General features: G+C 70.4%; 48 protein-coding genes. 29 read left to right on the plus strand and 19 right to left on the minus strand.

The genetic code is table 11. The features are described 5' to 3' along the window. Window positions 1–1039: serine/threonine-protein kinase (locus tag E1287_RS19980; protein WP_131966558.1), on the minus strand; the 1039-nt coding region annotated here is incomplete at its 3' end. Window positions 1040–1208: 169 nt separating this feature from the next. Here E1287_RS19980 and E1287_RS19985 point away from each other — a divergent pair. Together E1287_RS19985 and E1287_RS19990 are read left to right on the plus strand one after the other, a co-directional pair. Further along, window positions 1209–1673, plus strand: a complete 465-nt coding sequence (locus E1287_RS19985) for a sterol carrier family protein (protein ID WP_131966559.1) — start codon at window positions 1209–1211, stop codon at window positions 1671–1673. Window positions 1674–1764: 91 nt separating this feature from the next. Next, window positions 1765–2394, plus strand: a complete 630-nt coding sequence (locus E1287_RS19990) for a LamG domain-containing protein (RefSeq protein WP_131966560.1) — start codon at window positions 1765–1767, stop codon at window positions 2392–2394. A gap of 1 nt (window position 2395) precedes the next feature. Here the strand turns inward: E1287_RS19990 and E1287_RS19995 are convergent, their stop codons facing one another. Beyond that, window positions 2396–2767 carry a DUF4190 domain-containing protein gene (locus E1287_RS19995; RefSeq protein ID WP_131966561.1) on the minus strand — a complete coding sequence of 124 codons (372 nt, stop codon included), beginning with the start codon at window positions 2765–2767 and terminating at the stop codon, window positions 2396–2398. A 128-nt stretch (window positions 2768–2895) separates the two neighbouring features. On the opposite strand from E1287_RS19995, the gene purF reads away from it, so the two are divergent. Both purF and purM read left to right on the plus strand, forming a co-directional pair. Continuing rightward, window positions 2896–4350, plus strand: coding sequence for an amidophosphoribosyltransferase (purF, locus tag E1287_RS20000; RefSeq protein WP_207934330.1), 1455 nt, complete (start codon window positions 2896–2898; stop codon window positions 4348–4350). Next, window positions 4347–5372: a phosphoribosylformylglycinamidine cyclo-ligase gene (purM, locus tag E1287_RS20005; protein ID WP_131966563.1), complete on the plus strand. Its 1026-nt coding sequence runs from the start codon at window positions 4347–4349 to the stop codon at window positions 5370–5372. Before purF ends, purM begins: the two co-directional genes overlap by 4 nt. A 244-nt stretch (window positions 5373–5616) precedes the next feature. Here purM and E1287_RS20010 read toward each other — a convergent pair whose 3' ends face one another. After that, a complete protein-coding gene (locus E1287_RS20010; protein ID WP_131966564.1) occupies window positions 5617–5823 on the minus strand; it encodes a DUF3073 domain-containing protein in 207 nt (68 codons plus the stop codon). A 323-nt stretch (window positions 5824–6146) separates the two neighbouring features. Next, the gene (locus E1287_RS20015; RefSeq protein WP_131966565.1) at window positions 6147–7229 is read right to left on the minus strand and encodes a Glu/Leu/Phe/Val dehydrogenase dimerization domain-containing protein; all 1083 of its coding nucleotides are present in this window, start codon (window positions 7227–7229) and stop codon (window positions 6147–6149) included. An 83-nt stretch (window positions 7230–7312) separates the two neighbouring features. On the opposite strand from E1287_RS20015, the gene E1287_RS20020 reads away from it, so the two are divergent. Further along, window positions 7313–8248, plus strand: coding sequence for a hypothetical protein (locus E1287_RS20020; RefSeq protein WP_347813980.1), 936 nt, complete (start codon window positions 7313–7315; stop codon window positions 8246–8248). 273 nt (window positions 8249–8521) lie between these two features. Continuing rightward, window positions 8522–8725 carry a developmental transcriptional regulator BldC gene (gene bldC, locus E1287_RS20025; protein WP_012850682.1) on the plus strand — a complete coding sequence of 68 codons (204 nt, stop codon included), beginning with the start codon at window positions 8522–8524 and terminating at the stop codon, window positions 8723–8725. Between the two features lie 423 nt (window positions 8726–9148). Here the strand turns inward: bldC and E1287_RS20030 are convergent, their stop codons facing one another. Then, window positions 9149–9832, minus strand: a complete 684-nt coding sequence (locus E1287_RS20030) for a TetR/AcrR family transcriptional regulator (RefSeq protein ID WP_243719229.1) — start codon at window positions 9830–9832, stop codon at window positions 9149–9151. A 325-nt stretch (window positions 9833–10157) separates the two neighbouring features. Between E1287_RS20030 and E1287_RS20035 the strand changes: the two genes are divergently transcribed. The 4 genes from E1287_RS20035 to E1287_RS20050 all read left to right on the plus strand — a co-directional run bounded on the left by E1287_RS20035 (window position 10158) and on the right by E1287_RS20050 (window position 14330). After that, a complete protein-coding gene (locus tag E1287_RS20035; protein ID WP_131966602.1) occupies window positions 10158–11216 on the plus strand; it encodes a LacI family DNA-binding transcriptional regulator in 1059 nt (352 codons plus the stop codon). 416 nt (window positions 11217–11632) lie between these two features. Then, entirely contained in the window at window positions 11633–11869 is a 237-nt protein-coding gene (locus tag E1287_RS20040; RefSeq protein ID WP_131966566.1) for a hypothetical protein, read from the plus strand. Between the two features lie 106 nt (window positions 11870–11975). Then, window positions 11976–12818: an N-acetylmuramoyl-L-alanine amidase gene (locus tag E1287_RS20045; RefSeq protein ID WP_131966567.1), complete on the plus strand. Its 843-nt coding sequence runs from the start codon at window positions 11976–11978 to the stop codon at window positions 12816–12818. Between the two features lie 57 nt (window positions 12819–12875). Further along, the gene (locus tag E1287_RS20050; protein ID WP_131966568.1) at window positions 12876–14330 is read left to right on the plus strand and encodes a class I SAM-dependent methyltransferase; all 1455 of its coding nucleotides are present in this window, start codon (window positions 12876–12878) and stop codon (window positions 14328–14330) included. A 9-nt stretch (window positions 14331–14339) separates the two neighbouring features. Here the strand turns inward: E1287_RS20050 and E1287_RS20055 are convergent, their stop codons facing one another. Both E1287_RS20055 and E1287_RS20060 read right to left on the minus strand, forming a co-directional pair. After that, window positions 14340–15410, minus strand: a complete 1071-nt coding sequence (locus E1287_RS20055; protein WP_131966569.1) for a quinone-dependent dihydroorotate dehydrogenase — start codon at window positions 15408–15410, stop codon at window positions 14340–14342. 30 nt (window positions 15411–15440) lie between these two features. Continuing rightward, the gene (locus E1287_RS20060) at window positions 15441–16493 is read right to left on the minus strand and encodes a hypothetical protein (protein WP_131966570.1); all 1053 of its coding nucleotides are present in this window, start codon (window positions 16491–16493) and stop codon (window positions 15441–15443) included. Window positions 16494–16700: 207 nt separating this feature from the next. On the opposite strand from E1287_RS20060, the gene E1287_RS20065 reads away from it, so the two are divergent. The 8 genes from E1287_RS20065 to E1287_RS20100 all read left to right on the plus strand — a co-directional run bounded on the left by E1287_RS20065 (window position 16701) and on the right by E1287_RS20100 (window position 25521). Beyond that, the gene (locus tag E1287_RS20065) at window positions 16701–17747 is read left to right on the plus strand and encodes a hypothetical protein (protein WP_131966571.1); all 1047 of its coding nucleotides are present in this window, start codon (window positions 16701–16703) and stop codon (window positions 17745–17747) included. 516 nt (window positions 17748–18263) lie between these two features. Further along, window positions 18264–18773 carry a hypothetical protein gene (locus E1287_RS20070; RefSeq protein WP_243719233.1) on the plus strand — a complete coding sequence of 170 codons (510 nt, stop codon included), beginning with the start codon at window positions 18264–18266 and terminating at the stop codon, window positions 18771–18773. 396 nt (window positions 18774–19169) lie between these two features. Next, a complete protein-coding gene (locus E1287_RS20075; protein ID WP_207934331.1) occupies window positions 19170–20432 on the plus strand; it encodes an extracellular solute-binding protein in 1263 nt (420 codons plus the stop codon). Window positions 20433–20480: 48 nt separating this feature from the next. Then, window positions 20481–21416 (plus strand): sugar ABC transporter permease, encoded by a 936-nt coding sequence (locus tag E1287_RS20080; protein ID WP_131966573.1) that lies wholly within the window; start codon window positions 20481–20483, stop codon window positions 21414–21416. Next, entirely contained in the window at window positions 21416–22246 is an 831-nt protein-coding gene (locus tag E1287_RS20085; RefSeq protein ID WP_131966574.1) for a carbohydrate ABC transporter permease, read from the plus strand. Before E1287_RS20080 ends, E1287_RS20085 begins: the two co-directional genes overlap by 1 nt. Window positions 22247–22261: 15 nt before the next feature. Next, complete coding sequence (locus tag E1287_RS20090; RefSeq protein ID WP_131966575.1) at window positions 22262–23536, plus strand: ABC transporter ATP-binding protein; 1275 nt, start codon at window positions 22262–22264, stop codon at window positions 23534–23536. 4 nt (window positions 23537–23540) lie between these two features. Continuing rightward, the gene (locus E1287_RS20095) at window positions 23541–24776 is read left to right on the plus strand and encodes a DUF4032 domain-containing protein (RefSeq protein ID WP_131966576.1); all 1236 of its coding nucleotides are present in this window, start codon (window positions 23541–23543) and stop codon (window positions 24774–24776) included. Between the two features lie 22 nt (window positions 24777–24798). Continuing rightward, the gene (locus E1287_RS20100) at window positions 24799–25521 is read left to right on the plus strand and encodes a class I SAM-dependent methyltransferase (RefSeq protein ID WP_131966577.1); all 723 of its coding nucleotides are present in this window, start codon (window positions 24799–24801) and stop codon (window positions 25519–25521) included. A 51-nt stretch (window positions 25522–25572) separates the two neighbouring features. Here the strand turns inward: E1287_RS20100 and E1287_RS20105 are convergent, their stop codons facing one another. Next, window positions 25573–26415, minus strand: coding sequence for a M23 family metallopeptidase (locus E1287_RS20105; protein ID WP_131966578.1), 843 nt, complete (start codon window positions 26413–26415; stop codon window positions 25573–25575). 131 nt (window positions 26416–26546) lie between these two features. Here E1287_RS20105 and E1287_RS20110 point away from each other — a divergent pair, with 131 nt between their 5' ends. Further along, the gene (locus tag E1287_RS20110) at window positions 26547–27056 is read left to right on the plus strand and encodes a DinB family protein (RefSeq protein ID WP_131966579.1); all 510 of its coding nucleotides are present in this window, start codon (window positions 26547–26549) and stop codon (window positions 27054–27056) included. A 7-nt stretch (window positions 27057–27063) separates the two neighbouring features. Here the strand turns inward: E1287_RS20110 and E1287_RS20115 are convergent, their stop codons facing one another. Continuing rightward, window positions 27064–27597: a GNAT family N-acetyltransferase gene (locus E1287_RS20115; RefSeq protein WP_131966580.1), complete on the minus strand. Its 534-nt coding sequence runs from the start codon at window positions 27595–27597 to the stop codon at window positions 27064–27066. A gap of 70 nt (window positions 27598–27667) precedes the next feature. Between E1287_RS20115 and E1287_RS20120 the strand changes: the two genes are divergently transcribed. The 3 genes from E1287_RS20120 to E1287_RS20130 all read left to right on the plus strand — a co-directional run bounded on the left by E1287_RS20120 (window position 27668) and on the right by E1287_RS20130 (window position 29078). Continuing rightward, the gene (locus E1287_RS20120) at window positions 27668–28147 is read left to right on the plus strand and encodes an Rrf2 family transcriptional regulator (RefSeq protein WP_243719235.1); all 480 of its coding nucleotides are present in this window, start codon (window positions 27668–27670) and stop codon (window positions 28145–28147) included. Window positions 28148–28233: 86 nt separating this feature from the next. Beyond that, a complete protein-coding gene (locus E1287_RS20125) occupies window positions 28234–28671 on the plus strand; it encodes a carboxymuconolactone decarboxylase family protein (RefSeq protein ID WP_243719236.1) in 438 nt (145 codons plus the stop codon). Window positions 28672–28682: 11 nt separating this feature from the next. Beyond that, window positions 28683–29078 carry a RidA family protein gene (locus E1287_RS20130; RefSeq protein WP_131966583.1) on the plus strand — a complete coding sequence of 132 codons (396 nt, stop codon included), beginning with the start codon at window positions 28683–28685 and terminating at the stop codon, window positions 29076–29078. Window positions 29079–29105: 27 nt separating this feature from the next. Here E1287_RS20130 and E1287_RS20135 read toward each other — a convergent pair whose 3' ends face one another. The 5 genes from E1287_RS20135 to E1287_RS20155 form a co-directional block, all read right to left on the minus strand. After that, complete coding sequence (locus tag E1287_RS20135; protein ID WP_131966584.1) at window positions 29106–29636, minus strand: hypothetical protein; 531 nt, start codon at window positions 29634–29636, stop codon at window positions 29106–29108. A gap of 80 nt (window positions 29637–29716) precedes the next feature. Next, window positions 29717–30883 carry a fumarylacetoacetase gene (fahA, locus tag E1287_RS20140; RefSeq protein ID WP_131966585.1) on the minus strand — a complete coding sequence of 389 codons (1167 nt, stop codon included), beginning with the start codon at window positions 30881–30883 and terminating at the stop codon, window positions 29717–29719. Next, window positions 30880–31749, minus strand: coding sequence for a hypothetical protein (locus E1287_RS20145; protein WP_131966586.1), 870 nt, complete (start codon window positions 31747–31749; stop codon window positions 30880–30882). Before E1287_RS20145 ends, fahA begins: the two co-directional genes overlap by 4 nt. Then, window positions 31746–32936 carry a cupin domain-containing protein gene (locus tag E1287_RS20150; RefSeq protein WP_131966587.1) on the minus strand — a complete coding sequence of 397 codons (1191 nt, stop codon included), beginning with the start codon at window positions 32934–32936 and terminating at the stop codon, window positions 31746–31748. The genes E1287_RS20145 and E1287_RS20150 overlap by 4 nt, the downstream gene beginning before the upstream one ends. Window positions 32937–33023: 87 nt before the next feature. Next, entirely contained in the window at window positions 33024–33581 is a 558-nt protein-coding gene (locus E1287_RS20155; protein ID WP_131966588.1) for a MarR family winged helix-turn-helix transcriptional regulator, read from the minus strand. Between the two features lie 124 nt (window positions 33582–33705). Between E1287_RS20155 and E1287_RS20160 the strand changes: the two genes are divergently transcribed. Further along, entirely contained in the window at window positions 33706–35439 is a 1734-nt protein-coding gene (locus E1287_RS20160) for a pyruvate dehydrogenase (protein WP_131966589.1), read from the plus strand. A gap of 16 nt (window positions 35440–35455) precedes the next feature. Here the strand turns inward: E1287_RS20160 and E1287_RS20165 are convergent, their stop codons facing one another. Both E1287_RS20165 and speB read right to left on the minus strand, forming a co-directional pair. Further along, complete coding sequence (locus E1287_RS20165; RefSeq protein WP_131966590.1) at window positions 35456–36319, minus strand: PhzF family phenazine biosynthesis isomerase; 864 nt, start codon at window positions 36317–36319, stop codon at window positions 35456–35458. A gap of 33 nt (window positions 36320–36352) precedes the next feature. Further along, the gene (speB, locus tag E1287_RS20170; RefSeq protein WP_165969100.1) at window positions 36353–37351 is read right to left on the minus strand and encodes an agmatinase; all 999 of its coding nucleotides are present in this window, start codon (window positions 37349–37351) and stop codon (window positions 36353–36355) included. A gap of 55 nt (window positions 37352–37406) precedes the next feature. Here speB and E1287_RS20175 point away from each other — a divergent pair, with 55 nt between their 5' ends. After that, the gene (locus tag E1287_RS20175) at window positions 37407–38411 is read left to right on the plus strand and encodes a helix-turn-helix domain-containing protein (RefSeq protein ID WP_131966591.1); all 1005 of its coding nucleotides are present in this window, start codon (window positions 37407–37409) and stop codon (window positions 38409–38411) included. A 4-nt stretch (window positions 38412–38415) separates the two neighbouring features. Next, on the plus strand, window positions 38416–38976 hold the full coding sequence (locus tag E1287_RS20180; protein WP_131966592.1) for a dihydrofolate reductase family protein: 561 nt from the start codon (window positions 38416–38418) through the stop codon (window positions 38974–38976). 56 nt (window positions 38977–39032) lie between these two features. On the opposite strand, the gene E1287_RS20185 is transcribed toward E1287_RS20180, so the two are convergent. Beyond that, window positions 39033–39734: a TetR/AcrR family transcriptional regulator gene (locus tag E1287_RS20185; RefSeq protein WP_131966593.1), complete on the minus strand. Its 702-nt coding sequence runs from the start codon at window positions 39732–39734 to the stop codon at window positions 39033–39035. Window positions 39735–39943: 209 nt separating this feature from the next. Here E1287_RS20185 and E1287_RS20190 point away from each other — a divergent pair, with 209 nt between their 5' ends. After that, window positions 39944–40993 (plus strand): hypothetical protein, encoded by a 1050-nt coding sequence (locus E1287_RS20190; RefSeq protein ID WP_243719237.1) that lies wholly within the window; start codon window positions 39944–39946, stop codon window positions 40991–40993. Window positions 40994–41018: 25 nt separating this feature from the next. On the opposite strand, the gene E1287_RS20195 is transcribed toward E1287_RS20190, so the two are convergent. Next, window positions 41019–41612 (minus strand): TetR/AcrR family transcriptional regulator, encoded by a 594-nt coding sequence (locus tag E1287_RS20195; RefSeq protein WP_131966595.1) that lies wholly within the window; start codon window positions 41610–41612, stop codon window positions 41019–41021. 198 nt (window positions 41613–41810) lie between these two features. Here E1287_RS20195 and E1287_RS20200 point away from each other — a divergent pair, with 198 nt between their 5' ends. Together E1287_RS20200 and E1287_RS20205 are read left to right on the plus strand one after the other, a co-directional pair. Continuing rightward, window positions 41811–43460 carry an AMP-binding protein gene (locus E1287_RS20200; RefSeq protein WP_131966596.1) on the plus strand — a complete coding sequence of 550 codons (1650 nt, stop codon included), beginning with the start codon at window positions 41811–41813 and terminating at the stop codon, window positions 43458–43460. A gap of 92 nt (window positions 43461–43552) precedes the next feature. After that, on the plus strand, window positions 43553–44437 hold the full coding sequence (locus E1287_RS20205; protein ID WP_131966597.1) for a hypothetical protein: 885 nt from the start codon (window positions 43553–43555) through the stop codon (window positions 44435–44437). Between the two features lie 33 nt (window positions 44438–44470). Here the strand turns inward: E1287_RS20205 and E1287_RS20210 are convergent, their stop codons facing one another. Next, window positions 44471–45601 (minus strand): serine hydrolase domain-containing protein, encoded by a 1131-nt coding sequence (locus E1287_RS20210; protein ID WP_131966598.1) that lies wholly within the window; start codon window positions 45599–45601, stop codon window positions 44471–44473. Window positions 45602–45933: 332 nt separating this feature from the next. Between E1287_RS20210 and E1287_RS20215 the strand changes: the two genes are divergently transcribed. Continuing rightward, the coding region (locus E1287_RS20215) for a GMC family oxidoreductase (protein ID WP_131966599.1) at window positions 45934–47612 on the plus strand (1679 nt) is incomplete at its 3' end.

A 47612-nucleotide genomic window follows, 5' to 3' on the forward strand; every position in this document is an offset into this window, starting at 1 on the left:
GCCCAGGGGCGGGCGTGAACGCGGTAGGGGCGCCTGGACCGGCGGCCATGGGACGCGGGGGCGCTCCCATAGGCGTCCGTGGCGGCATCGGCGGAGGCATCTGCGACGGGGGCGGCGGCATTCCGGCGGGTGGTGCGGCCTGTGGGGCGGGCCGCGGGAGGGGCGCTCCGAAGGCGAGTGCGCGGCCCTCGTCCACCATCGAGGACGGCATGCGGCCGAGCAGCGGGCCGTCCTTGTCGAGGAGGCGTTGGAGGAGGTCTTTGGCCGTCGGACGGTGGGCCGGGTCTTTGGCGAAGGCGTCGGCCATGATCTCGCGCAGCGATTCGGGGACGTTCGACAGGTCCGCTTCGTCGTAGACGATCCGCTGCATCACCTCGGAGGGCGAACCGTCCCCGAACGGCGGCTCACCTGTGCCGGCGAACAGAATGGTGGACGCCCAAGCGAAAACGTCCGCGGGCTGGCCGATGCCGGTGCCGCTCAGCTGTTCGGGTGACTTGTAGGACGGATCCTCGGTGATGTGCCCGCTGAAGGATGCGTTCACGGCCTCCAACGCATGGGCGATACCGAAATCGCTGAGGCGCGGCCCGTCCCGTCCCAGGAGAACGTTCCCGGGTTTCAGGTTGTGGTGTAGCGCTCCGGCCCGGTGGACGGCCGCGAGAGCGATCGCCGTACCGACGGCCAAGCGCTCGACGACGGCAGCGCCGCGCGGGCCCTCTTCGTCCACGAGCTGCTGGAGGGACGGCCCGTCCACCCACTGGCTCACCACGTACGGACGGTCGCCCTCCACGTCGGCGCTCAGGATCGCCGCCGTGCAGAAGCCGGAGACCTTCCTGGCGGAGGAGAACGCGTTCGCGAACCGCGACCTGGCGACGGGCTCGCCGCTGAGCCGCACGTGCAGGACCTTCACGGCGACGGGGCCGCCGACCGGGTCCCTGCCGAGGAAGACGGCGCCCTGCTCGCCGACGCCGAGCCGTCCCGTGATCTCGAACGCGCCGAGTCTTCGCGGGTCACCCGGCTGCAGGGGCAGCGCCTCGGGCATCTGACGAACCTCCGTGTCCTCCGGGGACGGCGTCCCCGGCCTCCCCGTTCCCTTCACTCCCGCGGCCCCCCTGGCCTGGCGTCGGGTCCTTTTTACCGTCTGCGCGGCGCCGCGGCGCCATCGCGGGGCGGAGCGGTCCACCGGCCGCGACCCGGTAGCGTCGGTGGCGATGTCGCGCAAACCGCTCACCCTCGCCGTTCTGAACGACCAGCGCGGCGCCCTCGGCCTGCCGACGTACACCGGCGCCGACGAACCCGCCGAGCTGCGTCGCGCGGCGCTGGAGACCGTGCTGGCCGGTATCGAGGCAGGAAGCGCCGAACCGTCCCGGCCGGTCGTGATGGGAGCGGTGCGGTTTCTGCTTGACCGGCTCGCCGAGCTCGCGCCCGGCCGTTCGGTGGAGGTTCGTGTTCCTCCTTATGCCGCCGTTCAATGCATCGACGGCCCGCACCATACCCGTGGAACACCCCCGAATGTGGTGGAGATGGACGCCGCCGCTTGGATCCGTCTGGCCACCGGCCGGTTGGCCTGGGACGACGCCGTCGCGGACGGACGAGTCCGTGCCAGCGGCGCGCGCGCGGACCTGTCCGGCCATCTCCCACTGCCCCTCGACCGGGAGGTCACCGAACCCGGCTGAGCCGGATTACTGGCTTCGCGTCCAATTCGGGCTTGCCTGGACGGCACGGCACTGCCAGCGTGGGACCGGCCTGGGGCCTGGAGGTGATCCCGTGCTGATCGCGCAATGGACGTTCGACGTCGACACCGTGGACGGCCGCCGCGTCGCCGCCGCTGCCGGCGCCGGGCCCGCCGCCGAGCTGGACGAGACGGCCGAGATCGTCCCGGGGCGGGCCGGGGAGGCACTGTCGCTCGGCGGGAACGACGGCCGCGCGGTGATACCCGCGGCGCCCCAACTCGTCCTCAGCCAGATCTTCGGGTTCAGCTTGGCGTTCTTCGTCCAGGTCACCGAGGAACCGAAAGGCGAATGGCGCAGCCTCCTCTACAAGCCCGTCGCCGAGAACGACGCGCGGGCCCTCGGCCTATGGCTGTATCCGGACGAGATGAGGGTCCGCGGGCAACTGTTCACCAACAACGGCCCGGACTACGTCGACAGCAACGCAAGGCTGACCGTGGGGGACTGGGCACACATCGCATTCACCGTGGACACCGACGGCATGTACCTCTACGTCAACGGCAGTCTGGACGTAGGTGTGCCTCTGGAACACGCCGTTGTCACCCCTGCCGGGCCCATCTACCTGGGCAGCGAACCCACGAAGCCTGGATTCGGTGGCCTGATGGACGATTTCCGCGTCTACGCGTCCGCGCTCGACGAAGAGGCAGTCCGCTCTCTAGCTGGCTGACCTACGGGGTTCTGTCCGCTTGTGCGAAGGGGAACTCGCGTTCGACGCAGTCCCGCCGCGACGTGTCGTCCGGGTAGCGCGCCTCGTCGCCGCACTGGGCCGCCTTGCTCAGCAGGACGAAAAGCATCCCCGCGCCTATGAGGAGGGCGAGGGACGAGCAGATGACGCCCACGATCGCAGGACGCCGGTCCGCATCGCGACGGACGAGCGACACCGTCCCCAGGACGACCCCGACGAGCGCCGGGATCACGCCCGCCAGACAGAGGACGAGGCCCACCAGGCCCACGATTCCGAGCACCTGAGAAGCCCTCGCCAAGGTGCTCCGCTTGGGCGGGGCCGGCGGCGAATACGTCTGGTACCCGGGCAGCGTCATGCGTTCCTCCACGTGTCGGTCACCAGATTCCCCCGCCTCACCTGATTCCCGTGGTTCCGCGGGGTAAAGGTCCGTTAAGGAGATACCGCCGATCGGAGCAGGTGAATCAGGCATCTAGACTGATGAACGTGCCTCTCCGTGACGGACGTCTGAGCCACGACATCGATCCCACCGACCGCCCCCCGCAGGACGCGTGCGGGGTCTTCGGCGTCTGGGTCCCGGCGGACCAGGCGTCCCGGGCCGAGGTGAGCAAGCTCACCTACTACGGCCTGTACGCGCTCCAGCACCGCGGGCAGGAGTCCGCGGGCATCGCCGTGAGCGACGGCTCCCGCATCGTCGTGTTCAAGGACATGGGCCTCGTCGCCCAGGTCTTCGACGAATCGGTCCTGAACACCCTCCGCGGCCACATCGCCGTGGGGCACTGCCGCTACTCGACGACGGGCTCGCCCACGTGGGAGAACGCGCAGCCCACGTTCCGGTCGTCGGACGCGGGCGGGCTGGCGCTCGTCCACAACGGCAACCTGATCAACACCCTGGACCTGGCCAAGCGGCTGGAGCCCGGCGTGCTGACCGCCACGACCGACACCGAGGTCCTGACCGCCCTGCTCGCCGACGGCGGCGAGGGCGGCCCGCTGGCGGCGGCCCGGGAGATCCTTCCCGCCACCCGCGGCGCGTACTCCCTGGTCTTCATGGACGAGGGCACCCTGTACGCGGCCCGCGACCCGGAGGGCGTCCGGCCGCTGGTCCTCGGCGCGCTGGAAGACCGCGGCTGGGTCGTGGCGTCCGAGACCGCCGGGCTCGACATCGTCGGCGCCCGCTTCGTCCGCGAGATCGAGCCGGGCGAGATGGTCGCGATCGACGGCGGCGGCGTGCGGTCCGAGCGGTTCGCCGAGCCGCGGCCGAAGGGCTGCCTGTTCGAGTACGTGTACCTGGCGCGGCCCGACACCTCGATCGCCGGACGCAGCGTCCAGGCCACCCGCGTGGAGGTCGGGCGGCGGCTGGCCCGTGAGCACCCCGTCGAGGCCGACCTGGTCATCCCGACGCCGGAGTCGGGCACCCCGGCCGCGATCGGCTACGCGGAGGCGTCCGGCATCCCCTACGGCCAGGGCCTGGTGAAGAACTCCTACGTCGGCCGGACGTTCATCCAGCCGTCCCAGACGATCCGCCAGCTCGGCATCCGGCTCAAGCTCAACCCGCTGCGCGAGGCGATCGAGGGCAAGCGGCTGATCGTGGTGGACGACTCGATCGTCCGCGGCAACACCCAGCGCGCGATCGTCGGGATGCTGCGGGACGCGGGCGCCGCCGAGGTCCACGTGCGGATCTCCAGCCCGCCCGTCTCCTGGCCGTGCTTCTACGGGATCGACTTCGCCACCCGCGCCGAGCTGATCGCCGGGAACCTGTCGGTCGCGGAGATCCGCGACTCCATCGGCGCCGACTCGCTCGGCTACATCTCCCTGGACGAGCTCATCTCCGCGTCGCACATCGCCAAGGAGAACCTCTGCCGGGCGTGCTTCGACGGCGTCTACCCCATCCCGGTCGACCAGGACGCACGCGGCAAGCACCTCCTGGAAATCACCCGATGACGTCCTACGAGGACGCCGGGGTCGACATAGCGGCGGGTGAACGCGCCGTAGAGCTGATGAAGTCCCGGGTGGCGCGTTCACGGCGTCCAGAGGTCGTGGACGACGTCAGCGGGTTCGCGGGCCTTTTCGATGCGTCCGCGCTTGCGCGCTACAGGCGTCCCTTGCTGGCCACGTCCACGGACGGCGTCGGAACCAAGGTCGACCTGGCGCGTCGGCTCGGCGTGTACGACACGGTCGGGCACGACCTGGTCGGCATGGTCATCGACGACCTCGCCGTATGCGGCGCCGAACCGCTGTTCATGACCGACTACATCGCCTGCGGAAAAGTCGTCCCGGAACGGATCGCCGACATCGTCGGCGGTATCGCGGACGCCTGCGCCCTGGCCGGCTGCGCGCTCGTGGGCGGCGAGACCGCCGAACATCCCGGCCTCCTGGAATCGGACGAGTTCGACCTGGCGGGCGCTGGGACGGGCGTCGTCGAAGCCGACGAGGTCCTAGGCCCCGACCGCGTTCGCGTAGGGGACGCCGTTCTGGCTATGGCGTCGTCCGGGATCCACTCCAACGGGTACTCGCTCGTCCGCCACATCCTGGCCACGACCGACCTGGACCTCGAATCCCAGCCTGCGGACCTTGACCGTCCCCTCGGTGAGGCGCTTCTCACTCCGACACGCATCTACGCCAAGGACTGCCTCGCACTGACGGGCACCGGCGGTGTACGTGCGTTCGCTCACATCACGGGCGGCGGTCTGGCGGCGAACCTGGCCCGTTCACTGCCCCCGACCATGGACGCCGTACTGAACCGCGCCTCCTGGGAGACACCGGCCCTGTTCCGCGTCCTGCAGGCTCATGGGGACGTCTCTCAGCCCGACATGGACAAGACGTTCAACATGGGCGTCGGAATGGCCGCCATCGTGTCCCCGGACGCCGCCGACGAGGCCCTTCGCGTCCTGGCGTCCCGCGGCGTCGCCGCCTGGCATCTAGGCGAGATCACCACGGGCACCGGCAAGGCCACCCTCGTCTGATCCGCGAAACTCGTCTGACCCGCGAACCGGACCAGCGTGATGATGATCACGCCCGTCCGGCGACGCACGCCCACAGCTCACGGCCGCCCGTGGTCGGGGCTGAGGACCCCGCTGAGCGCCTCTTGGGCCCCAGAGCTCACACGAGTACCAACGGGCGTCCAACGTGGCTCACGGGCCCGTTCAGCGGCCCTGCATGACAAACGCCACTGCCCGATGTCGCGGGCAGTGGCGCAGTGTCAGCCGGTCAACCGGAGGTTCCGTCCTTGCGGTCCTCCGTGCCGTAATCGTCGGCGTAGTCGGCGTACTTCTCGGCGAGCTCGTCGTAGGAGTCGTCCCCCGCGTCGTCGACTCCCAATTCGCTCTTCAGGCGGTCGAGGTCCGTGTTGCCGCTGTTGTACTTGAGCTGTCGGGCAACCTTTACCTGCTTGGCCTTGGCTCGGCCGCGACCCATTGGCTCGACCCCCTCGATGGTCAGGGCTTTCGTGGGCCCATCAACGCGCGCGTGTACCACACGAACCGGTGCCTGATGAGCCATGCGTCAGTCACGGGTACAACCGTACCCGTTTTGCGCCCGGCTCGGTACATCGACGGTACGTGGCGGCGCTTCTGTTGCTGATAACAACAGTGTATCCGGTGGTCACGAGTACGCACTAAGGCCGCCGTAGGAGGGCCCTAGGGCTCCCTCACGGCGGCCTCAGCCGGTTCGACGCGTTCGATAGGTTCGGCGGGGTTGGCGGGTTTCGACGGGCTTTCGGGGACCGGTTCCAGCCCGTTTCAGAGCAGGATGCCGCGCAGCCTCCCGACTTCGGACATCCGGCGTTCGGCGAGGCGGTCGGCGGCCACGGCCGGCGGGACGCCCTCGTCGGCGGCCAGCGCGAAGATCTTCAAGGTGGTGTTGTAGATCCCGGTGGCGCGGGCCTTGGCGCGGTCGAAGTTGAAGCCGCCGATCTCGTCCGCGACCTGGATCACACCGCCGGAGTTCACCACGTAGTCGGGCGCGTACAGGACGCCGTGGTCGGCGAGGCTCTTCTCCACGCCGGTGTGGGCGAGTTGGTTGTTCGCGGCCCCGCACACCACCTTGGACGCCAGTACGGGCACGGTGTCGTCGTTCAGGGAGCCACCGAGCGCGCACGGCGCGTACACGTCGAGTTCGGTGCGGACCATCGTGTCCGTATCCGCGACGACCTCGACTTCGGGATGCGCCGACCGGACCCGGTCGACGGCGGACTGGTTCACATCGCAGATGACGACGTCGGCGCCGTCCTCACGGAGGTGCTCCACCAGGCGGTGGCCGACCTTCCCGACGCCTTCGACGCCGACGCGCTTGCCGCGGAGTGTGGGCGCCCCCCACATGGTCTTCGCCGCAGCGCGCATGCCCTGGAACACGCCGAACGCGGTGAGGATGGACGAGTCGCCCGCACCGCCGTGCGCGACCGTCCGGCCGGTGACGAACTGGCTCTCCCGAGCCACGATGTCCATGTCCTCGCTGAACGTGCCGACGTCGCACGCGGTGTAGTACCTGCCGTTCAGCGACTGGACGAACCGTCCGTACGCCCTCAGCATCGCCTCGGACTTGTCGATGGCCGGGTCGCCGATGATGACGGCCTTGCCACCGCCGAGGTCCAGCCCGGCCAGGGCGTTCTTGTACGCCATGCCGCGGGACAGGTTCAGCACGTCGGCGAGGGCCTCTTCCTCGGTCCCGTAGGGGTAGAAGCGGGTGCCTCCCAGGGACGGGCCTAGCGCGGTGGAGTAGATCGCGATGATCGCGCGCAGGCCGCTGGCCTCGTCTTGGCAGAAGACGACCTGCTCGTGACGGGGTTCGGTGCCCTTGTGGGGCGCCCCGAAGACATTAGGCACGGTAGTGCCCTCCTCTCTGTCTCTAAGATCAGCCTAGGGCGCGTGATGCCACCGCGCCCGGCCGAATCTCATGTCACGATGCGATGGTGCTTCCGTACGCCGCGTACCTACGGGTTTACGAACCGGTGACCGCCTTCCCGGAGCCCGCGCGGACCCTGTGGACGGTCTACGCCGACTCCCGGCGGCGTCCGCGGAGGATCCACGCGCTGGGCGTCGAGCACCGCGCCGCGACGCTCAGGCTGATCGGCTCACCGCCCGAGGTCGTGCCGGAACGGGAGAGCAGGGACGCCTACGTCCGCCGCCTGGACGACATGATCTACGTGTGCCCGTGGCAGACGCGGCTGCGCTCATGGCTGGCCTTCGAGCGCTTCCGGGACGAGCACGCCGCCGGGGTCGCGGCCGCGTTCGTCCCGCCGCCGGTGTCGGAGCGGGCGGCGGGCGAGTTCGAGCAGTGGAAGCGGTCGGGCAAGCCCCTGCGGCCGCACATCCTGACGAGCACCTGGCACATACCGCTGGACTGGTTCGTGCCCTTCACCCGCGGTGAGCGGTGCCTGATGCTCGGCTCGCCCGGGACCGGGTACCGGAAGGCGGACGACGCGTCCGAGGAACACGCCGAACCGCCCGCCCCAGGTCAGAGCCCGGCGACGGCCGCGCCCGCGCGTACGCTCATCTACGTCACGTCGATGGGCGAGGCGCGCCGGAGGGTGGCGGACGCGCTGCCCGTCGTGCGGGAGAACCTCGGCGACGGGACGGGCGATGTCTACCTCCTGTCCGCCGGACGCCTGGACACGCTCGGCCGATGGCTGGACGGTTTCCATCCCCGCGCGCTCGTCGAGCTCGACTACGGCGGGCTCGTCCATCTGCTGGACGACCGCACGCTCAGCCTGGACGAGTCCGTGGCCGAGATGACCGTGGCCCTCGCCGGGATGGAGCGCGGTGAGGTCGAGCTGACCGTGGCGATGTACAAGCGGCTGCTCGCCCGCTGGAGGCCCATCCGGGCCCTTGAGGCGGCGAACTAAAACAAATTTCCCGAATCCGCGCGCGATACGACTATACGTATCGCTAGAATCACGCAGCGTGACCCGCTGGCCACCGGATACGCGCCGCACCCCGCACTCGCGGGGATGTTTGCACGCAACTACCGCCAGGAACTTGCTTGTTGCGCTGAGTGGTGGCAAGGTTACACGTTGTGATGTCATAGTGGCTCTTTCGGGCCATAGGGGACATCAGTGACCACGCGAGGATCAATCGCAGGATCGCTGTCATCGGTCCACGGAGGAGAGGCCGCAAACATGTCAGCACGTACGCCAGAGGCCGAGCCCCTGCTGACGCCGGCGGAGGTGGCGACGATGTTCCGCGTCGACCCCAAGACCGTCACGCGGTGGGCGAAGGCGGGGAAGCTCACGTCCATCCGGACGCTCGGGGGGCACCGCCGCTACCGCGAGGCGGAGGTGCGGGCGCTGCTCGCGGGAATCCCGCAGCAGCGTTCGGAGTAGGGGGGCGGTTCGCCGCCGCCGCGTGCGATCGGGTTCTCGCCCCGCGTGAGCCCGGCTCCGCACGCGCATCGCGATGGTCGATGCCGGTGCCGGTCGATTCCGGCGGCCGGGATCGGTCATGGCTTTGGGGGGATGGCCGTTGTCGCTGTGCTCACCCGCGTCGCCCTTGGGGTCCGGGCGCGTCTCGTGCCCGCCCCAAGGGCAGCGGGTGGCCGGCTCGGCCCGGGTCGGCCGGGTCGAGGCACCGGACCGCACGGCGACGGCGGCCGAAAAGCCTCGCTGACGTGCGAGGAATTTGGGACATGGGTGACTTTTTGTCCACATGAGGACAGAGTCTCCATTTAGGACGTTGCCCGTCACTTTTGGGTAAAGCGTCCAAAAGCAGAGCCGTCCGGGACGGGGGAGCCCGCCCGGACGTGGGCGTCAGCCCATCTCTTCCTGGGCCAGCCGGTCGAACAGCCTGCCGGTGCCCGGGTCGTGGCGTCCGGCCGCGTGGAACATGACCACCAGATGGTCGATCAGCAGGCCTTCCAGCTGCGGACGCGGCACGTCGCGCTTCTCCAGCCAGTCCAGGCCGGCGGTCTCGACCGCGGCCATCCAGGCGCGGAGCGTGATGCGCAGGATCGGCTGCGGCGTCTCGACGTCCAGCGAGTGCAGGATCCGGTCCAGCAGGAGCTGCCGGATGCCGTCCACGATCTCGCCCGCCTCGCCGGAACGGTCGGCCGGGCCACCGCGCAGCAACGCGGTGTAACCGGCCGCGTGGCTCTCCACGAAGTCGAAGTAGCGCCGCAATGAGATGCGCAGCCGTTCGAGCGGCTTGCCCTCGGTCGGCGGCTCCAGCAGCACCGACAGCTTCTTCGCCGCGCTGCCCAGCGCCGCGATGTACAGCTCGTTCTTGCCGCCGAAGTAGTGGTAGACCAGCGCGCGGGAGGCGCCCGCCTTGGCCGCGACGTCGTCGATCGAGATGTCCTCGGGCGAACGCGTGCTGAACAGCTGCAGCGCCGCCTCGATCAGTTCGTCCCGCCGTTCGTCGACGCTGAGCCTGCGGCGGCCGCGGCCACCGCTCTGCCGGCTTCGCGCCTTGCCGGCCACCGCGCGATCTCCCACCTGGGCAGCGTATCCGAGCCCGGACGGCCCTATGTCCCCGCCAATTGGGGTGGAACGGGCTTTTCACCGGCCTTGATCACCGTCCGGCCGCGGTGTGAGACCGAACACCACAGGCCCGAACCACCATTGTCGGATGCCCGTTACTCACTGTTGCGGCGGTTTGGGGGAAAGGCGCGGCATCATGGCAACTCCCCCTCGAGTGGAGGACGGCGCGTTACACACCCCGCCGCGCGCCGTCGAGGCAGGTCCCACAGGTCCCCCTGGACGGAGTGCCATGTCAGCTGATCAGGCGAATCCCCCGCAGAACATGCGGGAACAGAACGCGGTGCCCAGGCCTCGCACCGAGCCTTCTCCCGCCGCCAGACGCGACGAGGGTAGAGCCGTACCCGCGCCGAAACCGACGATCCGCAACGTCGCCGAGCGCGCCGGCGTCTCCAAATCGCTCGTCTCCCTCGTGATGCGAGGGTCACCCCATGTGAGCGAACGGCGGAGACAGGCCGTCCTGCAGGCCGCACGCGAACTGGGCTACCGCCCGAACGCCGTGGCGCGCAGCCTCGTCGAAGGGCGCACCAGGCTCATCGGCGCGATCGTCGCCGACCTGCACAACCCGTTCTTCGCCGAGTTCCTCGACGGGCTCCAGGAGAGCCTGCACGGCGCGGGCCTGCGGATGCTGGTCGGCAGCGGCCGCTGGGACCCGCTGTTCGAGGCGGAGGCGGTCGAAGCGTTCCTGGAGATGCGGGTGGACGGGCTGGTGCTGCTCAGCGTCGTCCCCGAGTCGCTCAAGGAGGCCGCGGCCAGCGTCCCGGTCGTGGTCGTCGGCGAACGCGACGTCGTCGGCGTCGACATCGTCGTGGACGACGACGAGCTCGGCGCGAGCCTCGCCGTCGACCACCTCGTCGAACTCGGGCACCGGCGGATCGCGCACATCGAAGGGGCGCGCTCCACCACGGCGCGCTACCGCCGCGACGGGTACGAGAAGGCGATGCGCCGGCACGGGCTCGCCGGCGAGATCGTCGTCGAGCCGGGCGACTTCACCGAGGACGGCGGCTACCGGGCCGCCCGCGCGCTGCTGCGCCGCGACCCGCGCCCGACCGCCATCTTCGCGCCGAACGACCTGGTCGCGACCGGCGCGCTGTCGGCGGCCGACGAGCTGGAGATGCGGGTGCCGGCGCAGCTGTCGATCGTGGGATACGACAACACCCACCTCGCGGCGATCCGGCACATCTCGCTGACCAGCGTGGACCAGCCCCGCCGGGACATGGGACGGGTGGCCGCCGAGATGCTGACCGCGCGCATCGGCGACCCCGCCCGCGTGGCCCGGCAGAACCTGGTCGTCCCGCACCTGGTGGTCCGTTCGACGACGGGGCCCGCTCCCACCCTGTGAGCCCCGGTCACAGGGACCGTCCCCCCGCCTTCGAATAGCTCCCGAGGTCCGACCCACCCCACGCGGCCGCCGTGGCCGTACCCGGCCATGCGCGCGTGCCCGGCATGCCCGCCCGGCACGACGGCGACGGCCGGTCCTTCGGCATGCCCGCGCGCGCCGAGCAGGCGGGCGGAAAGGCGGGTGGGCGGGGCCTGTACACGCCGGTGTGGAGGCATGTCCGCGTGCGCCGGGTAAGAACCGGTGTGCGGCAGGTAAGGGGCCGGCCAAGTCTGCAGCATTCGCCGGCCCGCGACCCGCCGCCGGCGGGTTAATGGGACACACCGTCCGGCGAGCGGGTCCGGATGGCCTTGAGGGGAGGCCGTCCGGGCGGGGACGCCGCCGAGCGGACACGGGAAAGTCCACGAGGGGGTTCAGTCGTGCGTGATCCGGAACTGGTGTCGTGCGCGCAGCGCGCGGCGAGCGAATTGGAACGCGCGTGGTCGGAATGGCGGCACGCGCGGGGTCTGGCCGAGCAGGTCTCGGAGTCCGTGGCCAGCTACGTCGCCCATTCGATCGACCACCCGTGGGGGCGCCCGCGCGTGGTCCTGGGCCTGGACGCCGACGAGGCGCGCGCGCTCGCCGCACTGCTCGGCAAGGACGACCCGCTCACCTGAACCCGCCGCCGAATACCGCCGGGTTTCCGGGACTTCGTTTGACGAACCCTCACCGGTGTGCAGACTGTCAGGGTCGGTAACGAAGTCATCACGGAGGAAACGGCCGGTGCGCATTCATCGAGGCGGCCTCACGGCCGCCGGTCTCGCGCTGTGCCTCGGCGCCCTCGTCGCGTGCGACGCCTCCGCGGAACCGTCCGGCGACGACGGCGGGACGGTGAATCCGCCGACGGCCGGCGGGCGGGCTTCGGGCGCCCCGGAGGACGGGAAGGACCCGGCGTCCGGCGGCGGGTCGTCCGCGCTGGACGGCAAGGTGATCGTCCTCGATCCCGGGCACAACGGCGGGAATGCCCGCAATCCGGCCCAGATCAACAAACAGGTCAAGATCGGCAACGGCACCAAGGCATGCGACACGACCGGCACCAGCACCGCGGCCGGGTACGGCGAGCACGCGTTCACCTGGGACGTCTCCAACCGGCTCGCGAAGCTCCTGCGGGCGAAGGGCGCCAAGGTCGCGCTGACGCGCAAGGACGACAAGGGCGTCGGCCCGTGCATCACCGAGCGCGCCGCGATCGGCAACCGGCTCAAGGCCGACGCGGCCGTGTCGATCCACGCCGACGGGACGTCCGCGTCCGGGCACGGGTTCCACATCATCGAGCCGATCGCCGTCGGCGGGAACGCCGCGATCGTGCCGCGGTCCGCCAAGCTGGGCAAGGCGTTGCGCGACTCCTACCGCGCGGGCACCGGCATCCCGTACTCCAACTACCTCGGCGAGAACGCCATCGACCGGCGCAACGACCTCGGCGGCCTCAACCTGTCGACCGTCCCGAAGGTGTTCATCGAGTGCGGCAACATGCGGAACAGGGGCGACGCGGCCAAGCTGTCGAGCGCGCCGTTCCGCCAGCGCATCGCGGAATCCCTGGCCAAGGGTCTCGAGACGTACCTCGGCTGACACGGCGTTCCTGCGGCTGACCCGGCGTCCCGGCGTCGGGAGCGGCAGGATGGGCGGGTGGCTGATCTTCTTCGTGTGCGCGAACTGCTGACCGGGGCCGGGTACACGGTCGCGGGTGTGCGGGAACTGCTCGGGCCCGTCGCGGGCGGGGCGCTGGCGCGGGACGAGATCGTCCCGGCGCTGCGGGCGACCGGCGGCGGCTCGCCGCTGGAGGCCCTGACGCGGCTGTTCTGGTTGCAGGTGCCGGTGGACGCGGCGGCGATCCGGACGGACGAACTCGTCGCCGCGGGCCTGGTGGAGGCGTCCGGCGGGGAGGTGCGGGCCCGGCTGCGCGTCGAGCCGGTCGAAGCGGTTGACGATGGCGGCGGGCATGTCGGGTATGTCGTGTCCGATCTCAAGGTCCGGCCGGGGGCCGGGGCCGTTCCGGCGGCGGATCATGTGGTGGGCGCGGGCGGCGCGTCCGGGAGCCTGGCGCGGCTGGTTGTCCACAGGGCTGTGGATAACGTGCTCGATGTCGGGACGGGCTGCGGCGTCCAGGCGGTGCATGTGGCGAGCCGGAATCCCAGCGCGCGCATCACCGCCACGGACGTCAACCCGCGTGCTCTCGATCTTGCCCGGATGAGCTTCGCGCTTTCCGGAGCGCCGGAGGGTGAAGCCGAGTTTCTTGAAGGGTCGCTGCTGGAGCCCGTCCGGGGACGCCGGTTCGATCTGATCGTGTCGAATCCGCCGTTCGTCGTCGCGCCGCCGGGGGACCGCCGCTTCACCTACCGGGAGTCCGGCCTGCCGGGCGACGACTTCTGCCGACGCCTAGTCGCGGAGGCCCCGGAGTACCTCAACGAGGGCGGATACTGCCAGGTCCTGGCGAATTGGCTGCATGTCGAGGGCGTTCCCTGGGAGGAGCGCGTCGGCTCGTGGGTGGACGGCTGCGACGCGTGGATCGTCCAGCGGGACGTCCAGGATCCAGCGGAATACGCTGAGTTGTGGCTACGGGATTCCTGCGAGGCGGGAACGCCGGAATACCGCGTCCGGTACGAGGCGTGGCTCGACCACTTCGAGCGGAACGGCGTCACTGGCATCGGGTTCGGGTGGATCACGATGAGGCGTCGTGCGGGCGGCGTCGTCCGGGTCGAGGAGGTGCGGCACGCCGTCGATCAGCCGGTCGGCGCCTACGTCCCGGACGTCCTTGACGGCTTCGTCAAGGCGGACGAGTTTTCCACAGCCTGTGGACGGACGGTGAGGGCCGCGGCCGGTCTCGTCCAGGAGCAGATCGGCCCGCCCGGCGCCGAGGACCCCGAGCGGATCGTGCTGCGCCAGCCCGACCGGCTCCGCCGCGCCGCCGCCGTCGGGACGGTCGAGGCCGGCCTCGCGGGCGTCTGCGACGGCTCGCTGCCCCTCGACCCGCTGCTGGACGCCATCGCGCAGCTCACGGGCATGGACCCGGCCCAAGTCCGCGCGCACGCCGACGCCGTCCTGCCCGCCCTGATCGCGGACGGCTTCTTCACGGCGGACTAGCGCGTCCGGTCAGCGGCGGGCTTCGGCGAGGGTGCGGAACGCGCTCTCGCGGAGGCGGCGGGACAGGGCGCGGTTGACGCGGTGGGCCCAGAACGGACCGCCGTAGATCATGCCGGTGTACGCCTGGACGAGGGTGGCGCCCGCGCGGACGCGCTCCCACACGTCGTCGGCGCTCTCGACGCCGCCGACCGAGACCAGGACGAGCCGGTCGCCGGTGCGGGCGCGGAGGCGGCGCAGGACGTCCAGCGAGCGGTCCTTCAGCGGCGCGCCGGACAGCCCGCCGGTCTCCTTCACCAGGGCGGGCGGGCTGAGCAGCGCGTCCCGGGCGACGGTGGTGTTGGTCGCGATGATGCCGTCCAGGCCGAGGTCGACGGCGAGGTCGGCGACCGCGTCGATGTCGTCGTCCGCCAGGTCCGGCGCGATCTTGACGAGCAGCGGGACGCGGCGGCCGGACGACCGGTCCGCCGCCTCGCGCACGGCCGTCAGCAGCGGGCGGAGGTGCTCGACGGCCTGGAGGTTCCGCAGCCCGGGGGTGTTGGGGGAGCTGACGTTGACGACGAGGTAGTCGGCGTGCGGGGCGAGCCGCTCGGTGCTCGTCACGTAGTCGGCGGCGGCCGCGGCCTCCGGGACGGTCTTGGTCTTGCCGATGTTGGCCCCGACGATCGTCCGGCCGGAGCGCCCGAGGAGGCGGCGCGCGGCGGCCTCCGAGCCCTCGTTGTTGAAGCCCATCCGATTGATGACCGCCCGGTCAGGGGCGAGGCGGAACAGCCGCGGGCGCGGGTTGCCGGGCTGCGGGCGCCCCGTCACCGTGCCGATCTCGACGTGGCCGAACCCGAACGCGCCGAGCGCCTCGTAGGCGACGGCGTCCTTGTCGAATCCGGCGGCGAGGCCGAGCGGGGACGGGAAGTCCAGCCCGAGCGCGCGCACGGCCAGCGCCGGGTCGCGGGGCGCGAGCAGCCGCCGCAGCAGCGGCGCGGCCCCGGGCACGGCCTGGAGCGCGCGGAGCCCGCGCAACGCCAGGTGATGGACGGTCTCCGCCGGGACCCGGGCGATGACCAGTGCGAACAGGAGTCGGTACATCGCCTGCAAGTATCTCAGGCGCGGGGACGGTCAGTGTCCGCGGAAGGTGCGGCGGAGCTGGAGGCGGACGTCCCGGCCCGCGTCGCGCATCGTCCGGCGGGCGGCCCGGACCGGCTCGCGCACGGTGACCCGCCAGGTCTCGCGGACACCGCGGCCGATCGGGCGGAGCACGCTCGTCCCGACCCAGCGGGCCGGGGCGACGATCAGGACCCGGGTCGGGGCGACGACGAGCGTCCGCCAGAGCCACCGCAGGACGCGGGCCGCGAGCCGCCACGTCCCCACGAATCCCGCGACGATCGGGGCCAGGACGTACCGCCACAGCGTCTGGGCGGGCAGGACGATCAGGACGCGCGCCAGCCACGCCAGGCACCGCCCGGTCAGCCGCCACGACCACGCGAGGGCCGCCGCGAACGCGCGCCACCCGGCCGCGAGCAGGCCGCCGAGCACGCCGAGGACGGAGAGCGTGCCGCGTCCCAGCCAGGCGAGCCCGCGCCAGACGGCCAGGGCGAGCCAGGCGAGCCCGGCCAGCGGCGGACGCAGGACGTACCGCCACAGCAGCGCGAGCGGCATGATCACGAGCACGCCGATCAGCAGCCCGATGCCCTTGAACAGCAGGACGAGCCCCTCCCCGAGCAGGGAGACGAGCCAGGCCAGGCCGCGTCCGAGGAGTTTGAGCGGTTTAAGGAAGAGCAGCTCCAGGAGCCAGGCGAGGCCGCGTCCGATCAGGGCGAAGAAGCGTCCGACCGGGGCGATCAGCCGGCGGTAGATCCAGCGGGCGACGCGGCCCGTGCCTCGTCCGAGCCAGCGCAGGAAGCCGAGGATCACGACGACGGCGAGCCACCGCAGCGGCCGGACGATGAGCAGATCGAGGAGCCGTCCGACGCCGTTCCACACCGCCCGCACGCCCCGGGCGATCAGCACGACCACGTCGTGGACCAGCCGCAACGGCACCAGCACGATCAGCGCGACCACGCGCGCCGGGATCACGATCCACGCCGGGCCCGCCGCCCGTGCCTGCTCCGGGGGACGGGTCTTGCTCAAGCTGATCGGTGCGTCCGCGGGGGAGTCGTCGCCGGTGGTCACTGCTGCCTGCCTCGCGAGCCGTCGATGGAACCAACTGTGCATCTCTGACCCGGCCCGCGGGCGGCCGGTTCCGGGTGGTTGAACCCGTTCCGAGGGATTCACCGTACTGCTCCTCGATCCGGTGAGCGGTGCGGCAGCTCGACCGCGATCGGCGTACGGGACCTGGAACCGGAGCCGGGACCCAGACGACACGGAGGACAGACGACAATGAAGATCCCACGTTGGGTGATTCCCGCTGCAGCCGCCCTGACCGCGTCCGGGCTGGTGCTCACCGCATGCGGGCAGGAGAACGGCGGGAAACAGCAGAACGCCGCCGCGGGCACCCAGGGGCAGGCTCCCGCCGACCCCTCGGCGGAACCGTCCGCGCCGCCGGCGCCCGAACCCACCGCGCTGGAGGTCGCCAACTTCACGCGGCTCGGCAAGGTCGTCACCGACGGAGACGGCAGGACGCTCTACCGGTTCGACAACGACACGGCCCGTCCGCCCGCCTCCACGTGCGCGGACGCGTGCGCCAAGGCGTGGCCGCCGGTGCTGGCGACCGAGGCGGAGCCGGAGGTCGACGGCGTGAAGCAGTCGCTGGTCGGCAAGGTCAAGCGGCCGGACGGCCAGTGGCAGGTCACGCTCGGCGGATGGCCGCTGTACCGGTACGCCAAGGACGAGGGTCTCGGCGACGTGAAGGGCCAGGGGGTGGGCGGAACCTGGTACGCCGCGTCCCCGACGGGGACGAAGGCCGCCCCGAAGAAGGCGGAGAACGACGACCGCTGGAAGGGCTGGACGGTCGTCAAGGCCAGGAACGACCCGAAACTCGGCCTCATCCTCACGGACGGCAAGGGCCGCACGATGTACCGCTTCGACAAGGACACCGACAAGCCGCCGACCACGAACTGCTTCGGCGCCTGCAAGAAGGCGTGGCCGGTCGTCCTCTTCACCAACTGGAAGAAGGTCAAGCTCGAAGGCGTCGACCGGAAGCTGGTCGACTTCATCGAGCGCAAGGACGACGGCAAGTGCCAGCTCACCATCAACGGCTGGCCCATGTACTACTACGAGAAGGACGAGCAGCCCGGTGACGTGAAGGGCCAGGGCGTCGGCGGCGTCTGGTGGGCGACCACCCCGGCGGGCAAGCGGGCCGCCGTCACCGGCGCGGGCGCGGGCGCGGGCTCGGGCTCGGGCAACGGCGGCTACGGGAACGGCAACGGCAATGGGAACGGCAACGGCGGCTACGGCAGCGGTAACGGGTCGGGCGGGGGTTACTGAGCACCCGTCGCGCTAGCCGCCTCCACAGGCGAAGGCGCGGAGGGGACGCGGGTCGGTCGGGGTCCGCGATCCCTCCGCGCCTTCCTGCATGCCGCGAACGTAGATATGGCCGGAAAGATAGGTGTTCTCGTTCTGTCACGGTGCCAGGTGGCAGAACGTCCTGTGGCTCGGCAGATGAAATCCATTACCAGCGAGTTCGCCGGCCTGAGAATCGGCAAGTCACAAAGTGCTCCATGGCGGTGCGCCGGGTGGCCTGCTGCCATGTGGCATTCTGCTCTCTGACCTGCGGATAATGGCTTCCAGGCGTGCTTTGGAGATGCGATCCTGAAGTCGACTCGACCGAGTCCAGCCGATCTTACAGGACAATTCGGGGTGGGCGTCATGACAGTTGTTCCAGCACCGGCGCCATCGGTGTACGACGGACGCGGTTCCGGGAACTCCGGCTCGTCCGGACAACTGCTCTTTCGCCCGCTGCTGGCCATCGACATCATGGGCTACAGCGTCCGATCGCCCCGCATGCAGTTCCAGGCGCAAACGGACTTGCTGGCCGCGATGGAGACCGCCGCGGACGTGGCCGGGCTTGACCGTGGACGCTGGATGCAGCAGGTCAGCGGCGACGGCGAACTGGACGTCTTACCGGGCGACGACGACATCGTCACGGTCGTCGGCAGGTACGCCCCGGCCCTTGAACGCGCCCTCGCGGAGACGAACCGCAGAGCCGCCCCGGACCGCCGCCTGCGCGTGCGGCTCGCGCTCCACCACGGCGCTTTGATCATGGGTCCGGAGACCTTCTTCGGACCGGCCGGGGACGCGCCGGTGGTCGTGAGCCGGCTGCTCGACGCCCGCCCATTGCGCCGGTATCTGACCGTCCATCCGGAACGGAACGTCGCGCTGATCGTCTCCAAACAGATCTTCCGCGAAGTCGTCTGCAGCGGCTTTTGCGCACTGCCTCCCACGCACTTCCATCTGATCCGGACGACGATCAAGGGTGTCGTTTATCAGGGCTACATCTACGATCCCGGCTGAGGCCGCGTGGAGGAAGTAGAAAAGAGCGACCCCGCCCGGAGGGATGGCCCGCTCCGTTCTTAATATGCGGTACCCGCTCCATCTGCCGGCCCTTGACGGGGTCCTGGGCGTGCGAGAGTTGATCAAGCTCGGCGGCTGTGATAAGAGCGCCTGCCGTGACCGGTGAAGAGATTGTTACGCGCGGGACACGGTCTCTTTAGATCACTCTTTGGATCTCGACAGTCACGGAATCCGGTGATCGAATGGAGTTCGAACCGCCACGGACGCGGCCCGGCGAAGTGTCGCTCCTGGTGGGAGGCTTCGGGAGGCCCGATGGTCGGACCAGTCGGACGAGTCGCACGAGTCGGTCGGGGGAAGCGCGCGGGACGGAAGCGCGCAGGGGCGCTGAGAGCCGGGGTGGCGCTGGCGCTGCTGGCCGGCGGGTTGACGGCCTGCGGGGGCGGCGGCGGGACGCCCACCCTGAACTGGTACGTCAACCCGGACAACGGCGGGCAGGCGACGATCGCCGCGGCGTGCACGAAGGCGGCGGGCGGCAAGTACCGGATCAAGACCTCGCTGCTCCCCAGCGACGCGACCCAGCAGCGCGAGCAGCTGATCAGGCGGCTCGCGGCCAAGGACACCGGCGTCGACCTGATGAGCCTTGACCCCGTCTTCGTGGCGGAGGCCGCGAACGCCGGGTTCCTCCGCCCGTTCACAGCGAGCGAGGCCGGGCCGCTGACCGAGGGCGTCTTCGACTCCGCGGTGCAGAGTTCCACGTGGGAGGACAAACTCTACGCGGCGCCGTTCTGGGCGAACACCCAGCTCCTCTGGTACCGCAAGTCGGTCGCGCAGAAGGCGGGCATCGACCCCAACGCGCCCGACTTCACCTGGGACAAGCTGATCGACGCGGCCGTCCGCACCAACACCACGATCGGCGTGCAGGGCAACCGGTACGAGGGCTACATGGTGTGGATCAACGCGCTCATCGCGTCCGCCGGGGGCCGGATCATCAGCGACGCGGAGAAGGGCGACGAGGCCGCCATCGAGATCGACTCGCCGGCGGGGAAGCAGGCCGCCGCGATCATCGGCAAGCTGGCGAGGTCGACCGCCGCCGGGCCGACGCTGTCCACCGACATCGAGGAGCAGTCCCGGGCGACGATCAACGGCCCGCGCGGCGGGTTCCTGCTCAACTGGGGCTACGTCTGGCGGGCGGAGAAGGGCGACGCCGAGGCGGGCGCGATCAACAAGAACATCGTCGGCGACCTGGGGTGGGCGCGCTATCCGCGGGTGAACCCGCAGCAGGAGAGCAAGCCTCCGTTCGGCGGGATCGAGATCGGGGTCAGCGCGTACGGGAAATACCGCAACAACCTGGCCGTCGAGGCGGTCAACTGCATCACCTCGCCGGCCAACATGAAGCGGTACATGCTCGACGAGGGCAACGTCGCCGCCCGTCCGGCGATCTTCGACGATCCGGACATCCTCAAGGAGTTCCCGATGGCGCCGCTGATGCGGGACTCCATCGCCGCCGCGGAGCCCCGTCCGGCCACGCCCTACTACGCGGACGTCTCCGGGGCCATCCAGAACCGCTGGCACCCGCCCGCGTCGGTGAACCCGAACACGACGCCGCGCGAGTCCGCCAGGTTCATCCGCGAGGTCCTGCGTGACAAGGCCCTGCTCTGAGGCCCCGCCGGCCCCAACGGCCCCAACGGCTCTAACGGAGGTGTTCGGATGACATCCGTCGAAACGGCGCCGAAGAGCGGGCGGCCCCCTGCGCGCGCGGAGATCTCCGACCGGGAGCGGGGCGAGCGCAGGCTGGGGCTGCTGCTGTCCGCGCCCGCGGTTGTCGTGATGCTGCTGGTCACCGCGTATCCGCTGGGCAGCGCCCTGTACCAGTCGCTGTTCAGCTACCGGCTCACCGCGCCGGACGACCGCCGCTTCGTCGGCCTCGGCAACTACGCGACCGCCCTGACCGACCCCCTGTTCTGGCAGACGGTCGTCACCACGCTGATCATCACGGTGATCACGGTCGGGGTGGAGCTGGTGATCGGCTTCGGGCTGGCCATGGTGATGCACCGCGCCGTGTTCGGGCGCCGGACGGTCCGGACCGCGATCCTGCTCCCGTACGGCATCGTCACGGTCATCTCGGCGTTCGCGTGGAAGTACGCGTTCGACGTCCAGTCCGGGTTCGTCAACTCGTGGTTCGGGCTCGGCGACTTCGCCTGGTTCTCCGACCGCTGGGCCGCGATATTCGTGATCATCCTGTCGGAGATCTGGAAGACGACGCCGTTCGTGTCGCTGCTGCTCCTCGCCGGGCTCGCGCAGGTGCCGCGCGACCTGGGGGAGGCGGCGACGGTGGACGGCGCCACCGCGTGGCAGCGGCTGAAACGCGTCACGATCCCGAACATGAAGGCCGCCATCCTCGTCGCGGTGCTGTTCCGCACCCTGGACGCGTGGCGGATCTTCGACAACGTGTTCATCATGACGGCGGGCCAGGAGAAGACCCAGGTACTGTCGTTCCTCACCTACCAGCAGATCATCACCCGGACGGCGCTCGGCCTCGGCAACGCGGTCGGCGTGCTGCTGTTCCTGTCGGTGGTGCTGATCGCGGCCGTGTTCATCAAGGGATTCCGGGTGGACCTCTCCCAAGTGCGAGGTGATCGTTGATGGAGTCGGCGCGCTCGAAGACGCTGTGGATCGTCGCGTCGCTGCTGATCCTGGTCTGGACGGCGTTCCCGATCCTCTGGATCGTGATGCTGTCGTTCAAGACGCCCAGCGAGATCGGCAACGTCCAGGGCTTCTTCCCCCAGGACTGGACCTGGGAGAACTACGAGACGGTCTTCAAGACCGACCTGTTCACCTCCGCGCTGATCAACTCGATCGGCATCTCGCTGATCGCCACGTTCGTCGGGGTCGTGTTCGCGACGCTGGTGGCGTACGCGATCGCGCGCCTGGAGTTCCCCGGCAAGAAGCTGATCCTGTCGTTCGCGCTGGCGATCGCGATGTTCCCGGTCGTGTCGCTGGTCGGGCCGCTGTTCGACCTGTGGCGCAACATCGGCCTGTACGACACCTGGCCGGGCCTGATCATCCCGTACATCTCGTTCGCGCTGCCGCTGGCGATCTGGACGCTGTCGGCGTTCTTCCGCGAGATCCCGTGGGAGATGGAGCAGGCCGCGCAGGTGGACGGCGCCACGTCCTGGCAGGCGTTCCGGAAGGTGATCGTCCCGCTGGCCGCGCCCGGGGTGTTCACCGCCGCGATCCTGACCTTCTTCTTCTGCTGGAACGACTTCGTCTTCGGGATCTCGCTGACCTCGACCGACCGGGCCAGGCCCGTGCCGGCGGCGCTGGCGTTCTTCACCGGGGAGTCCTACTTCGAGCAGCCCACGACCGCGATCTGCGCGGCCGCCGTGGTCGTCACGGTCCCGGTCGTCATCGTCGTCCTGGCGTTCCAGCGCCGCATCGTGGCCGGGCTGACGTCCGGCGCCGTCAAGGGCTGAGTTCAAGGGAGAATCATGGCCGCCATCACCATGAAGAACATAGTCAAGAAGTACGGCGACGGCTTCCCGGCCGTGAGCGACGTGTCCCTGGACGTGCGGGACGGCGAGTTCATGATCCTGGTCGGCCCGTCCGGCTGCGGGAAGTCGACGCTGCTGCGGATGATCGTCGGGCTGGAGGACATCACGTCCGGCGAGATGCGCATCGGGGAGCGGGTCGTCAACAAGGTCGCGCCGCGCGAGCGGAACCTGTCGATGGTCTTCCAGAACTACGCGCTGTACCCGCACCTCACCGTGTTCGAGAACATCGCGTTCCCGCTGCGCCTGGCGAAGAAGCCGGACGAGGAGGTGCGGCGCCGCGTCCAGGAGACCGCCGAGCTGCTGGAGCTGACCGATCATCTCGACCGGAAACCGGCGAACCTGTCCGGCGGCCAGCGGCAGCGCGTCGCGATGGGGCGCGCGATCGTCCGGCAGGCGGACGCGTTCCTGTTCGACGAGCCGCTGTCGAACCTGGACGCGAAGCTCCGCGGCCAGATGCGCACCGAGATCTCGCGGCTGCAGAAGCGCCTCGGCGTCACGACCGTGTACGTCACGCACGACCAGACCGAGGCGATGACGCTCGGCGACCGGGTCGCGGTGCTGCGCATGGGCGTCCTGCAGCAGGTCGGGAGCCCGCGCGAGCTGTACGAGGAGCCCGTCAACCTGTTCGTGGCCGGGTTCATCGGGTCGCCGTCGATGAACTTCCTGCCCGCGTCCGTGGACGGCTCGTTCCTCGAAACCCCGCTCGGACGGTTCGAGGTGCGCGACGAGCGCAAGGTCGCCGCCGTCGGCGACCGCGATGTCGTGCTCGTCGGGATCCGCCCGGAGCATTTCGAGGACGCGTCGCTGGTCGGCGAGGAGAAGAAGCCGAAGGGCAGCATCGTCCGCGCGCGGGTGGACGTGACCGAATGGCTCGGCAACGAGCTGTACGCGTACGTCCCGTACGAGGCGCCCGCCGACCTGACCGCGCAGCTCCGCGACCTGTCCCGCGAGCTCGACAGCGACCAGCTCCGCACGCAGGCCGTGGTGGCGCTGGACGCGTCCAGCGAGATCAAGCCGGGCCGCGAGGCCGAGCTGTGGATCGACACGTCCAGGATCCACATCTTCGACCCGTCCAGCGGGGAGAACCTCACCCGCGACGAGGAGCGCGTCGCGCAGCTCGACCGCATCGCGGAGGAGTCCCGCGACGCCCAGCGCGAGGCGCAGCGCGCCCCCGCGGCGGACGGCGGCGGCGCGACCGTGGCGGAACCGTGAGCTGATGCACTTCGTCTTCACCCCGCCCGCGACCTCGGCGTCCGGCCTGCTCGACCTGGCGTGGGACGAGCCGCTCGACGCGTGGGACGACGAGCGGCTGGTGGAGATCAGGCAGCGCGGCCTGTCCCGGCACACGGTCAGGTTCGTCGCCGAGGGCGGGGCGGTGTTCGCGCTGAAGGAGCTGGACGCGCGCCTCGCCCGCCGCGAGTACCGGCTGCTGCGCCGCCTCCGCGACCTCGGCCTGCCCGCCGTCGAGGTGGTCGGCGTGGTTGTCGACCGCGCGCCCGGCCTGGACGCGATCCTCGTCACCCGGTTCCTTGACCACTCGTCGTCGTACCGTTCGCTGTTCGCCAACGCCCGCTACGGCCACCCGTCCGACCGCCTCCTGGACGCGCTGGTGGAGCTGCTCGTCCGGCTTCACCTGGCCGGGTTCATGTGGGGCGACTGCTCGCTGTCGAACGTCCTGTTCCGCATGGACGCGGGTGCTTTCGCCGCCTATCTGGTGGACGCCGAGACGGCCGAGATGCACCCGTCCCTCAGCGAGGGGCAGCGCCGCTACGACGTCGACCTCGCCCGCGAGCGGATCGCCGGCGAGCTGTTCGACCTGGCCGCCGCGGGCACGCTGCCGCCGTCCGCCGACCCGATCGACATCGCCGACGACACCGTCCGCCGGTACCGGGCGCTGTGGGACGAGCTGACCCGCGAGGAGGTCCTGCACCCGGCCGACCAGCGGTACCGCATCGCCGAACGCCTCCGCCGCATCAACTCCCTCGGCTTCGACGTGGACGAGGTCGAGCTGGTCGACGCGGGCCCGGACGGGGCGCGGCTGCGCGTCCGCACCCGCGTGGCGGAGCCGGGGCACCACCGCCGCATCCTCATGGCGAGGACGGGCCTGGACGCGCAGGAGAACCAGGCCCGCCGCCTCCTCAACGACATCGCCGCCTTCCGCGGGTACCTCGAACGGGTGCGCGGCGGGCCCGTGCCGGAGGTCGTCGCGTCGAACCAGTGGCTCGCCGAGGTGTACGAGCCGGTCATCGACGCCGTCCCGGACGATCTGCGCGACCGCCTGGACGACGTCGAACTGTTCCACGAGGTCCTCGAACACCGCTGGTTCCTGTCCGAGAAGTCCGGCCGGGACGTCGGAACGACGGCGGCGGCCCGGGACTACTTCGCGTCGGTGCTGCCGGAAGTCCCCGAGGATCTGACAGAGACCGGACGGCCTCCTGACACGTCCGGTTGATTCCTCTGGGACGATCGTTGGCATGTACGAGCGCTTCGCCCACGAGTACGCCGTCCATGCCGAGACCAGCGCCTACAACGCCCTCTACGACCGTCCCGCCGTGCTCGGCCTCGCCGGCGACGTCGCCGGTCTCTCCGTGTTCGACGCGGCCTGCGGCCCCGGCCTTTACGCCCGCGAACTGCTGGACCGCGGCGCCCGCGTCACCGGCTGCGATGTGAGCCCCACCCTCGTCGACCTCGCCCGCGCCCGCTGCGGAGGCCGCGCGGACCTGCGCGTCCACGACCTGTCCGAGCCGCTGACCTGGGTCCCGGACGCCTCCGCCGATCTGATCGTCTTCGCCCTCGCCCTGCACTACATCGATGACCGGGTGGCGCTTCTCCGTGAATTCCACCGAATAATGGCGCCGTCCGGCGCACTCGTCCTGTCGACCGAGCATCCGACGACGGGATGGGCGCGCCTGGGCGGCTCCTATTTCACCGAAGAGCCCGTGGAGGAATCGTTGAGCCCCGAGCGGGACTGGCCGATCCGGGCCTGGCGTCGCCCGCTGACCGCGATCTGCGCCGAGTTCCGTGAGGCCGGATTTCTCATCGAGAGGCTCCTGGAGCCTCGCCCGGTTCCCGAAATGGCCGATCGATTTCCCGAGGACCACGCGAAGCTGGAAGACCTCCCGGCCTTCATCGCCTTCCGCCTCATCCCGGCTTCGCCGTCGCGTACCCGGCGGGGGAGACGCCCACCGCCGCCGTGAAGTCGCGGGTGAGGTGCGACTGGCTGCCTCGGGCCGCGATCCTGGCCGGCGCTAGGCCGAGGCCGGTTCGTCTGTTACGGGGATGAACGGTGCGCGTCCGCCTGGCACGCCGGTTTGGAGTTCGCCGTCGCTTTCGTAGCGGAAGGCGAACGGCAGGCCGGCGGCGGCCAGGGGGCGCGGGCGGTCCATGAGGTGGAAGTGCAGGTGCGGCTCGGACGAGTTGCCGGAGTTGCCGACCTCGCCGAGCACGTCTCCGGCCTGCACGCGGTCGCCTTTCCGGACCCGCACCGATCCGTGCCGCAGATGCGCGAACACCGCGTACACGCCGTCGCCGAGGTCCAGCACGACGGAGTTGCCGACGATGAACCGTCCCGCCGACAGGGTCAGCAGGGACAGAACCTGGCGGAACAGCATCCCCTCGACCAGCAGGTAGATGAACGCGGGCCAGGAGTTGCGGCTCCAGTGGTCGCGCTGCCTGCCGCTCGCCTGGACGACGACGCCGCCGGCGGGGGCGATGACCTCCCGTCCGAACGAGGGGAAGGTCTCCGGGCGTGACGCGAGCGGCCATCGCCGCAGGGGTCGCCATTCCCGTTCCGGATCGGGGGCGTGGACGAGGTCGATCGCGTACGTCTGGCCCAGCTCGTGCGTCCCGTGGCTGGGGACCTTGTCGGCGGGGCTGTTGACCGGCACCCACCGTCCGTCCACCGGGCACCGCAGGACGACGGGTTCCCGCCCCTGCACGCCGCCGGGCACGAACACCAGCACGACCCCGCCGAGGATCAGGACGAACCCCGCCACCGTCAGCAGGCCCACGCCGTGCAGCGGCGCGGTCAACGCCAGCGCCAGTCCGAGGAGGACGAAAAGCGTCCTGAAGCGTGCCAATGTCCTGTGCATTTTCCGCCTCCGATGGGAGCCGCTCAGCGGCGGTGATCGCTGGCGCAGATACTACGTAACTACGTAATTTCTCCCAAGAGGGTTGGAAAACCGTTCGTCGGGCCGGGGCAGGGCGGGCTAGCGTCCGGCGCATGATCGAAGAGCCGTCGGACACGTTGACCGACTCCCGCGAACTGCTGCTCGGCTATATCGACTACTACCGCGCCGCCCTGCTGCGGAAGCTGGACGGCCTACCGGAGGACGATCTGCGCGCCAGCAGGGTCCCGTCCGGGTGGTCGCCGCTCGGGATGCTCAAGCACCTGGCGTACGTGGAACGGCGCTGGTTCCGCTGGGGCTTCGCCGCCGAGCAGGTGGACGACGTCAGGGGCGACCGTGACCCGGACACGGGTGTCTGGCACGTCCGTCCCGACGAGTCGGCGGAGGAGATCAGGAACCTCTTCCTGGACGAGTGCGCACGCACCCGCGAGATCGTCGCCTCGGCCGATCTGCAGGACGTGGCGCGCAGCGGCGGCGGCTTCGAGCCGTCCGAGCACCATCCGGCGCTGAACTGGATCCTGTTCCACGTTCTGCAGGAGTATGCGCGTCACCTTGGGCAGCTCGACGTCGTCCGGGAACTCATCGACGGCGCCACCGGCGAATGACCTGGCGTCAGCGGAGTTTCTTGACGAGGAGCTCGAACTCCAGGTTGTCGCGTTTGGGCAGGCCGAAGCGCTCGTCGCCGTACGGGAACGGTGACAGCTCGCCCGTCCGGACGTAGCCGCGGCGGACGTACCAGGCGATCAGCTCCTCGCGGGCGCTGATCACCGTCATGTGCATCTCCGCCGCGTCCCACTCGTCGCGGGCCAGCCGCTCGGCCTCGGCGAGGACCTGCTTTCCGAGCCCGGTGCCCTGCATGTCCGGGCGCACGGCGAACGTGCCGAAGTAGGCGTGGCCGTCGCGGTTCTCCAGCTGGCAGCACGCGGCCAGGACACCGCCGTCCGTCTCGGCGATGAGCATGCGGCCGGACGTGTCGTTCACCACCGCCGCGACCATGTCGGCGTCCGTGCGCTGGCCGCCGAGGAGGTCGGCCTCGGTCGTCCAGCCGGCGCGGCTCGCGTCGCCGCGGTAGGCGGACTGGATGAGGGCGACGAGGCCGGGGATGTCGGCGGGCGTGGCGGTGCGGAAGCTGGGGCTGACAGGCATCACAAGCCAGACTCTAATGCCCGTTGTGTTGCGATTCGGATCCTGGACGTTTAATATCCAGATTATGCGGATGAGCGAGGGAGTCGAGTGGGCGCTTCACAGCTGCGTCAACCTGACCTGGCTGGAGTTGGGCGAGGCCGTGACGGCGGCCCGGCTGGCGGAGTTCTACCGGCTGCCGGCGGCTTACCTGAACAAGCAGTTGCAGGCGCTGGCACGGGCGGGCATCCTCACGTCCACGCCCGGCCCGCGGGGCGGCTTCCGGCTCGCGCGCGCCCCCGAGGACATCACGCTGCTGGACGTGGTGACCGCGATCGAGGGGCCGGAGGACGCGTTCCGCTGCGAGGGGATCCTCCGGCAGGGGCCCGGCGGCCGCGAGGACGTCGACTACCGGAGCGTGTGCGTCGTCTCGCAGTCCATGCGGCGGGCGGAGCTCGCCTGGCGCAGGGAGCTGGCCGCGCAGACCGTCGCCGACATCAGGGCGACGGTGGAGGAACGCCATCCGGGCACGCCCGGCGCCACCCGCAACCGGTTCGCGAACCTGCGAGCCTGATCCCGCCGCCCTGAGCCGCTCGCGGTTCTTTCGTCGACTCATTCTGGATACTCAATGTCTAGGTTTGGAGCATCATGCAGGCACGGATGAGCGTCGTGAAGTCCGCCCCCGCGGGCTACAAGGCCATGGTGGCGCTGGAGTCGTACATCAACGGCAGCGGCGTCCCGCACAGCACCCTGGAGCTGGTCAGGCTGCGGGTCAGCCAGATCAACGGCTGCGCGTTCTGCGTGAACATGCACGCCCGCGACGCCAAGAAGGCAGGCGAGACCGACGAGCGGCTCTGGTCGGTGGCGGCCTGGCGCGAGGCGCCGTTCTACACCGACGAGGAGCGGGCGGCGCTGGCGCTCGCCGAGGCGGCGACGCGGATCGGCGACGACCCCGCCGGGGTCCCGGACGAGGTCTGGGACGCGGCCGCCGACCACTACGACGAGGAGTCCCTCGCGTGCCTGGTCATGACGATCGCCGCGATCAACGCCTGGAACCGGATCAACGTCATCGTCCGCAACCCCGCCGCCTCCCGCTGAAAGGAACCCTCATGCCGCACACCATCAGCAACCCGCCCGGCCTGTACGACCCGGTCGGCTCCGGCTACAGCCATGTGGCCGAGACGTCCGGCGACCTGGTCTTCATCGCGGGACAAGGCGCCAACGACATCACCGGCCGGATCGCCTCGGCCGACTTCGCCGGCCAGGTACGGAAATCCCTCGACAATCTGCGCATCGCCCTCGCGTCGGTGGGCCTGGGCTTCGAGCACGTCGTGCAGCTGCGCACGTACATCGTCGGGTACGACGGTGACAAGCTCGCGGTCCTCACGGAGCAGATCCGCGGGATCTGGGGCGAGCGGCCTCCGACGCAGACGCTCACCGGTGTCGCCGCGCTCGCGCCTCCCGACATGCTGGTCGAGATCGACGCGATCGCCGTCCGGCCCTGACCTTCCCGGCTCCCAGGCGGCGGCCCCTCAGCAGGGGCCGTCGTCGACGGACGTGGTGACCGAGTGGCTCCACGGCTCGTCCCCGCCGAGGGTCAGGTCGTTCTCGACCGAGACGGTGAGGCAGACGGGGTTGTCGCCCTTGCGGTTCGTCAGCTCGTACCTGTCGTCGCCCGCGGAGCGGATCTTCACGTTGCCGCCGCCCTCCTCGTTCACGGCGTCGTAGACGTCGGACGTCGCGCTGAACGACGAGCCGATCCCCGACGTCGAGTCCTTGTCCAGCTTGGACGCCGCCGCCTGCGCCACCGAGTGCACCTGCGAGGTGGAGTAGACCGTCGAGTCGTCGGCGGCCTTGAGGATGCCCGCGCCGACGAGCAGGACGGCGGCGCCGATGAAGAAGCTGGCGCGGCGCACGCCGAGCGCGGCGTCGGACGGCTCGTTCGCCCCCGGGTTCCGGTACTGCCAGGCGTCGGCCTTCCAATAGAGCTTCCGCTGGTCCACGCAGCCGAGAACGAACATCACGACCGCCATGAGCAGCATGAAAACGATCAGAACGGTCATGCACGTCCTCCCCTAGGGTCCCCCAAGGTCGGACGCGGTCGGACGCCGTGTGGTTCGTCAAGGCTCTCCGGGCGGTCGCGTCAGCGGGCGGGGAGGATGCGGCCGGTGACCTCGCCGAAGCCGATGCGGGTGCCGGACGGGCCCGGGGCGTTGGCGGTGATGACGACCTCGTCCCCGTCCTCCAGGAAGGTGCGGGGTTCGCCGTTGACCTCGATCGGTTCCTTGCCGCCCCAGGTGAGTTCGATGAACGCGCCGCGCTGGTCCCGGTCCGGGCCGGAGACCGTCCCGGACGCGAACAGGTCGCCGGTGCGGGACGACGCGCCGTTCACCGTCATGTGCGCGAGCATCTGCGCAGGCGACCAGTACATCTCCCGGTAGGGCGGACGGGACACGACCTGCCCGTTCCAGGAAACGGTCAGATCGAGGTCCAGCCCCCAGGGATTCTTCTCCCGCAGGTACGGGAGAGGCTCCGGGTCTTGCGGCGGGGTGGCGACGCGGGCGGCTTCCAGGGCGAGGAGCGGGACGACCCAAGGCGAGATGGACGTCGCGAAACTCTTCCCTAGGAACGGGCCCAGCGGCACGTACTCCCATGCCTGGATGTCGCGTGCCGACCAGTCGTTGACGAGGACGACGCCGAAGACGTGCTTGTCGAAATCGTCCGGGGAGACTTGGGCGCCGATGGGGGAGCCCGTGCCGACGACGAAGCCGACCTCTGCCTCGATGTCCAGGCGGCGGCTCGCCCCGTAGGTCGGGGTTGTGTCGGCGGGGGCCTTGCGCTGGCCGCTGGGCCGGACGATGTCCGTCCCGGACGGAACGACCGTCCCGGCGCGGCCGTGGTAGCCGACCGGGAGGTGCTTCCAGTTCGGCATGAGCGGCTCGGAGTCGGGCCGGAAGAGGCGCCCGAGGTTGGACGCGTGGTGCTCGGACGCGTAGAAGTCGACGTAGTCGGCGACCTCGAACGGCATGTGCATCGTCACCGCGTCGACCGGGTGGACGGCCGCGGTGTCGATGTCGTCCGAGACCAGGTCGATGATCCGCCGGCGGACCTCCACCCAGCGCGCATGGCCCTGCGCCATGAACGGGTTCAGGGACGGCGCGGCGAACACGTCGTCGACGAGCGTGAGGTCGACGAGGTGATCCGCCACGCGGACGCCCACACGCGGGGCTTCTCCCGGAGTCGAGAACACGCCGTACGGGAGGTTGGCGAGCCCGAAGAGTGAGTCTTCCGGTATCGCGATTCGGGTCATCGGGTCGTCTCCTGAAGGACGGGCGCGAGCAGCCCCAGGGCCGTGAGTTCGGTCAGCGGGTCGGTGATGCTGCACGTCCCGAACGACAGGAAGCGGGAGCGGGCGGCGGCCGCCCGCTCCTCGCCGAGGCCCGCCACCCGGGACGCGATGGACGCCGCGTCCCGGTCGGCCAGGACGGAGGCCAGCCCGTCCACCGGACGGCCCTGCGCGGCGGCGTCGGTCGCGAGCAGCAGGTTGAGGAATCCGTGCTGGTGGAAGCCGGTCTCCGGGTCGGTGTTGCGGACCGGATGGTGCAGCCCGGCGGTCGCCTTGAACGGGACTCCGGCGTCCACCACGGCCTTGATCGCGGCGGCCAGCTCGTCCGGGCTCGGGTACAGGTGCGGCTTCACGCCGCCGGTGCGGAACTTCGCGCGATGCCCGAGTTCGGCGACGGCGGCGATGATCGACGGGCGGCGCTCGTCCCGCGGGACCTCGACGTACACGGGCACGTCGACGGTGCCGAGCACGCGGAAGAACTCGTCCGCCTCCATCCCCGCCGGGACGGCGACCTCGATCCCGCGCAGGTCGACGGGCAGCTCGGCCGCTCTCGCCAGCGCCTTCGCGGCCTCGCACGGCCCGTTGGGCGCCGTGATCGACAGGTCCAGCGGCGGGACGGCGGCACCGGATCCGGTGTTCGAGTTGTGGAGGAGCGGGTCGAGGTCGTCGAGCGCGCTCGCCGGGAGGATGAGCGGGCCGACGAGTTCCGCGTACGGGGCGGAGCGGTGGGCGCGGTGGGCCGGGACGGCGGCGTCGAGCGGCGCGAGCCCCGGCGGGAACACGGCCGCGTCGTCGCAGAGCCCGGCGGCGAAGGCGGGGACGGCCGTCACCGCCGCCTCGCCCACGTCCAGGCGTACGCGTCGTCCTCGCAGGCCAGGCCGCCCTCGCCGAGTTCCAGCGGGTGGAAGGTGTCCACCATGACGGCCAGCTCGTCGAAGAACTCGACGCCGATGCTGCGCTCGTACGCGCCGGGCTGCGGCCCGTGCGCGAGCCCGCCGGGATGGACGGACACCGACCCCGGCCCGATGCCGGAGCCCTTGCGCGCCTCGTAGTCGCCGCCGCAGTAGAACATGATCTCGTCGGAGTCGACGTTGGAGTGGTAGTAGGGCACCGGGATCGACAGCGGGTGATAGTCGACCTTGCGCGGCACGAAGTTGCACACGACGAAGTTGTGGCCCTCGAACACCTGGTGGACGGGCGGCGGCTGGTGCACGCGTCCGGTGATCGGCTCGAAGTCGTGGACGCTGAACGTGAACGGGTAGAGGCAGCCGTCCCAGCCGACGACGTCGAACGGGTGCCGGGCGTAGGTCATCCGCGTGCCGGTGATGCCGCGCGAGCCGCGGTGCTTGACGAGGACCTCGACGTCGGTCGCGTCCGACTGGAGCGGCTCGTCGGGTCCGTGCAGGTCGCGCTCGCAGTAGGGGGCGTTCTCCAGGAACTGCCCGAAGCGCGACAGGTAGCGCTTCGGCGGCGCGATGTGGCCCCTGGCCTCGATGGCGTACGCGCGGAGCGGCTGGTCGCCGGTGGGCAGCCAGCGGTGCGTGGTGGACGTCGGGATGATGACGTAGTCGCCCTGCTTCGCCGCCAGCGTCCCGAAGACCGTCTCGACCGTCGCGGTGCCGGACTCGACGTAGACGATCTCGTCGCCGGTCGCGTTGCGGTACAGCGGCGAGTCGGCGGCGGACACGACGTACGACAGCCGCACGTCGCTGTTGCCGAGGATCAGCCTGCGTCCGGTGACGACGTCGGTCTCGGCCCACGTCTCCTTGGGGAACAGGTCGTGCAGCTTGAGATGGCGCGGCTTGAGCGGATGGTTGGGGGTCGTCGTCCCGTCCGGGGTCTCCCAGACCTGTGAGTCGACGATCGCGGACGGGATCTCCCGGTGGTACAGGAGGGACGAGTCCGACGAGAACCCCTCCTCGCCCATCAGTTCCTCGAAGTAGAGCCGCTCATCGCCGTCCCTGTGCTGGGTGTGGCGCTTCGGCGGCACGTGGCCGACCCGGCGGTAGTGGGCCATGGTCCTCGCCTCCGATGGTTAACGCATTAACTATTTTGTGCCGACACTACGACTCTTCTCCCTAGGAGGGAAGGGCCTAACCTCGTGTCAGCTTCGCTCGCGTGCGTCGAACTGCTCCCGGCCCGCGATGAGCTTGTCCAGCAGCATGATCAGCATCTGCTGCTCGGTCTCGGTGAGCACGTCGGCCCACTGCCGCTCGCGCTCGTTCTGCACGGTGAAGATCTCCAGCATGGCCCGGTGCCCGTGCTCGGTCAGCGTCAGGATGACCGACCGGCCGTCGCGCTCGCCTGGCGTGCGGGCGAGCATCCCGTCGGCGACGAGCGTCTTCGCCAGGTTCGATACCGCCGCTCTGCTCATGCCGGCGAGCGTCGCGGCCCGTCCGGGCTCCAGCGGTCCCGCCAGCCAGGTGACGAACAGCAGCCGGAACGCCGCCCACGAGTGCCCGCGCGGCCGGTGGACGGTGGACTCCAGGTCGTAGGTGACGATCGCCGAGGCCCGGTTCAGCGTCAGCAGCAGCCGGGTCGCGAGCCGGTGCGGGAAGCCGAACTCGTCCGAGAGCCGGCGCCCGGCGAGGTCGACGAACGACCAGAAGTCGAGCTGCTCGCCGTTGCCGTTCACCCCCGCCACCTTCTCAATGTGATTCATGGTTTGACTATTTAACCCTGGTCGGGCCCGGATGTCAGCCGGGCCCGGGCGTCAGGCGGGTCGGCCGGGTGTCAGCCGGAGATCATCGGGAAGATCCTTTGGGGAGCGTGCTGGGGGAGGGACGATGGCGACGGTCGCCGACCAGTTCATCGACGTGTTGCGGCAGGCCGGCGTCCGGCGGATCTACGGGGTGGTGGGCGACAGCCTGAACCCGGTCGTGGACGCCGTCCGCCGCACGGGCGGCATCGACTGGGTGCACGTCCGCAACGAGGAGGCGGGCGCGTTCGCCGCCGCGGCCGAGGCCCAGACCACGGGACGGCTGGCCGTCTGCGCGGGAAGCTGCGGCCCCGGCAACACCCACCTCATCCAGGGCCTGTACGACGCGCACCGCTCGGGGGCGCCCGTGCTGGCGCTGGCGTCGCAGATCCCGAGCGTCCAGGTCGGCAGCGGCTACTTCCAGGAGACGCATCCCGAACGGCTCTTCGTCGACTGCAGCCACTACTGCGAGGCGATCAGCACGCCCGCCCAGATGCCGCGCATTCTCCGCACGGCGATCCAGCACGCGGTCGGGCTCGGCGGCGTCGCCGTCCTGACCCTGCCCGGTGACATCGCCAGCAAGGACGCCGCGAACGCGACCGGCGAGCACGATTTCCTCATCCGGAAGGGGATCGTCAGGCCGCCGTCCGACCAGGTGACGCAGCTGGCGGGCGCGCTCAACCGGGCGCGCAAGGTCATGCTGTTCTGCGGGTCCGGCGTCAAGGACGCCCATTCCGAGGTGATGCAGCTGGCCCACAAGGTGCTCTCACCCGTAGGCCACGCACTGCGCGGCAAGGAATGGATCCAGTTCGACAACCCATTCGACGTGGGCATGAGCGGCCTGCTCGGTTACGGCGCCTGCTACGAGGCCATGCAGGAGGCGGACCTGGTGCTCCTCCTCGGCACCGACTTCCCGTACGACCCGTTCCTGCCTGGCAAGAACACCATCCAGATCGACGACGACCCGTCCAAACTGGGTCGCCGGACCCCGCTCGACTTGGCCGTCCATGGCGACATTGGCGAGACGCTGCGGCTCGTCCTGGACAAGGTCCAGCAGAAGCGCGATCAGACGTACCTGAACGAGATGCTGCACCGGCATGCCCGCGCTTTGGAGAACGTCGTCTCCGCCTACACGCGCGACATCGAGAAGCACATCCCGATCCACCCTGAATACGTCGCGAGCGTCCTGGACGACCTCGCCGCAGACGACGCGATATTCACCGTGGACACCGGCATGTGCAACGTCTGGGTAGCCCGCTACATAACCCCCAACGGACGCCGCCGCGTGATGGGCTCGTTCGTCCACGGCTCCATGGCGAACGCACTCCCACACGCCATCGGCGCCCAGTACGGCGCACCCGGCCGCCAGGTCATCTCCGTTTCCGGTGACGGCGGCCTAGGGATGCTGATGGGCGAACTCCTCACGGTCAAGCTGCATCGCGTCCCCGTGAAAATCATCGTGTTCAACAACGCGTCCCTAGGCATGGTGCGCCTGGAAATGCTGGTGGACGGCCTCCCGTCCTACGAAACCGACCACGAGCCGGTCGACTACGCCGCGATCGCCGAAGCGATCGGCATCGAATCGGCCCGTGTGGAGCGCCCCTCAGACGTCCGCACGGTGATGGAACGCGCCCTAGCCGCCCCTGGCCCCTACCTCCTGGACGTCGTCACCGACCCGAACGCCCTGTCCATCCCACCCCACATCACCCCGCAACAGGTGAAAGGTTTCGCACTAGCGGCGGGAAAGACCGTCCTGACAGGCGGCGTAGGCAAGATGCTCGACCTGGCCCGAAGCAACCTCCGCAACATTCCGCGCCCCTGACCTGGCGTCCGATGCCCTAGCCGGGGATCCGGACAGCGGCGCCCGTGACGCGGACGCGGGGGTCGTCGTCGCGGAGTTCCACCGCGAGGAGCCCGGGACGGCCCATGTCCTCGCCCTGGTGGAGCGTGAGCGTGGCGGCGGAGGCGACCTCGCCGAGTTCCCGGAGGTAGGCGCCGAACGCGGCCGCCGCGGCGCCGGTGGCGGGGTCCTCCACCACGCCGCCGACCGGGAACGGGTCGCGGACGTGGAAGACGTGCCGCGACGCGCGCCACACCAGCTGGACGGTGGTCAGATCGTGCCTGGTCATGTACTCGGCCAGGCGGTCGAAGTCGTAGTCCAGATCGGCCAGGCGTTCGCGGGTGGCGGCCGCCAGGACCAGGTGGCGGGCTCCCGCGAAGGCGAAACGGGGCGGAAGGGCGGGATCGAGGTCGTCCTTGCCCCAGCGCAGGAGGTCCAGGGCCTGGGCGACGTCGGCCGCCTCTTCCAGGTAGGGCTCGACGCTGGTGAGCGTCGCGTGGAGGACGCCGTCGACCTCGGCGACCTCGACGGGGACCGTGCCGCTCTTGGTGGCGAACGTGAGAGCGCCCGGGCCGGTCCGCTCCGCCAGGGCGACCGCGGTGGCGACGGTTGCGTGGCCGCAGAACGGGACCTCGGCTTTGGGGCTGAAGTAGCGGAGGGTGAAGGCTCTGCCCGACCCGCCGAGGCTGTCCGGCGGGGCGGTGAGGAACGCGGTTTCCGAATAGCCCAGGTCCGCGGCGATCGCGAGCATGGCCGCGTCGTCCAGCTCGGAGGCGTCCAGGACGACCCCGGCCGGGTTGCCTCCCACGGGGTCGGTCGCGAAGGCGGTGTAGTGCAGCACCTCACTGCTCAGATCGGTCATACCGCCATCGAACACCAGGAGCAGACCAGCCGGTCAAGCCCGGTTCTTGTGGGCTAGGGCGGCGAGGGTCTCCCAGATCAGGCGGTGGGCGTTGTTGACCGTCAGGTCCGCGTGGTCGTAGGGCGGGCAGACCTCTGTCACGTCCAGGGCCACCACGTTGGTCTGCAGCGCGACCTGGCGGACGGCCCGGAGGAGGTCGGCCGGTGCGAGGCCGCCGGGCTCGGGTGTCCCGGTGCCGGGTGCGAAACCGGGGTCCAGGACGTCGATGTCGATCGAGAGGTAGATCCCGTCGGTGCCGTCGCAGGCCTCGGCGATGATGTCGTCCATCACGGCCTTGATCCCGCGCTCCCAGATCTCCTGCATGGTGTGGTGGCGCATGCCCTGTTCGCGCATCCACGCCTGCACGTCGGCCGGGGGCCAGTAGCCGCGCAGGCCCACCTGGACGAAGTCCCTGCCCGCGATCGCTCCGGACTCGATCAGGCGTCGCATCGGCGTCCCGTGGCTGGCGAGGTTGCCGCGGAGGATGTCGGCGGTGTCGGCATGCGCGTCGAAATGCACCATGCCGATCCGGCCGTGGTGGGCGGCGACCGCCGTCCCGCTCGGCCACGTCACCGAGTGGTCGCCGCCGATCACCACGGGGATGATGCCGCGGCTGACGACGTCCAGCACCCGCTGGTGGATCGCCGCGCGGGACGGCTCCCACATTCCGGGCGAGACGATCGCGTCGCCGTAGTCGACCACGGTGAGGTGATCGAAGATCTCGATCTGCAGGTCCAGGTGGTAGCTGCCGGCGTCGTAGGCGTTCGCGCGCAGCGCCCGTGGGCCGAACCGGGCGCCGGGACGGTTGGTGGTGTTGTCGTCCCACGGCGCGCCGACCACGGCGACGTCGGGACGCCACTCGTCCAGCTGCTCCGGCTCGGTCAGGTGGGGGCGCAGCCCGAACGTCGGCACTCCCATGTACGAGGACGAGTCGAGCTGGGCCTGCATGCCGGACGGCAGGACCGGACGGCCGCCAGGTGATTCACGTGTCATGCCGACAGTCCACGGCGGCGGTGCCCCGCTGCCAATGAATGTAGCGTGTGGCTTAATGGTCAGCTTCGTGCTCGGCGTCGAGGACCTCGCCGACGCGCGCTTCGCCGTCTCGCCACTGCAGGAGACCGTGCTCAGCCTGCGGGTGCTGCGCGATCCCGGCCTGTCGGCGTTGCACCTGCCGTGGCGCAGGTCGGTGATCGGCCGCCTCGGTGGTCTCGACGCCGCGCTGCTGATGTCCCTGATCGGACGGCGTCTCGCCCTTCCCGACTTCCTGACGCCCGCGCCGGCGGTGTTCGCCCCGGCCTTCGAGGACGAACTGGCCGTGGCCCGCCGCACCCGTCCCGATGTGGTGCGCCGCGACCTGATCGGCGTCCACGCGCCGGGTCCCGTTCCCGAGGCGCTGCGTGCGGCCGGCGGGGACGACGCGGCCGTGGCCCGCCTCGGCGACGCGATCTGCGACGCCCTGCTCCGGTACTGGCGGACGGCCGTCGAACCGGTCTGGCCGCAGATGCGCCTGGTCCTGGAGGCGGACATGACCTACCGCGCACGACGCCTGGCCCTGGGCGGCGCGCGCCTGCTCTTCTCCGACATGCACCCCAACCTGCGCTGGCGGGACGGAGTGCTCACGATCGACAAGACGATCGTCGAGCATCGTGTGGCGTCGTCCGGGAGGGGCCTGCTGCTGATCCCTTCGGTGTTCGCCCACCAACCCGCGCCCCCGGTCAGGCCGGACGAACCGCCGCTGCTCGCCTACCCCTGCCGCGCGGTGGCCACGCTGTGGGCCCCGGCGCCCGTGCCCGACGCGACCGCGCTCGCCGCGCTGGTCGGCGAACCGAAGGCCAAACTGCTCCGCCTCCTGGACGAACCGCTGGCGACGGTGGAACTGGCCCATCGGCTGAAGGTGACGCCGAGCGCGGTATCGCAGCATTTGCGCGTTCTGCACGCGGCCGGTCTGGTCGCCCGGGCACGCCAGGGACGGCGCGTCCTGTATCGCCGCAGCCCGCTCGGTGACGAACTGGCCGCTCCCAAAGGCTCTTCTGCTCCATCGGCGCTAAGCTGAGGTAATGCGTCCTCTTAGGTATTCCATCAATGTCACATTGGACGGGTGCTGCGATCACCGTGAAGGGCACACGGACGAAGAATTGCATCGACACTCGACCGAGATCCTGGCCCGGGCCGATGCCCTCATCTTTGGCCGGGTGACCTACGAAATGATGGAGGCCGCGTTTCGGACGCCGGCGCGGACGGGGGTCAGGCCCGAGGGGATGGAACCCTGGATGTTCCCCTTCGTCCAGACGATCGACGCGGCAAAGAAATACGTCGTGTCGAGCACCCTGGACCAGGTCGACTGGAACGCCGAGCTCCTGCGCGGCGACCTGGGGGAGGCGGTTCAACGGCTCAAGGAGGAGCCGGGGAAGGGGCTGTACGTGGGGGGCGTGACGCTCCCGCTGGCGCTGGCCGAGCTCGGATTGATCGATGAGTACGAGTTCATCGTGCATCCCAGGCTGGTGGGCCACGGGCCGACGGTGTTCGCGGGCCTGTCGAAGGCCGTCGAATTGAAGCTCGTGAGCCGGCAGGAGTTCGGTTCGGGCGCGGTGGCGATGCGGTACGAGCCGATAAGGTAACCGCCGGGCGGGCCATTTCTGTGGCGGGCCATTTCTGTCGCGAGCAGGACCTGTCGTCACGGGGTCGGGGCGGACGGATGTTCGGAGAGACGGGTCTCGATTCCGTCCAGGACGATTGACAGGCCGAGCTTGAAGCCGCTGTCGAAGTCGGCTTCGCCGGCGCGAAAGGTCTTGGCCAGGGCCGGGTAGTCGGAGGCGCGGTCGCGGAGGAGCTGTTCTGCCTGGTCTCGTAGATGCGCTTCGGCGGCGGGATCGCGGAAACGGGATCGCCATGCGAGTTCCTCGGCGACGAAGCCGTGGACGTAGCCGCTGACCGCACTCACGGCCGCGGTGAGCGTCGGGCCCTTCAGGCCCGCCCGGTCCAGGGCGGCGAAGATCTGCTCGGAGCGGGCGAGGGCGCCGGGGCCCAGCAGCGGACGGGTGCCGACCAGCGCGGGGATCCACGGGTGGCCGAGCATGACCTTTCGGCTGTGGGTCAATTGGCGCGTCAGGACGTCCCGCCATGTCGCGTCCGGGTCGGTCACGATCTCGATCTCGGCGAGGGCGGCGTCCAGGGCCAGGTCGAGCAGGTCCTCCTTGGCGGCGACGTACTCGTACAGCGACATCGTTCCGGCGCCGAGGCGGGCGGCCAGGCGGCGCATCGAGAAGCCGTTCACGCCTTCGGCGTCCAGAAGCGCGATCGCGGCCTCGATGATTCGTTCCCGGGAAAGGCGTGGCTTGCGCGGACTTTCCCCGTCCCGGAACCAGATGCTGTCCATCCGTGCAGTGTACGGAAAACCGTACGGCTAGCGTTGAGCCAGGGCGACGTCGGACGGAGGAGGGTGTCGTGAGCGAGGAGTGGCTTCGTTCGTACGCGTTGCTGGCGTTGCGCGTCGATCGGCAGGCGGGCGGGCCGAATACGAGCGGCCTGACCCTCATCTACCGCGGGCCCCGCGAATGGAGAGAGGAGGTGGAAAGGGAGGAGCCGGTGGCGCCGGGGCGGCTCGTCGAGGACGCCGAGCGGTTGCTGGACGACCTGCCTTTCGAGGCCGGGCGTGCCGCCTATCTCGCCGGTCAGGTGCGGGCGCTTCGGATGGTGGCGCGGCGGCTGGACGGCGCTCGCGTACCGCTGCCCGAATTCGTCCGGGAGAGTCTCGGAATCGAGGCCGGATGGGTGCCCGAGTCGGTGTTCGCGGAGGCCCATGAGGAACTCGACGCGGCATTGCCGTCCTCGCCCGGGTCGCTGGCGGAGCAGACGGCGGCATGGCGCGCGGCCCACCGGCTGGAGTCTTTCGAACGGCTGCCCGCGCTGGTGGCGGCGGCAGTGCGCGAGACGCGTGCCCGCACGGCGGAGATCGTTCCGCTTCCGGAGAACGAGGCCGTCGGTTGCCGTCTGGTCTCCGGGGTGCCGTTCCATTTGGCGGGTTCCCATGAAGGCGGGCCGGACTCCACCATTCACATCAACCGGGATCTGCCGTTCAACCTTGCCGATCTGCTCTATGTGATCGCGCATGAAGGGCATCCGGGGCACATCGCCGAGTCGGTGCTCAAGGAGATCCATCTGGCCGGACGGCTTGAGCAGCGCGTGCGGTTCCTGCTCTCTCCGCAGGGCGTCATCAGTGAGGGGCTGGGGTTGGCGGCCGAAGAACTGATCTTCCCGGGGGACGAGGCGCGGGAATGGCTCGTCCGCCATGTCCTGAAGGAGGATCCGGGGGATCTGGCGGCGCTGCACCACGCCGCGAATGTGTTGTGGGGTGTCTGGGCGAATGCCGCGTTGATGGCTGCCGAAGGGCGTCCGGAAGGGGAGGTCCGCGGCTACCTGTCGCGCTGGGCGCTGCTCGGTGACGAAGAATTGGCGGCCGCCGTGCCGCTGATCGCGGTGCCGGGCGGTAACGCGTACCTGTTCGCCTACTACCACGGCTGGCGGCTGGTGCGCGGCTGGCTGGACGTCCCCTCGCAGGGGGACCGGGCGCGGAAGCGGGAACGGGCGCGGCGGCTGCTGACCGAGCAATTGCTGCCCGCCGACCTCGCCACCTGATGGCGCGTCCCGGTCCGTGGCCCGGTCAGTGGAAGGGGCGGGCCATTTCGGTGAGGGTCTCGTCGGCGGCCTCGGCCAGCGGACGGACGGGGCGCTCGTCGATGTCGGCCAACGTGGCGATGCGGAGGGCCGTCATGAACGCGCCGGCGAGGACGCGGGGACGGACACCGCCGGGCGGCAACCCCTCGCGCGCGGCGATCAAATCGGCGAAGTCGCGCTCGAACTCGGCGTAATGGGCGAGCAGCCGGGCCAGGACGGACGGGTGCTCGCGGGCCAGGCGGGCCTGCCCGGCGCACAGCATGGGGCACTGCGTCTCGTCGGCGTCGGCCTGCTCGTCGAGCGCGGCGCGGAGGGCGGTCCAGGACGGCTCGCCGGGCGGGCGTGACTCGAACGCCTCCAGCAGGGCGCGCATCCGCCGTTCGGCGCCGTAGAGGAGCGCCTCCTCCTTGCCGCCGAAGTAGTTGGAGAAGGTGCGGCGGGAGACGCCGGCGGCGTCGGCGATGGCCTCGACGGTGACCTCGTCCAGGCCGTGCTCGGCGGTCAGGCGCATCGCGGCGTCATGCAGGGCGCGGCGCGTCGTCTCCTTCTTGCGCTCGCGCAGCCCGCCGGTCGTCGCCATGGTCGGACCAGCGTACCCAAGCTTCAAATGCTGCCCGGCGGGAAAACTTGCGCATCGCGCGACGGCGGGTTGTCAGGTTTCTGACAAGGCGAAGGCCGAAGAGGTGGGTCGGGGGAGGAGAGCGGCAGGGGGTTTGTCCGTATGGTCGGAAAAGTGAGGATCAAGGCGGCACCGGGAGCGTAGGGCCGGGAGCGGTGGATGACGGGATTGTCGGGGGCCGGGCAGCGGGCGGTGTCGGCCGCGCGGGCGGGCGGCATGTTCGCGCGGAGCGGGCTGTGGCGTCCCGGGCCGCCGCTGAAGGTCGTCCGGCAGCTGGGCGCGCTGCGCCGCTGGGGCACCCTGCTCGGCGGGACGGTCGCGTCCGCCGCGGCCCGCGATCCGGACGTCGTCGCGATCGCCGACCAGGAGGGGGAGCTGACGTACGGGGAGGTCGACGCCCGAACCGACCGCCTTGCGGCAGCGCTCGGACGGGCGGTTGGCGCGGGCGAGCCAGGCCGGGCGGGCGGGCCGCGCCGGGTCGGGGTGCTGTGCCGTAACCATCGGGGGATGGTCGAGACGCTCGTCGCCTGCAGCAAGAGCGGCTCCGACCTCGTCCTGCTGAACACGGGGATGAGCGCTGAGCAGCTCGTGACCGTGATCGAGCAGCAGGGCGTCCAGACGGTCATCGCGGACGAGGAGTTCGCCGAGTTCCTCGCGCTGGTCCCGGCGGGCGTCCAGTCCATCAGGACGGGCCCGGAGCTGGAGGACCTCATCGTCACTGCGTCCGGTGCGCGGGTGGAACCGCCGTCGAAGGCGGGGCGGACGATCGTCCTCAGCTCGGGCACGACCGGGCGTCCGAAGGGCGCGGACCGGCGGGCGCGTCCGGGGCTGTCGCCGCTGACGTCGATCCTGTCCCGCATCCCTTACCGGGTGCACGAGCGGATGCTCATCGACGCGCCGCTGTTCCACACCTGGGGATACGCCATGCTGCAGACGGCGATCTCGCTGCGCGCCACGATCGTCCTGCGGCCCCGGTTCGACCCGGAGCAGACGCTGCGGGCGATCGCGGAGACCGGGGCGACGGCGCTGGTCGCCGTCCCGGTCATGCTCCAGCGCATCATGGACGTTCCGGACGAAGCACGCCGCAAGCACGACACGTCCTCGCTGCGGATCGCGGCCGTCAGCGGCTCGGCGCTGCCCGCGACGCTCGCGACCGCGTTCATGGACGAGTTCGGCGACGTCCTCTACAACCTGTACGGGTCGACGGAGGCGTCGTGGGTGACCATCGCCACGCCCGCCGACCTGCGCGCCCGCCCCGGAACCGCGGGCACGCCGCCGCCCGGGACGACGGTCGCGATCCTGGACGAGGAGGGCGCGCCCGTCCCGCCCGGAACCACCGGACGGATCTTCGCCGCGAACGAACTACCGTTCACCGGCTACACCGGCGGTGGCGACGGGGGCGCCAAGGAGATGCGGGACGGCCTGATGAGCCTCGGCGACGTCGGCCACCTGGACGAGGACGGTCGCCTCTACGTGCACGGCCGCGACGACGACATGATCGTCTCGGGTGGGGAGAACGTGTTCCCGAGCGCGATCGAGGCGGTCGTGGAGGCGCTTCCGCAGGTCAGGGAGGCAGCGGTCGTCGGCGTCCCGGACGAGCGGTTCGGACGGCGGGCGGCCGCGTTCATCGTCGTCCGCGACGGCGAGACGCTCGACGCCGACACCGTGCGCGACCACGTCCGCGACCATCTCGCGCGCTTCGCCGTGCCCCGCGACGTGCATTTCGTCGACGCGCTTCCGCGCAACGCGACCGGCAAGGTCGTCCGCCGCCGACTCCAGCCCCGCCCGGACGCCGACGACCCGTCCTGACACGGCGGAATAGGAGATCCCTCACACCTCGCCCGGTCCTCCCATCGGATAGTCTTGACAGTGTCAAGATTGATGCTGAAAGGAGACGATCGATGGCGGACGATCCCGGCCTGGCACGGCAGATGTGGCACCAGCTCGAAGCCGTGCACGCCCTGTTCTGGTACTCACCCGAAGTGTTCGCCGAAGCCGAGGCCCTCGGCTACAAGGTGGACGACCGCTGGCCGAGCTATTTCGCCTGGCGTGCCGCACCACTCGGCGCGGCGGGCACCGAGCTGGTGTCGTCCGCCTTCTACAGCTTCAGCCCGCGGATGGTCGCCGAGCACATCCCCGCGGCCTGGACGATCGCGGCGCCCGACCGCGTCCTGGAGGCGCGCACCCGCGCCGTCGACCGGATGTACCGGGCCCTGCTCGGCGACGACATCCTCCGCAGCCCCGATCTCGCCGAGGCCGCCGACCTGGCCCGCACCGCCGCCGAGGCCGCGAGCACCGCCGGACGCCCGCTCGCCGCCGCCAACGCCGACCTGCCCTGGCCGGACGAGCCGCACCTCGTCCTCTGGCACGCCATCGGCATCCTCCGCGAGCAGCGCGGCGACGGACACGTGGCCGCGCTGCTCACCGCCGGGCTCGACCCGGTCGAGGCGCTCGTCTCGTTCGCCGCGGTCGGCGCCGCGTCCGTGGCGACGTTCGCGAGCCGGGGCTGGACGGACGCCGAATGGTCCGCCGCCCGCGACCGTCTCGCGTCCCGCGGGCTCGTCCACCCGGACGGAACCGCCACCGACCGGGGCCGCGAGCTGCGCGAATCCGTCGAACGGACCACCGACGACCTGGCCTACGAGCCGTGGCGGACGCTGGGCGCCGAGAAGTCGGGCCGCCTTGCGGAACTCACGATGCCGATCCTCGTCAAGGTCCTGGAGACCGGCCTGATGCCCGCCCAGAACACGCTCGGCATAGGCAAGATCCCGGCCCCGCCCCGTTGACCCGCGTTGTGACGGTTGCTCGCGGCCTGCGGTTCAGGCGCAGAACGCCGTCTCCGCCAGCCTGCCGAGATCCGCGCGAAACTTCTCGCTGTTCTCCAGCGCGGAGGCGTTGTAGGTGATGACGGCTTGGCGGCGTCCGTCCGCGCTGGTGTAAGTCCAGGTGCGGTATCCGGGGAAGCCGCCGTCGTGGCCCCAGGCGTACCCGCAGGAGAACTTGATCCGCGCGACGCCGAGGCCGTAGTCCTCCACGACGCCCTCGTCGTTCACCGGCCGGACGGTCCGCAGCTCCCGCATCTGCTCGGCGGGCAGCAACCGGCCCGTGAACAGAGCCCGGTGGAACCTCGCGACGTCGTCCACGGTGGACACGATCCCGCCGGCCGTCCGGGCGCTGGACGGGCTGATCAGCGTGCTGACGTCCCCGTGCTGGAGGTAGTAGCCGTGCACGTACGGGCCGGGGAACGCCGGTGACGTGGTCGGATACGATGTGTGCCGCAGCCGCAGCGGGCCGAAAACGCGGCGCTGGAACTCCGCGCCCGCCGCCCGCCCCGTGGCCTTCTCGATGATCATTCCGGCCAGAATGTAATTGGTGTTGGCGTAGTTCCATCCCTGGCCGGGAGCGTGGACGGGCGGCTTCTCCATCGCGATCGCGACCAGCTCGGCGGGTGTCCAGGCGCGGGCCGGGTCGCTCATGATCCGCGGGTCCTGGACGTACTCGTTCAGCCCGCTGGTCTGCGCCAGCAGCTGCCGGATGGTGATCTTCGACCCGTCGTTGCCGTTGCCCTGGACGACGCCTGGCAGCCATTTCTCCACCGTGTCGTCCAGGGAGAGCCGGCCTTCGGCGTCCAGTTGCAGGACGACCGTCGAGGTGAACGACTTGGTCACGCTCGCGATCCGGAACAGCAGCCGGTGATCCATCGGCGCGCCGGTCGCCTTGTCGGACACGCCCGCCGTCGCGTGCGAGACGCGTCCACCGCGACGCGTCATCACGATCACACCGGGCGCCCCGTCCGCGACGAGCCGCTCCGCCGCGCCCTGCACCCGCCGATCGAGCCCAGACGGCCCAGCGGCGCTCGCGCTGGGCGCTCCGGCGGCGACGGTCGTGACCAGCACCGTCCCGGCAACGACGGCGGAAACAGCGGCTGCTGCTACACGTCCACGGGCCATGAGATTCCTCCTCGGAAGATTTCGCTCACGTGATCAACTCTTCCGGGAATGAGGATCGGCGGCATTAGGCCCAAAACCCGGACCCAAGGTGTACCTACCGACACTGACCGGCTCCACGTCCTCCGCAACGCCATTCGCCAGGACCTCGGCGTAAGCGCTCTCCACGAACACGTCCCCATCTGACGGTGCCGCGGCGGGTGGGCAGTCGGTGCCCGGTTGTCACCCGGGTGATAAACGCGTTCTCAAATCGTTGCTCCGCGTGCATGGCGCGCGACGGAACGGAGGGTCCACACTCGGGGGCTTCGTGATCTCCGCGACGAAGGTGGTGTGCAGTGCCCGGTGACGCCTACGACTTCGACGTGATCGTGGTGGGCTCGGGGTTCGGCGGCAGCGTGACGGCGCTGCGGCTGGCCGAGAAGGGGTACCGGGTCGCCGTGCTGGAGGCCGGACGCCGCTTCGACGAGGAGACGCTTCCGAAGACGTCCTGGAGACTCCGGAAATACGTGTGGGCGCCGCGCCTCGGGATGCGCGGCATCCAGCGCGTCCACCTGGTCGGGGGCAAGGCGGGCGTGCTGGTCCTGGCGGGCGCGGGCGTCGGCGGCGGTTCGCTGGTGTACGCGAACACGCTGTACGAGCCGCCGCGGCCGTTCTTCACCGACCGCCAGTGGGGCCACATCACCGACTGGCAGGACGAGCTCAAGCCGTACTACGACCAGGCCCGCCGGATGCTCGGCGTCACCGTCAACCCGCTGGTCACGCCCGCCGACGAGGCGATGAAGCGCGTCGCGGACAGGATGGGCGTCGGCGACACCTACCACGCCACCCCGGTCGGCGTCTTCTTCGGCGACCGTCCGGGGGAGGACACCGCCGACCCGTACTTCGGCGGCGCCGGCCCGCGCCGGACGACGTGCACCGGCTGCGGCTCCTGCATGATCGGCTGCAAGGTCGGCGCGAAGAACATGCTGACGAAGAACTACCTGTATCTGGCCGAGCAGGCGGGTGTCCGGGTCGTGCCCGACACCACCGTCACCGCCGTCACGCCCCGCGGCGGCGGCGGGTACGAGGTCGGCACCGAACACACCGGGCCGCTCCGGAAACGCCGGAAAACTCTGACGGCGGAGCATGTCGTCCTCGCCGCCGGGACGTACGGCACGCAGCGGCTCCTCCACCGGATGCGCGCCGCCGGACGGCTCCCGCATTTGTCGTCCCGCCTCGGCGAACTCACCCGCACCAATTCCGAGGCGCTTCTCGGCGTCGAGCGCATGACCGTGTGGCACCGCAAGAAGGACGTCGACCACAGCACCGGACTCGCCATCACCTCGTCCTTCCACCCCGACGAGAAGACCCACATCGAACCCACCCGCTACGGCGCGGGAAACAACGCGATGGGCGTTATCCGCACCCTCCTGGTGGACGGCGGCGGACCGCCCCGGTGGCTGAAATTCCTCGGACAGGCCGTCCGGCACCCGACCATCATCCTGCGCGGCCTGTCGCTCAAGGACTGGGCGAAGCGCACCGTGATCGCCCTCGTCATGCAGACCGCCGACAACTCCATCACCGTCGGCGAGAAGCGCGGCCGCCTCGGGCGCCGGAAACTCGTCGCCAGGCAGGGCGACGGCGAACCCAACCCGACCTGGATCCCCGTCGCGCACGACGCCGTCCGGATGCTCGCCGAGGAACTCGACGCCACCCCGGGCGGCACCTGGTTCGACCTGTTCAACATTCCGACGACCGCGCACTTCATCGGCGGTTGCGTCATCGGGGAAACTCCGGAAACGGGAGTGATCGACCCGTACCACCGCGTCCACGGCCATCCGGGCCTGCACATCGTGGACGGGTCGGCGGTGACGGCGAACCTGGGCGTCAACCCGTCCCTCACCATTACGGCGATGGCCGAGCGCGCAATGGCGTTCTGGCCCAACCGCGGTGAAAAGGACACGCGCCCTGAACTGGGTGCGCCCTACCAACGAGTCGACCGCGTCCTTCCGGATCGGCCCACCGTCCCCCAAGG

The sequence above is a fragment of the Actinomadura sp. KC06 genome (assembly GCF_004348735.1).
Classification (GTDB): domain Bacteria; phylum Actinomycetota; class Actinomycetes; order Streptosporangiales; family Streptosporangiaceae; genus Spirillospora.

Excerpts from the sequence above, each read along its gene's own strand:
- E1287_RS19985 (WP_131966559.1), top strand. The coding sequence starts at position 1,209 with ATGTCGCGCAAACCGCTCACCCTCGCCGTTCTGAACGACCAGCGCGGC.
- E1287_RS19995 (WP_131966561.1), bottom strand. The coding sequence starts at position 2,767 with ATGACGCTGCCCGGGTACCAGACGTATTCGCCGCCGGCCCCGCCCAAG.
- purM (WP_131966563.1), top strand. The coding sequence starts at position 4,347 with ATGACGTCCTACGAGGACGCCGGGGTCGACATAGCGGCGGGTGAACGC.
- E1287_RS20010 (WP_131966564.1), bottom strand. The coding sequence starts at position 5,823 with ATGGGTCGCGGCCGAGCCAAGGCCAAGCAGGTAAAGGTTGCCCGACAG.
- E1287_RS20020 (WP_347813980.1), top strand. The coding sequence starts at position 7,313 with ATGGTGCTTCCGTACGCCGCGTACCTACGGGTTTACGAACCGGTGACC.
- bldC (WP_012850682.1), top strand. The coding sequence starts at position 8,522 with ATGTCAGCACGTACGCCAGAGGCCGAGCCCCTGCTGACGCCGGCGGAG.
- E1287_RS20055 (WP_131966569.1), bottom strand. The coding sequence starts at position 15,410 with ATGTACCGACTCCTGTTCGCACTGGTCATCGCCCGGGTCCCGGCGGAG.
- E1287_RS20065 (WP_131966571.1), top strand. The coding sequence starts at position 16,701 with ATGAAGATCCCACGTTGGGTGATTCCCGCTGCAGCCGCCCTGACCGCG.
- E1287_RS20070 (WP_243719233.1), top strand. The coding sequence starts at position 18,264 with ATGCAGTTCCAGGCGCAAACGGACTTGCTGGCCGCGATGGAGACCGCC.
- E1287_RS20080 (WP_131966573.1), top strand. The coding sequence starts at position 20,481 with ATGACATCCGTCGAAACGGCGCCGAAGAGCGGGCGGCCCCCTGCGCGC.
- E1287_RS20085 (WP_131966574.1), top strand. The coding sequence starts at position 21,416 with ATGGAGTCGGCGCGCTCGAAGACGCTGTGGATCGTCGCGTCGCTGCTG.
- E1287_RS20090 (WP_131966575.1), top strand. The coding sequence starts at position 22,262 with ATGGCCGCCATCACCATGAAGAACATAGTCAAGAAGTACGGCGACGGC.
- E1287_RS20095 (WP_131966576.1), top strand. The coding sequence starts at position 23,541 with ATGCACTTCGTCTTCACCCCGCCCGCGACCTCGGCGTCCGGCCTGCTC.
- E1287_RS20100 (WP_131966577.1), top strand. The coding sequence starts at position 24,799 with ATGTACGAGCGCTTCGCCCACGAGTACGCCGTCCATGCCGAGACCAGC.
- E1287_RS20105 (WP_131966578.1), bottom strand. The coding sequence starts at position 26,415 with ATGCACAGGACATTGGCACGCTTCAGGACGCTTTTCGTCCTCCTCGGA.
- E1287_RS20110 (WP_131966579.1), top strand. The coding sequence starts at position 26,547 with ATGATCGAAGAGCCGTCGGACACGTTGACCGACTCCCGCGAACTGCTG.
- E1287_RS20115 (WP_131966580.1), bottom strand. The coding sequence starts at position 27,597 with ATGCCTGTCAGCCCCAGCTTCCGCACCGCCACGCCCGCCGACATCCCC.
- E1287_RS20120 (WP_243719235.1), top strand. The coding sequence starts at position 27,668 with ATGAGCGAGGGAGTCGAGTGGGCGCTTCACAGCTGCGTCAACCTGACC.
- E1287_RS20125 (WP_243719236.1), top strand. The coding sequence starts at position 28,234 with ATGAGCGTCGTGAAGTCCGCCCCCGCGGGCTACAAGGCCATGGTGGCG.
- E1287_RS20130 (WP_131966583.1), top strand. The coding sequence starts at position 28,683 with ATGCCGCACACCATCAGCAACCCGCCCGGCCTGTACGACCCGGTCGGC.
- E1287_RS20135 (WP_131966584.1), bottom strand. The coding sequence starts at position 29,636 with ATGACCGTTCTGATCGTTTTCATGCTGCTCATGGCGGTCGTGATGTTC.
- fahA (WP_131966585.1), bottom strand. The coding sequence starts at position 30,883 with ATGACCCGAATCGCGATACCGGAAGACTCACTCTTCGGGCTCGCCAAC.
- E1287_RS20150 (WP_131966587.1), bottom strand. The coding sequence starts at position 32,936 with ATGGCCCACTACCGCCGGGTCGGCCACGTGCCGCCGAAGCGCCACACC.
- E1287_RS20155 (WP_131966588.1), bottom strand. The coding sequence starts at position 33,581 with ATGAATCACATTGAGAAGGTGGCGGGGGTGAACGGCAACGGCGAGCAG.
- E1287_RS20160 (WP_131966589.1), top strand. The coding sequence starts at position 33,706 with ATGGCGACGGTCGCCGACCAGTTCATCGACGTGTTGCGGCAGGCCGGC.
- E1287_RS20165 (WP_131966590.1), bottom strand. The coding sequence starts at position 36,319 with ATGACCGATCTGAGCAGTGAGGTGCTGCACTACACCGCCTTCGCGACC.
- speB (WP_165969100.1), bottom strand. The coding sequence starts at position 37,351 with ATGACACGTGAATCACCTGGCGGCCGTCCGGTCCTGCCGTCCGGCATG.
- E1287_RS20175 (WP_131966591.1), top strand. The coding sequence starts at position 37,407 with ATGGTCAGCTTCGTGCTCGGCGTCGAGGACCTCGCCGACGCGCGCTTC.
- E1287_RS20180 (WP_131966592.1), top strand. The coding sequence starts at position 38,416 with ATGCGTCCTCTTAGGTATTCCATCAATGTCACATTGGACGGGTGCTGC.
- E1287_RS20185 (WP_131966593.1), bottom strand. The coding sequence starts at position 39,734 with ATGGACAGCATCTGGTTCCGGGACGGGGAAAGTCCGCGCAAGCCACGC.
- E1287_RS20195 (WP_131966595.1), bottom strand. The coding sequence starts at position 41,612 with ATGGCGACGACCGGCGGGCTGCGCGAGCGCAAGAAGGAGACGACGCGC.
- E1287_RS20200 (WP_131966596.1), top strand. The coding sequence starts at position 41,811 with ATGACGGGATTGTCGGGGGCCGGGCAGCGGGCGGTGTCGGCCGCGCGG.
- E1287_RS20205 (WP_131966597.1), top strand. The coding sequence starts at position 43,553 with ATGGCGGACGATCCCGGCCTGGCACGGCAGATGTGGCACCAGCTCGAA.
- E1287_RS20210 (WP_131966598.1), bottom strand. The coding sequence starts at position 45,601 with ATGGCCCGTGGACGTGTAGCAGCAGCCGCTGTTTCCGCCGTCGTTGCC.